Below are 56,717 nucleotides of genomic sequence, written 5' to 3'. Positions count from 1 at the left end.
GGGCGAGCCGGGATTTCCCCACGCCGCCGAGGCCGGTGAGGGTGACGAGCCGGGCGGCGGCCAGCTGTTCCGGCAGCGCGGCCAGCTCCTCGTCACGGCCGATGAAGCGGTTCAGATCCGCGGGAAGGTTCCCCGGCGCCCGCGGCGAGCGCAGCCGCTCGGGAACGGGGCGGGAGGAGGGCCCGGAGCGCGTGAAGCGTCGCATGGCACACGGAGCGTACTCGGCGGGATGCGGACCGTACAATCAGGCCTTCGGATTCCCCCGACGCCCCCTGCACGGCACCCGCCACGGGTACGGACGGACAGTCACGGCGCGATAAGGTCAAGGTTGCCGTTCGAGCAGGACGAGACCAGAGCAGACCAGACCAGTCGGAGAGTGGTGCCAGCGTGTCCGGTGGAGAGGTGGCCGGGATCCTCGTGGCCGTCTTCTGGGCGATCCTCGTGTCGTTCCTCGCCCTTGTGCTGGTGAGGCTCGCACAGACGCTGAAGGCGACCACCAAGATGGTGGCCGAGGTGTCCGAGCAGGCCGTGCCCCTGCTGGCCGACGCCTCCGCGACCGTCCGCTCCGCGCACACCCAACTCGCCCGCGTCGACGCCATCGCCGCCGATGTGCAAGAGGTCACCGCCAACGCCTCCGCGCTCTCCTCGACCGTCTCCTCCGCCTTCGGCGGACCGCTGGTCAAGGTGGCCGCGTTCGGCTACGGCGTGCGCCGCGCGATCGGCAAGAAGGGCGAGGCAGCCCCTGCCGCCGGGCGCGCACCGCGCACCGTCGTCGGCCGTACCCTGCCCGGCGCCCGCCGCGGCGGGCGCCGCAACCGTCGCTCCAAGGACTGATCACAGCGATGTTCCGCCGCGCATTCTGGTTCACCACCGGCGCCGCCGCCGGGGTGTGGGCCACCAACAAGGTCCACCAAAAGCTACGCAAGCTACAGCCGGACAGCCTTGCCGCTCAGGCGGCGGAGAAGGCCGTCGAGACCGGGAACCGGTTGCGTCAATTTGCATTGGACGTGCGGACCGGAATGGCGGACCGTGAAGAGCAGCTGCACGACGCCCTCGGGCTCAGCGCGCCGAGCCCGGCGCGCGAGCTGCCCGGGCCGCGCCGTGCGGTGCTCGAACCGCAGTACCGAACCACGAGAACAACCGGACCGAACGGTCTGACCGGACCGACTGGAAAAGAGGACCACTGATGGAGTCGGCTGAAATCCGCCGCCGCTGGCTGCGCTTCTTCGAAGAGCGCGGGCACACCGTCGTGCCGTCGGCGTCGCTCATCGCGGACGACCCGACGCTGCTGCTCGTCAACGCGGGCATGGTCCCCTTCAAGCCGTACTTCCTGGGCGAGGTCAAGCCGTCCTACAAGACCGCCACCAGCGTCCAGAAGTGCGTCCGCACGCCGGACATCGAAGAGGTCGGCAAGACCACCCGGCACGGCACGTTCTTCCAGATGTGCGGCAACTTCTCCTTCGGCGACTACTTCAAGGAAGGCGCCATCAAGTACGCCTGGGAGCTGCTGACCAGCTCGCAGGCCGACGGCGGCTACGGTCTCGACCCCGAGCGCCTGTGGATCACCGTCTACCTCGACGACGACGAGGCCGAGCGCATCTGGCACGAGGTCATCGGGGTGCCCAAGGAGCGCATCCAGCGCCTGGGCAAGAAGGAGAACTACTGGTCCATGGGCGTCCCGGGCCCCTGCGGCCCGTGCTCCGAGATCAACTACGACCGCGGCCCGGCGTTCGGCGTCGAGGGCGGCCCGGCCGTCAACGACGAGCGGTACGTGGAGATCTGGAACCTGGTCTTCATGCAGTACGAGCGCGGCGCGGGCATCGGCAAGGAGGACTTCGAGATCCTCGGCGAGCTGCCCAGCAAGAACATCGACACCGGCCTCGGCCTCGAGCGCCTGGCGATGATCCTCCAGGACGTCCCCAACATGTACGAGACGGACACCCTGCGCGTCGTCATCGACAAGGCCACCGAACTCACCGGCGTCCGCTACGGCGACTCGCACGACTCCGATGTCTCGCTGCGCGTGGTCGCCGACCACCTGCGCACGTCCACGATGCTCATCGGCGACGGCGTCACCCCCGGCAACGAGGGCCGCGGCTATGTCCTGCGCCGCATCATGCGCCGCGCCATCCGCAACATGCGCCTGCTCGGCGCCAAGGGCCTGGTCGTCGGCGAGCTGCTGGACGTGGTCATCAAGACCATGGGTCAGCAGTACCCCGAGCTGCTGGAGGACCGCCGCCGTATCGAGACGGTCGCCCTCGCCGAGGAGGCCGCCTTCCTCAAGACGCTGAAGGCCGGCACCAACATCCTCGACACCGCCGTCACCGAGACCAAGGCCGTCGGCTCGACGGTCCTGCCCGGCGACAAGGCCTTCCTGCTCCACGACACCTGGGGCTTCCCGATCGACCTCACCCTCGAAATGGCCGCCGAACAGGGCCTGTCGGTGGACGAGTCGGGCTTCCGCCGCCTGATGACCGAGCAGCGGGAGCGCGCCAAGGCCGACGCCCAGGCCAAGAAGAGCGGCCACGCCAATCTGTCCGCCTACCGCGAGGTCGCCGACCGCTCCGGTGCCACCGAGTTCACCGGATACAGCGCCACGGAGGGCGAGTCCACCGTCGTCGGCCTGCTGGTCAACGGCGCCTCGGCGCCCGCCGCCCACGAGGGCGACGAGGTCGAGGTCGTCCTGGACCGCACCCCGTTCTACGCCGAGGGCGGCGGCCAGCTCGCCGACACCGGCCGGATCAAGCTGGACTCCGGCGCCGTCGTCGAGGTCCGCGACGTCCAGCAGCCGGTGCCCGGCGTCACGGTCCACAAGGGCGTCGTCCAGGTCGGCGAGGTGGTGCTCGGCGCCGCCGCGTACGCCGTCATCGACGTCACCCGCCGGCGCGCCATCGCCCGTGCCCACAGCGCCACCCACCTGACCCACCAGGCGCTGCGCGACGCCCTGGGTCCGACGGCCGCCCAGGCCGGTTCGGAGAACTCCCCGGGCCGCTTCCGCTTCGACTTCGGCTCGCCGACCGCCGTGCCGGGCTCGGTCCTCACCGACGTCGAGCAGAAGATCAACGACGTGCTCGCCCGTGAGCTGGACGTGCACGCCGAGGTCATGAGCATGGAGGACGCCAAGAAGCAGGGCGCCATCGCCGAGTTCGGCGAGAAGTACGGCGACCGCGTCCGGGTGGTCACCATCGGCGACTTCTCCAAGGAGCTGTGCGGCGGTACGCACGTCCACAACACCGCCCAGCTGGGTCTGGTGAAGCTGCTCGGCGAGTCCTCCATCGGCTCCGGCGTGCGCCGCGTCGAGGCGCTGGTCGGCGTCGACGCCTACCGGTTCCTCGCCCGTGAGCACACGGTCGTCTCGCAGCTCACCGAGCTGGTCAAGGGGCGCCCGGAGGAGCTGCCGGAGAAGATCTCCGGAGTCCTGGCCAAGCTGAAGGACGCCGAGAAGGAGATCGAGAAGTTCCGCGCCGAGAAGGTGCTCCAGGCCGCCGCCGGGCTGGCCGAGGGCGCCAAGGACGTCCGCGGGGTGGCGCTGGCCATCGGCCAGGTGCCGGACGGCACCTCCGCCGACGACCTGCGCAAGCTCGTGCTCGACGTCCGTGGCCGGATCCAGGGCGGCCGCCCCGTCGTGGTGGCGCTGTTCTCGGTCGCCAACGGCCGTCCGGTGACCGTCATCGCCACCAACGAGGCCGCCCGCGAGCGCGGCATCAAGGCCGGTGACCTGGTCCGTACCGCCGCCAAGACGCTCGGTGGCGGTGGCGGCGGCAAGCCGGACGTCGCCCAGGGCGGCGGCCAGAACCCCGCCGCGGTGCCCGAGGCCATCGGGGCCGTCGAGCGCCTGGTGGGCGAGGCGGCCTGACGCGCGTGAGTGAGATGCGACGCGGCCGGCGCATCGCGGTGGACGTCGGGGACGCCCGGATCGGGGTCGCCTCGTGCGACCCCGACGGGGTCCTCGCCACCCCCGTCGAGACCGTCCCGGGGCGTGACGTCCCGGCGGCGCACCGCCGGCTCAAGGCGATCGTCGAGGAGTACGAGCCGCTCGAAGTCGTGGTCGGCCTGCCCCGCTCCCTCAGTGGGGGAGAGGGGCCGGCCGCGGCCAAGGTGCGGGCCTTCGCTCAGGAACTGGCAAAGAACATCGCCCCCGTCGGGGTCCGGCTGGTCGACGAGCGGATGTCGACGGTGACCGCGACCCACGGCCTGCGGGCCTCCGGAGTGCGCAGCAAGAAGGGCCGCTCGGTGGTGGACCAGGCTGCCGCGGTGGTCATCCTCCAGAGCGCGCTGGAGACGGAACGCACCTCCGGGGAGCCGCCGGGGGAGTGCGTCGAAGTGGTCATCTGATCGCGATACGGTAACGTGCCGCGCGATGTGCGGCGGTTCGAACAGCCGCACGTGCAAGTAGAGGCGGATCGATACAGCAAGCGCGCTGCCAGGCCGGGGCGCACCGCCTCTCGGCTCTAGGGGATCGATGACCGAGTATGGCCGGGGCTACGGCTCCGAACCGTGGCATCCCGAGGACCCGCTCTACGGAGACCAGGGTTCCTACGGAGGCCAGGCGCAGCAGCCTCAGTGGGGCGGGCAGCAGCAGTCCGCCCCACAGCAGTCCGCCCCGCAGCAGTACAGAGGTCCCCAGCAGCAGCATCCGCAGCAGCAGTACAACGGGGGTTGGGAGGGTTCCCACGGCGGGCACCCGTCGGGGGGCGGGCAGGCCCCGTACGACGCGTATGAGCCCTACGACCCCTACGGGCAGCAGCCGCCGGCCGATCCCTACGCCGCGCCGGACCAGCACCAGCAGCACTACGACCAGCAGGCCGCCTACCCGCAGCAGGCGCCCCCGTACCAGCAGCACTACCCGCCGCAGCAGTACGACCAGCGGCCGTCCGAGCCGCACTACGGCGACGGAGCCGGTGCCGGCGTGGGCGTCGGCGACGACTGGCGGGCCGAACCGGAGCTGCCGCGGGAGCCGGAGCCGGACCATCCGTTCTTCACCGACGCGCCGGACGGGCCGTACGACGACGACCGCGACGGCCGCGACCGCCGCGACGCGTACGACGATCCCGAGGAGTACGACGACGACCCGGACGACGGGCGTCGCTCCGGCCGCGACCGCCGCGGCAAGAACAAGAAGGGCAAACGCCGCAGCCGCACCACCTGCCTGGTCGTCACCCTGTTCTTCGCCGGAGCCGTCGGCGCCGTCGGCTACTTCGGCTGGGACTTCGTCATGGCGCACTTCGGGGCGGCCCCGGACTACGAGGGCGAGGGCTCGGGGGACGTCCAGGTCGAGATTCCGGACGGTTCGCCACTCTCGGAGATGGGCCAGATCCTCGCGAAGAACGGCGTGATCAAGAGCGCCGATGCCTTCAACGAGGCGGCCGACGAGAACCAGAAGGCCAAGACGCTTCCGCCAGGGACGTACACCCTGCACAAGGAGATGTCGGCGGCCTCGGCCATCGACCTGATGCTGGACCCCAAGAGCCGCAACGGGCTCACGATCCGCGAGGGGCTGCGGGCCGGCGCGGTCTATGCGCTCATCGACAAGAAGCTGCATCTCCAGGCCGGTACGACCAAGTCCGCCTCCAAGAAGGAGCTCAAGAACCTCGGGCTGCCGTCGTGGGCCAACGATTCCAAGAACATCAAGGACCCGCTGGAGGGCTTCCTCTTCCCGTCGACGTACAGCGTGGGCGAGCACGCGAAGCCGGTGGACGTCCTCAAGCAGATGGTGGGACGGGCGACTGCGGCCTACGGGAAGGTCGACCTGGAGGCGGCGGCCCAGAAGTTCCACTTGAAGTCTCCGCTTCAGGTCATCACCGTCGCCAGCCTCACGCAGGCCGAGGGCATGACGCACGACGACTTCAAGAAGATGGCCGCGGTCGTCTACAACCGGCTCGCCCCGACCAATACGGACACCAACCAGAAGCTCCAGTTCGACTCGACGTACAACTACCTGAAGAACCAGAGCAAGATCAATATCAGTCTGGACGAGATCAACAACTACGACGACCCCTACAACACGTACTTCTACCGGGGGCTGCCGCCCGGCCCGATCGGAAACCCCGGTATCGAGGCGTTGCAGGCGACGGTGAGTCCGGACACCTCCAAGCGGTGGCTCTACTTCGTCTCCATAGACGACAAGAAGACGCAATTCGCGACGAACCTCACCGAGCACAACAAGCTTGTCGAGGAACGCAAGAAGTGGCAGGCGGAGCACAAAGGGAATGGGAACTGAGGCAGGGTCGTGACGGACAATCAGGCCACACCGGCCCATCGAAGGGCCGCGGTCCTCGGCTCCCCCATCGCCCACTCCCTCTCCCCGGCCCTGCACCGTGCCGCCTACGCGGAACTCGGCCTGGGCGGCTGGACGTACGACCGCTTCGAGGTCGACGAGGCGGGTCTGCCCGGGTTCATCGCGGAGCTCGGTCCGGAGTGGGCGGGGCTCTCCCTGACCATGCCGCTCAAGCGCGCGGTGATCCCGCTGCTCGACGAGATCACCCCGACCGCGTCGTCGGTGGAGGCGGTGAACACCGTCGTCTTCACGGCCGACGGGCGGCGCCTGGGCGACAACACCGACATCCCCGGCATGCTCGCCGCGCTGCGCGAGCGCGGGGTGCAGCAGGTCGAGCGGGCCGCGATCCTGGGCGCCGGAGCCACCGCCTCCTCGGCGCTCGCCGCGCTCTCCCGCATCTGCACCGGTGAGGTCACCGCCTACGTCCGCAGCGACGCCCGGGCCGCCGAGATGCGCGGCTGGGGGGAGCGGCTCGGCGTCACCGTCCGCACCGCCCCCTGGGCGGACGCCGCCGAGGCGTTCGGGGCTCCGCTGACCATCGCCACCACCCCGGCGGGCACCACCGATGCGCTCGCCGCCGTCGTGCCCGACCGGCCCGGCACGCTCTTCGACGTCCTCTACGAGCCCTGGCCGACGGCGCTCGCCGCCGCCTGGGCCGACCGCGGCGGCGCGGTGGTCGGCGGCCTCGACCTGCTGGTCCACCAGGCCGTGCTCCAGGTGGAGCAGATGACCGGACGCGCTCCGGCCCCGCTGGCGGCGATGCGGCAGGCCGGCGAGGCGGCGCTGGCCGCCCGCTGATCCGCCCGGACGCGCCCCGTCCGCGTCGATGCCCGGTCCGCTTCCTGGACTGGGCACCGTACCTCCGGCGCGACGTGGGAGGATCAGGGGGAGACCGTACGCGGATGAGCAGTACATGAGGAGCACCGTTGAGCAGGTTGCGCTGGCTGACGGCGGGGGAGTCGCACGGCCCCGCACTCGTGGCGACGCTGGAGGGCCTTCCGGCCGGGGTCCCGATCACGACGGAGCTGGTGGCGGACGCGCTGGCGCGCCGCCGGCTGGGCTATGGCCGCGGTGCCCGGATGAAGTTCGAGCAGGACGAGGTCACCTTCCTCGGTGGGGTGCGGCACGGCCTTTCGCTGGGCTCCCCGGTGGCGGTCATGGTCGGCAACACCGAGTGGCCCAAGTGGGAGCAGGTCATGGCGGCCGACCCGGTGGACCCGGAGGTGCTCGCCACGCTGGCCCGCAACGCGCCGCTGACCCGCCCCCGCCCCGGCCACGCCGACCTCGCCGGGATGCAGAAGTACGGCTTCGACGAGGCCCGTCCGATCCTGGAGCGCGCCTCGGCGCGGGAGACCGCGGCACGGGTGGCGCTGGGCGCGGTGGCCCGCTCCTTCCTGAAGGAGGCCGCCGGCATCGAGATCGTCTCGCACGTCGTGGAGCTGGCCGCGGCCAAGGCCCCGTACGGGGTGTACCCGAAGCCGTCCGACGTGGCGAAGCTGGACGCGGACCCGGTGCGCTGCCTGGACGCGGACGCGTCGAAGGCGATGGTCGCGGAGATCGACCAGGCCCACAAGGACGGCGACACCCTGGGCGGTGTGGTCGAGGTGCTGGCCTACGGGGTGCCGGTCGGGCTGGGCTCGCACGTGCACTGGGACCGCCGGCTGGACGCCCGGCTGGCCGGTGCGCTGATGGGCATCCAGGCGATCAAGGGCGTCGAGGTCGGCGACGGCTTCGACCTGGCGCGGGTGCCCGGCTCGAAGGCGCACGACGAGATCGTCGCCACCAAGGACGGCATCCGGCGCAGCTCGGGCCGCTCCGGCGGCACCGAGGGCGGGCTGACCACCGGCGAGCTGCTGCGGGTGCGGGCCGCGATGAAGCCCATCGCCACCGTGCCGCGCGCCCTGGCCACGGTGGACGTCACCACCGGCGAGGCGGCCAAGGCGCACCACCAGCGCTCGGACGTCTGCGCGGTCCCGGCGGCCGGCATCGTCGCCGAGGCGATGGTGGCCCTGGTGCTCGCCGACGCCGTGGTGGAGAAGTTCGGCGGTGACAGCGTGGCCGAGACCCGTCGCAACGTCCAGGGCTACCTCGACAACCTGGCCATCACATGACGTCGCCGGCCGTCGTACTGATCGGCCCGCCCGGGGCCGGTAAGTCCACGGTGGGCGCGCGGCTCGCCGAGCGGCTCGGCGTCGGCTACCGGGACACCGACGCCGACGTCGTCGCCACGGCCGGCCGGCCGATCGCCGAGATCTTCATCGACCAGGGCGAGCCGTACTTCCGCGCGCTGGAGCGCGAGGCCGTCCGGGTCGCGCTCGACGAGCACCCGGGCGTGCTCTCGCTCGGTGGCGGCGCGATCATGGACGAGGGCACCCGCAAGCTGCTGACCGGACTCCCAGTGATCTTCCTGGACGTCGAACTCGCCGACGCGGTCAAGCGGGTGGGCCTCGACGCGCCCCGCCCGCTGCTTGCCGTCAACCCGCGCAAGCAGTGGCGCGAGCTGATGGAGAGGCGCCGTCCGCTGTACACCGAGGTCGCACGCGCCGTGATCGCCACCGGGGAACGCACCCCCGACCAGGTCGTCGAGGCGATCCTGGAGGCATTGGAGCTACGGCCGGCCGCGGGCGACGCCCCGCGCGCCGGCCACAGGGAGGAACAGGCATGACGGAGCAGGTCACCCGTATCCAGGTCGGCGGCACGGCGGGCACCGACCCGTACGAGGTGCTGGTCGGGCGGCAGCTGCTCGGCGAACTCCCGGGCCTGATCGGCAACGGTGCCAAGCGGGTCGCGGTACTGCACCCCGAGGCGCTGGCCGCCACCGGCGAGGCGCTGCGCGAGGACCTGGCCTCCGAGGGCTACGAGGCGATCGCCATCCAGCTGCCGAACGCCGAGGAGTCCAAGACCGTCGAGGTCGCGGCGTACTGCTGGAAGGCGCTCGGCCAGTCCGGCTTCACCCGCAGCGACGTGATCGTCGGGGTCGGTGGCGGCGCCACCACCGACCTGGCCGGCTTCGTGGCCGCGACCTGGCTGCGCGGGGTCCGCTGGATCGCCGTGCCGACCACCGTGCTCGGCATGGTGGACGCCGCGGTCGGCGGCAAGACCGGCATCAACACGGCCGAGGGCAAGAACCTGGTCGGCGCGTTCCACCCGCCGGCCGGTGTGCTCTGCGACCTGGCGGCGCTGGACTCCCTGCCGGCGCACGACTACGTCTCCGGCCTGGCCGAGGTCATCAAGGCCGGCTTCATCGCCGACCCGGCGATCCTCGACCTGATCGAGTCGGACCCGGAGGCCGCCAAGCGCCCGGACGGGGTCCACACCGCCGAGCTGATCGAGCGGGCGATCCGGGTCAAGGCCGAGGTGGTCTCCGCGGACCTCAAGGAGTCCGGTCTGCGCGAGATCCTCAACTACGGCCACACCCTGGCGCACGCCATCGAGAAGAACGAGCGCTACAACTGGCGGCACGGCGCCGCGGTCTCCGTCGGCATGGTCTTCGCCGCCGAACTCGGCCGGATCGCCGGCCGGTTGGACGACGCCACCGCCGACCGACACCGCGCGGTCCTGGCGTCCGTCGGGCTGCCGCTGACCTACCGCGGCGACCAGTGGCCCAAGCTGCTGGAGACCATGAAGGTCGACAAGAAGTCCCGCGGCGACCGGCTGCGCTTCATCGTCCTGGACGGTCTGGCCAAGCCGACCGTCCTGGAGAGCCCGGACCCGGCCATGCTGCTCGCCGCGCACGCGGAGATCGCATCATGAGCCGCCGGGTGCTCGTCCTCAACGGTCCCAACCTCGGCCGGCTGGGCTCCCGGGAGCCCGACGTCTACGGCGCCACCTCCTACACCGGACTGGTCGAGGAGTGCACCAGGCTCGGCAAGGAGCTGGGGTTCGACGCCGAGGTGCGGGAGACCAACGACGAGGGGGAGATGGTCCGCTGGCTGCACGAGGCCGCGGACGGATCGATTCCGGTCGTCATCAACCCCGGTGCCTTCACGCACTATTCGTACGCCATGCGGGACGCGGCCGCCCAGCGCACCGCCCCGCTGATCGAGGTGCACATCTCGAACCCGTACGCGCGCGAGGCGTTCCGCCACAATTCGGTCATCGCGGCCGTCGCCAGCGGTACGGTCGCCGGGTTCGGCATCGGCTCGTACCGTCTCGCGCTGCGCGCGCTGGCCGAGGAACTGGACAACTGACGCACCACCAGGGGCACTTCGGCCCCGCCCCCGGCCGTTCACATGGCGCGCGCCGGGGGTAGCGGGCCCTCCGGCCGGGTCCGGGAGGGTACCGTTCGCAGCAGTACCACCCACGCCGACGTCCGTGGGGCACAACGGCCCCTCGGGGCCGGCGGTTTACCGCGCGACGCACCGGGCAGGGGCCCGGCGTCGCGCGCCGCACCACGTCGACCGCACGAGACGGAGAGCCACCGGATGCAGTACGCAGTGGGGGCTCCGCTGCCGCCCCACGGGCAGGCATCAGGACCCGGGGCCGCCATGCACTGGACGCCCGGCCCGGGAGGGCCCACCCCACCCGGCACACCGCCGGCCCCCGCCGCCCCGCCGGCCCCCGCGGCCCCGCCGCCGCCCGCGCAGCAGCCCGCCCCCCAGCCGGGCTGGCACGGCCCCGCGCCGCAGCAGGCACCGCCCACGGGGCACAGCACCACGGACCTCACCGGCCACATCCGCCTGCCCGCCGGCGCCCCGGTGCCGCTTCCCAGCCTGCCCGCCGACCCGGCCGCGGGCGCGCCGGACGCCGCACACGCGGCGGTCGCGGTGCTGCTGATCGGCCCGGCCGGGGCCGGCAAGACCAGCGTGGCGCGCCACTGGGCCGACACCCGACGGGTGCCCACCGCGCACATCAGCCTCGACGACGTCCGTGAATGGGTCCGCGCCGGCTTCGCCGACCCGCAGTCCGGCTGGAACGACCACTCCGAGGCCCAGTACCGCCTCGCCCGCCGGACCTGCGGCTTCGCGGCCCGCAACTTCCTCGCCAACGGCATCTCCTGCATCCTCGACGACGCCGTCTTCCCGGACCGTCCGGTGGTCGGCCTCGGCGGCTGGAAGCGGCACGTGGGCCCGGGACTGCTGCCGATCGTGCTGCTGCCCGGCCTGGAGATCGTCCTGGAGCGCAACGCCCGGCGCACCGGCAATCGGCGGCTCTCCGACGAGGAGGTCGCCCGGATCCACGGCCGGATGGCCGGCTGGTACGGTTCCGGACTGCCGATCATCGACAACTCCCAGCACGACGTCGCCACCACGGTCCGGGTGCTGGACGACGTCGTCGCCCGCTCCCTCGCCAGCCCGCCGAACTGGTAGAGCCGCCGGTCCCCCGGGCGGCGGTGCTCGACCGGCCACCTCGGGGGAGCCGCCGTACCCTTGCGATATGTCCGAGTTGTACGCGGTCCGACGCACGCGGCTGCGCGACCGCGCAGCCGGGGCCGGAAGCACCGCCGCCCTGATCTCGCGCCCTGCGAACGTCCGCTACCTGACCGGCTGCGCGCCGCCGGGCGCCGCCCTGCTGCTGGGCCCGGACGAGGACGTGCTGCTCTGCGGCAGCCCGCTGAGCGGCGACCCCTCCGAGGGTCGGCCGGTCGAGGACGTACGGGTCTCGGTGCTGCCCACCCGGGGCGCCGACCCGGTCGTGGCCGGCGCCGACCAGGCGGTGCGGGCCGGCGCGGACACCCTGGCCGTCGAGGAGCACCACCTCACCGTCACCCGGCACCGGGCGCTCACCCAGGTCGCACCGCGGCTGCGGCTGACCGACCTGGCGTGTGCGGTCGAGGCGCAGCGGCTGGTCAAGGACGACGACGAGATCGCCTGTCTGCGGATCGCCGCCGAGATCGCCGACCAGGCGCTCGGCGAGCTGCTGGAGTCGATCCTGGTCGGCCGTACCGAGCGGCACCTCGCGCTGGAACTGGAGCGCCGCCTGGTCGATCACGGCGCGGACGGCCCGGCCTTCGCCACGTCCGTGGCAACCGGCCCGAACGCAGGCCGCTCGGGGCACCTGCCCACCGATCGGCGGGTCGAGGAGGGCGACTTCCTCAGCGTCGGCCTGGGCGCCAATTACCGCGGCTACCGCTGTGAGATCGGTCGGACCTTCGTCATCGGCACCACCCCCTCGGACTGGCAGATCGAGCTGTACGACCTGGTCTTCGCCGCCCAGCGGGCCGGTCGGGAGGCGCTCGCACCGGGCGTGGAGTGCCGCGAGGTGGACCGGGTGACCCGCCATGTACTCGACGCCGCGGGGTACGGCGAGCGGCTCGGCCCCTGGACCGGGCACGGCGTGGGCCTCGAAATCGACGAGGACCCGCAGTTGTCCCCGGCAGCCATGGGTAAACTGGACGCTTGCGTGCCGGTCACCGTCGAGCCGGGGGTTCACATCCCGGGCCGCGGAGGTGTCCGGATCGACGACACACTCGTCGTCCGTCCCGAGGCGGACGGCGGGCCCGAGCTACTCACGATCACGACCAAGGAGCTCCTCGCACTCTGAGCCGCAGCGCTCGGTGGGCGGTGCTCCCGGTCCCACCACCCGCAGTCCAGGAGATTCCGCAACCGTGGCATCCACGAACGACCTCAAGAACGGCATGGTGCTCAAGCTCGACGGCGGCCAGCTGTGGTCCGTCGTCGAGTTCCAGCACGTCAAGCCCGGCAAGGGCCCGGCTTTCGTCCGCACCAAGCTCAAGAACGTGCTGTCCGGCAAGGTGGTGGACAAGACCTTCAACGCCGGCGTGAAGGTCGAGACGGCCACCGTCGACAAGCGCGACATGCAGTTCTCCTACATGGACGGCGACTACTTCGTCTTCATGGACATGGAGACGTACGACCAGCTGCACATCGACCGCAAGACGGTCGCGGACGCCGCGAACTTCCTCATCGAGGGCTTCACGGCCACCGTCGCGCAGCACGAGGGCGAGGTGCTCTTCGTCGAGCTGCCCGCCGCCGTCGAGCTCACCATCCAGGAGACCGAGCCCGGCGTGCAGGGCGACCGCTCCACCGGTGGCACCAAGCCCGCCACCCTGGAGACCGGCCACCAGATCCAGGTGCCGCTCTTCATCACCACGGGCGAGAAGATCAAGGTCGACACCCGCACCAGCGACTACCTCGGCCGGGTGAACAGCTAACCGTGGCTGCCCGCACCAAGGCGCGTAAGCGCGCCTTCCAGATCCTCTTCGAGGCCGATCAGCGCGGTGCCGACGTGCAGTCCGTGCTCGCGGACTGGATGCGACACGCCCGGACCGACCCCCGGCAGCCGCCGGTCAACGAGTACACCCTGGCGTTGGTCGAGGGGTATGCGGAGCACATCGCACGCATCGACGAGCTGATCTCCACCTACGCCGTCGACTGGGACCTGGACCGGATGCCGGCGGCCGACCGCTCGATCCTGCGGCTGGGCGCGTACGAGCTGCTCTGGGTGGACGACACGCCGGACGCGGTGGCGATCGACGAAGCCGTGCAGCTCGCCAAGGAGTTCTCCACGGACGACTCACCCGCCTTCGTCAACGGCCTCCTCGGCCGGCTCAAGGAGCTGAAGCCCGGTCTGCGGCGCGAAGCGCAGTAGACGCCCGGCAGAGCGTGCGAACGGGCCCGGAGCATGGACATGCTCCGGGCCCGTTCGTATGCCCGCAGGGCGCCGCTGGCGGGCCGTGGCGGGGCCTCGTGGCGCGCGGGCGGAGCCGTCCGGTCCGCTGCGTCCTCATGACCGTGGGCGCCCGCCCGTAGGACCGTGGGCGCCCGTCCGTCCGCGGTGCCGAGCGGGCCGGAGTGCGCCGGCAGACGAAACCGCCGCCCCGGAGGCCCGAGGCGGCGGTACGTTTCTGCAGGTGGAGCGAGAGGCCGGTCAGATCTCCTCGTGCGACACCGCACGGCGGGCGTCGGCGTCCAGCACGCCCCAGCTGATGAGCTGCTCGGTCAGCACCGAGGGCGACTGGTCGTAGATCACGGCGAGGGTGCGCAGGTCGTCCTGGCGGATCGAGAGCACCTTGCCGTTGTAGTCACCGCGCTGGCTCTGGATCGTGGCGGCGTAGCGCTGGAGCGGGCCGGCCTTCTCCTGCGGGACGTGGGCCAGGCGCTCCAGGTCGAGCACCAGCTTCGGCGGCGGCTCGGCCGCCCCGCCCGGTGTCGTGCCCGGCAGCAGTTCCTGCACCGGAACGCCGTAGAAGTCCGCGAGCTCGGCGAGGCGCTGTACGGTCACGGCACGGTCGCCGCGCTCGTACGAACCCACCACCACGGCCTTCCAGCGGCCCTGGGACTTCTCCTCGACGCCGTGGAGGGAGAGGCCCTGCTGGGTGCGGATGGCGCGGAGCTTGGCCCCGAGCTGTTTGGCGTATTCGCTGGACATAAGGCTCCCCGGACGCTGTGTCGATATGCGGCTCAGCCGCGGGCTGGTAACTCACTGTGAGGTTACGCAGCGTAATCTGACTTCGTCAAGCGGAACGGGTCAGACCATCACCCGTCAGGGGTGCGGGCGGGCGCTGAAGGGGGTCCTGCTAACCTGACTGCGTAATTCCGACGTCCTTTAAGGTCCGTCCCGTGAGGCGGAGAAGGAGGTCCGTTTCGTATGGACGCAAACAGCTCCGAGGCGGGAGTGCAGCTCCCCGCGCGGCCGGTGCTCGAAGGCCCGGACATCGCGCGCATGCTCACCCGCATCGCCCACGAGATCGTCGAGCGCGCCAAGGGCGCGGACGATGTGGTGCTCCTGGGCATCCCCACCCGCGGCGTCTTCCTCGCCCGGCGGCTGGCCGCCAAGCTGGAAGAGATCACCGGCCGAACGGTTCCGGTCGGCTCGCTCGACATCACGATGTACCGCGACGACCTGCGCCTGGGCCCGGCCCGCGCGCTCGCCCGCACCGAGATCCCCGCCGACGGCATCGAGGGCCGGCTCGTCCTGCTCGTCGACGACGTCCTCTTCTCCGGCCGGACGATCCGCGCCGCGCTGGACGCCCTGGGCGACATCGGTCGGCCGCGCGCCGTCCAGCTCGCGGTCCTGGTCGACCGCGGCCACCGCGAACTGCCGATCCGCGCCGACTACGTGGGCAAGAACCTCCCCACCTCGCTGCGGGAGACGGTCAAGGTCCAGCTCACCGAGGAGGACGGCCGGGACGCCGTACTGCTCGGCGTCAAGGACGCCACCCCGGCCGGCGGGCGCTAGCGCATCGCGTACGGACCCGGTGACCCCGGGCCCGCAGGCATGCCCGCTCAACGGACATTCCCGTACACCTCCTTCACCCACGGAGAAAACCGGATGAAGCGCCACCTCATCTCGGCCGCCGACCTCACCCGTGACGACGCCGTCCTGATCCTCGACACCGCCGAGGAGATGGCCCGGGTCGCGGACCGGCCGATCAAGAAGCTCCCCACCCTGCGCGGACGCACCGTCTGCAACCTCTTCTTCGAGGACTCGACCCGGACCCGGATCTCGTTCGAGGCCGCCGAGAAGCGGCTCTCCGCGGACGTGATCAACTTCGCCGCCAAGGGGTCCAGCGTCTCCAAGGGCGAGTCCCTCAAGGACACCGCCCAGACCCTGGAGGCGATGGGCGTCGACGCCGTCGTCATCCGGCACAGCGCCTCCGGCGCCCCGTACCGGCTCGCCACCTCCGGCTGGATCGACGCCCCCGTCATCAACGCCGGCGACGGCACCCACCAGCACCCCACCCAGGCCCTGCTGGACGCCTTCACGATGCGCCGCCGCCTGATCGGCCCGGACGCCGGGCTCGGCCAGGACCTCGACGGCAAGCGCATCACCCTGGTCGGCGACGTGCTCCACAGCCGGGTCGCCCGCTCCAACGTCGACCTGCTGCACACCCTCGGCGCCGAGGTCACCCTCGTCGCGCCGCCCACCCTCGTGCCGGTCGGCGTCGAGACCTGGCCGTGCGAGGTGTCGTACGACCTCGACGCCGTGCTGCCCAAGTCCGACGCCGTGATGATGCTGCGGGTGCAGCGCGAGCGGATGAACGCCGCCTTCTTCCCCACCGAGCGCGAGTACTCGCGCCGCTACGGCCTGGACGGCGACCGGATGGCGCGGATGCCCGAGCACGCCATCGTGATGCACCCCGGCCCGATGGTCCGCGGTATGGAGATCACCGCCGAGGTCGCCGACTCCGACCGCTGCACGGTCGTCGAGCAGGTGGCCAACGGGGTCTCCATCCGCATGGCCGTCCTGTACCTGCTCCTGGGCGGCAACGAGCCCGCCCACACCCACCCCCGTACCGAGGAGAAGTAGGAACCATGAGCAAGATTCTGATCCGCGGTGCGAAGGTGCTCGGCGGCGAACCCCAAGACGTCCTGATCGACGGGGAGTTCATCGCGGCCGTCGGCACCGATCTCGGCGCCGAGGGCGCCGAGATCGTCGAGGCCGACGGGAAGATCCTGCTGCCCGGGCTCGTCGACCTGCACACCCATCTGCGCGAGCCCGGCCGGGAGGACTCCGAGACCGTCCTCACCGGCACCCGGGCCGCCGCCAGCGGCGGCTACACCGCCGTGTTCGCCATGGCCAACACCTTCCCGGTCGCCGACACCGCCGGCGTCGTCGAGCAGGTCTACCGGCTCGGCAAGGAGTCCGGCTACTGCGACGTCCAGCCCATCGGCGCGGTGACCGTCGGCCTGGAGGGCAGGAAGCTCGCCGAGCTGGGCGCCATGCACGAGTCCGCCGCCGGGGTCACCGTCTTCTCCGACGACGGCAAATGCGTCGACGACGCCGTGATCATGCGCCGCGCCCTGGAGTACGTGAAGGCCTTCGGCGGCGTGGTCGCCCAGCACGCCCAGGAGCCGCGGCTGACCGAGGGCGCCCAGATGAACGAGGGCGTGGTCTCCGCCGAGCTGGGGCTGGGCGGCTGGCCGGCCGTCGCCGAGGAGTCGATCATCGCCCGTGACGTGCTGCTCGCCGAGCACGTCGGCTCGCGGGTGCACATCTGCCACCTGTCGACCGCGGGCTCCGTCGAGATCGTGCGCTGGGCCAAGTCCCGCGGCATCGACGTGACCGCCGAGGTCACCCCGCACCACCTCCTCCTGACCGACGAGATGGTGCGCACCTACAACCCCGTCTACAAGGTCAACCCGCCGCTGCGCACCGAGCGCGACGTGATGGCCCTGCGCGAGGCGCTCGCCGACGGCACGATCGACATCGTCGCCACCGACCACGCCCCGCACCCGCACGAGGACAAGGACTGCGAGTGGGCCGCGGCCGCCATGGGCATGGTGGGCCTGGAGACCGCGCTGTCCGTCGTCCAGCAGACGATGGTCGAGACCGGCCTGCTGACCTGGGCGGACGTCGCCGACCGGATGTCCTTCAAGCCCGCGCAGATCGGCCGGGCCACCGGCCACGGCCGCCCCGTCTCGGCCGGTGAGCCGGCCAACCTCACCCTGGTCGATTCCGCTTACCGTGGAGAGGTGGACCCCGCGGGCTTCGCCTCGCGCAGCCGCAACACCCCCTACGAGGGCCGTGAGCTGCCGGGGCGGGTGACCCACACCTTCCTGCGGGGCCGGGCAACACTCGTCGACGGGAAGCTCGCGTGACACCTCCACTCATCCATCTGGCCGAAGCGCAGAAGTCCGCGCCGGTCACCGACTGGGCGGGCCGGATCGCCTGGGTCGTCGGCCTGCTGGTCTTCGTGGCCTTCGTCTACTGGCTGATGCGCCAGGGCTGGAAGTGGCGCGGCACGCTCCAGGGCGATCTGCCCGAGCTGCCGTCCACCCCGGACGACCCCGGCGCGCCGAGGCTCACGGCCGGCCCCTCGCCCGCCACCACCCCGAGCGGAGGCGGCAAGCCGCCGCTGACCATGTCCGGCCGCTACCACGGCTCCACCACGGCCGGGCAGTGGCTCGACCGGATCGTCGCCCGCGGCCTGGGCACCCGTAGCCGCGTCGAGCTGACCCTGACCGACCAGGGCCTGGACGTCGTCCGACCGGGCGCCACGGACTTCTTCGTGCCGGCCGCCGCACTGCGCGGCGCCCGCCTGGACAAGGGCATCGCCGGCAAGGTCCTCACCGAGGGCGGCCTGCTGATCGTCACCTGGCGGCACGGGGACAAGGAGATCGACTCCGGCTTCCGCTCCGACCGGGCGGCCGAACACCCCGCCTGGGTCGAGGCCCTCACCGCACTGAGCACCACCACCAGCACCACCACCGAGCACACCGAAACGGAAGGCGCACGATGACGACCTCCACCAGGGGGACCGGCAAGATCCCCGCCGTACTCGTCCTGGAGGACGGCCGCACCTTCCGCGGCCGTGCCTACGGGGCCGTGGGGGAGACCTTCGGCGAAGCGGTGTTCTCCACCGGCATGACCGGCTACCAGGAGACGCTGACCGACCCCTCGTACCACCGCCAGGTCGTCGTCATGACCGCGCCGCACATCGGCAACACCGGTGTGAACGACGAGGACCCCGAGTCGCAGCGGATCTGGGTCGCCGGCTACGTCGTCCGCGACCCCGCCCGCATCCCGTCCAACTGGCGCGCGGTGCGCTCGCTGGACGAGGAGCTCGTGGCCCAGGGCGTCGTCGGCATCAGCGGCATCGACACCCGGGCGCTCACCCGCCACCTGCGCGAGCGCGGGGCGATGCGGGTCGGCATCTTCTCCGGCGAGGCGCTGCCCGACGCGGGCGTCATGCTCGCCAAGGTGCGCCAGACCGCCGAGATGAAGGGCGCCGACCTGTCCACCCAGGTCGCCACCGAGGAGCCCTACGTCGTCCCGGCGATCGGCACCAAGCGGTTCACCGTCGCCGCGATCGACCTGGGCATCAAGGGCATGACCCCGCACCGCATGGCCGAGCGCGGCATCGAGGTGCACGTGCTGCCCGCGACCGCGACCGCCGAGGACGTCTACGCGGTCGAGCCGGACGGCGTGTTCTTCTCCAACGGCCCGGGCGACCCGGCCACCGCCGACCACCCGGTGTCCGTCATGCGCGAGGTGCTCTCCCGCAAGACCCCGCTGTTCGGCATCTGCTTCGGCAACCAGATCCTGGGCCGCGCCCTGGGCTTCGGTACGTACAAGCTCAAGTACGGGCACCGCGGCATCAACCAGCCGGTGCAGGACCGGACCACCGGCAAGGTCGAGATCACCGCGCACAACCACGGGTTCGCCGTGGACGCCCCGCTCGACACGGTGTCCGACACCCCCTTCGGCCGCGCCGAGGTCTCCCACGTCTGCCTCAACGACGACGTGGTGGAGGGCCTCCAGCTGCTCGACCAGCCGGCCTTCAGCGTCCAGTACCACCCCGAGGCGGCCGCCGGCCCGCACGACGCCGCGTACCTCTTCGACCGCTTCGTTTCCCTGATGGAGGGCCAGCGTGCCTAAGCGCACCGATATCCAGTCCGTCCTGGTCATCGGCTCCGGCCCGATCGTCATCGGCCAGGCCGCCGAGTTCGACTACTCCGGTACCCAGGCCTGCCGGGTCCTCAAGTCCGAGGGCCTGCGCGTCATCCTGGTGAACTCCAACCCGGCGACGATCATGACCGACCCGGAGATCGCCGACGCCACGTACGTCGAGCCGATCACCCCCGAGTTCGTCGAGAAGATCATCGCCAAGGAGCGCCCCGACGCGCTCCTGCCCACCCTCGGCGGCCAGACCGCCCTGAACACCGCCATCTCCCTCCACGAGGCCGGCACCCTCGACAAGTACGGCGTCGAGCTGATCGGCGCCAACGTCGAGGCGATCCACAAGGGCGAGGACCGCGACCAGTTCAAGGAGGTCGTCGAGGCCGTCAACGCCAAGATCGGCCACGGCGAGTCCGCCCGCTCGGTGATCTGCCACTCCATGGACGACGTCCTCAAGGGCGTCGACGAGCTCGGCGGCTACCCCGTCGTCGTCCGCCCCTCCTTCACCATGGGCGGCGCCGGCTCCGGCTTCGCACACGACGAGGAGGAGCTGCGCCGGATCGCCGGCCAGGGCCTGACGCTCTCCCCGACCACCGAGGTGCTCCTGGAGGAGTCCATCCTCGGCTGGAAGGAGTACGAGCTGGAGCTGATGCGCGACAAGCACGACAACGTCGTGGTCGTCTGCTCCATCGAGAACTTCGACCCGATGGGCGTGCACACCGGCGACTCGATCACCGTCGCCCCGGCCATGACGCTCACCGACCGCGAGTACCAGATCCTGCGGGACATCGGCATCGCGGTGATCCGCGAGGTCGGCGTGGACACCGGCGGCTGCAACATCCAGTTCGCGGTCAACCCGGACGACGGCCGGGTCATCGTCATCGAGATGAACCCGCGGGTCTCCCGCTCGTCGGCCCTGGCGTCCAAGGCCACCGGATTCCCGATCGCGAAGATCGCCGCCCGGCTCGCCGTCGGCTACACCCTCGACGAGATCCCCAACGACATCACCGAGCAGACCCCGGCGTCCTTCGAGCCGACCCTCGACTACGTCGTCGTCAAGGTGCCGCGGTTCGCCTTCGAGAAGTTCCCGGCCGCCGACGCCACCCTCACCACGACCATGAAGTCGGTCGGCGAGGCCATGGCGATCGGCCGCAACTTCCCCGAGGCGCTCCAGAAGGCGCTGCGCTCGCTGGAGAAGAAGGGCAGCCAGTTCGACTTCGTGGCCGCCCCGGGGGAGAAGGCGGAGCTCCTGGAGCTCGCCCAGGTCCCCACCGACGGCCGGATCAACACCGTCATGCAGGCGATCCGGGCCGGCGCCACCCCCCAGGAGGTCTTCGACGCCACGAAGATCGACCCGTGGTTCGTCGACCAGCTCTTCCTCGTCAAGGAGATCGCCGACGAGATCGCCGACGCCGACCAGCTCGGCCCGGACATCCTTGCGGACGCAAAGCGCTACGGCTTCTCCGACGCCCAGATCGGAGCGATCCGCGGGCTGCGCGAGGACGTCGTGCGCGAGGTCCGGCACGCCCTCGGCATCCGCCCCGTCTACAAGACCGTCGACACCTGCGCCGCCGAGTTCGCCGCGAAGACGCCGTACTTCTACTCGTCCTACGACGAGGAGACCGAGGTCGCCCCGCGCGAGAAGCCGGCCGTGATCATCCTCGGCTCCGGCCCCAACCGCATCGGCCAGGGCATCGAGTTCGACTACTCCTGCGTCCACGCCTCGTTCGCGCTCAGCGACGCCGGCTACGAGACGGTGATGGTCAACTGCAACCCGGAGACCGTCTCGACCGACTACGACACCTCCGACCGGCTCTACTTCGAGCCGCTCACCCTGGAGGACGTCCTGGAGATCGTGCACGCCGAGACCCAGGCCGGCCCGGTCGCCGGTGTGGTCGTCCAGCTCGGCGGGCAGACCCCGCTGGGCCTGGCGCAGGCACTGAAGGACAACGGCGTGCCGATCGTGGGCACCTCGCCCGAGGCGATCGACCTCGCCGAGGAGCGCGGCGCCTTCGGCCGGGTGCTGACCGAGGCCGGTCTGCCGGCCCCCAAGTACGGCACCGCCTTCTCCTTCGACGAGGCCAAGCGGATCGCCGCCGAGATCGGCTTCCCGGTGATGGTCCGCCCGTCGTACGTGCTCGGCGGCCGCGGGATGGAGATCGTCTACGACGAGCCGTCGCTGGGCGAGTACCTGGAGCGGCACGCCGGCCTCATCTCCGAGCACCCGGTCCTGATCGACCGGTTCCTCGACGACGCCATAGAGATCGACGTCGATGCGCTCTACGACGGCCACGAGCTCTACCTCGGCGGCGTCATGGAGCACATCGAGGAGGCCGGCATCCACTCCGGCGACTCCGCCTGTGCGCTGCCCCCGATCACCCTCGGCGGCTTCGACATCAAGCGGCTGCGGGCCTCGACCGAGGCGATCGCCAAGGGCGTCGGCGTCCGCGGGCTGATCAACATCCAGTTCGCCATGGCCGGCGACATCCTCTACGTGCTGGAGGCCAACCCGCGCGCCTCCCGCACGGTGCCCTTCACCTCGAAGGCCACCGCGGTGCCGCTGGCCAAGGCCGCGGCCCGGATCTCGCTGGGCGCCACCATCGCCGAGCTGCGCGCCGAGGGCATGCTGCCCAAGACCGGTGACGGCGGCACCCTGCCGCTGGACGCGCCGATCTCGGTCAAGGAAGCCGTGATGCCCTGGTCGCGGTTCCGCGACGCCTCGGGCCGCGGGGTGGACACCATCCTCGGCCCGGAGATGCGCTCCACCGGCGAGGTCATGGGCATCGACTCGGTCTTCGGCACCGCCTACGCCAAGTCGCAGGCCGGCGCCTACGGGGCGCTGCCCACCAAGGGCCGCGCGTTCGTCTCCGTCGCCAACCGGGACAAGCGCTCGATGATCTTCCCGGCCCGCGAGCTGGTCGCGCACGGCTTCGAGCTGCTCGCCACCTCCGGCACCGCCGAGGTGCTGCGCCGCAACGGCATCAAGGCCACCGTGGTGCGCAAGCAGTCCGAGGGCGAGGGCCCGAACGGCGAGAAGACCATCGTCCAGCTGATCCACGACGGCCAGGTCGACCTGATCGTCAACACCCCCTACGGCACCGGCGGCCGGCTGGACGGCTACGACATCCGTACCGCGGCGGTGGCCCGCTCCGTGCCCTGCCTGACCACGGTCCAGGCCCTGGCGGCCGCCGTCCAGGGCATCGAGGCGATGAACCGCGGCGATGTGGGCGTCAGGTCACTCCAGGAACACGCGGAGCACCTGACCGCGGCCCGCGACTAGCAGCCCACGAGGGGGACACCGGAAACGGTGTCCCCCTCCTCATGAGGACACACGCATGTACCAGCTCTTCTTCCGGCTCTTCTTCCGGCGCATGGACCCCGAACAGGCCCACCACCTGGCCTTCCGATGGATCCGGCTGGCCGCCCGCACCCCCGTGCTGCGCACCTTCCTCGCCGCCGTGCTCGCCCCCCGGTACCGCGAACTGCGCACCGAGGCGCTCGGCCTGCGGATGCACGGCCCGTTCGGCCTGGCCGCCGGCTTCGACAAGAACGCCGTCGCCATCGACGGGATGGCGATGCTCGGCTTCGACCACGTCGAGATCGGCACCGTCACCGGCGAGGCGCAGCCCGGCAACCCCAAGAAGCGCCTCTTCCGGCTCGTACCGGACCGTGCGCTGATCAACCGCATGGGCTTCAACAACGAGGGCTCGGCCTCGGTCGCGGCGCGGCTGGCCGTCCGCAACCCGGTGTTCAAGACCGTCGTCGGCGTCAACATCGGCAAGACCAAGATCGTCCCGGAGGCCGAGGCCGCCGCCGACTACGTGAAGTCGACCGAGCGGCTGGCCCGACACGCCGACTACCTGGTCGTGAACGTCTCGTCCCCGAACACCCCGGGCCTGCGCAACCTCCAGGCCACCGAGGCGCTGCGCCCGCTGCTCACCGCCGTGCGCGAGGCCGCCGACCGCACCGTCACCGACCGCCGCGTCCCGCTGCTGGTCAAGATCGCCCCCGACCTCGCGGACGAGGACGTGGACGCGGTCGCCGACCTCGCCCTCGAACTGGGGCTGGACGGGATCATCGCCACCAACACCACCATCGCCCGCGAGGGCCTGGGGCTGACCTCGGACCCGGCGCTCGTCAAGGAGACCGGCGGCCTGTCCGGCGCGCCCGTCAAGGAGCGCTCCCTGGAGGTGCTGCGGCGCCTCTACGCCCGTGTCGGCGACCGGATCACCCTCATCGGCGTCGGCGGCATCGAGACCGCCGAGGACGCCTGGCAGCGCATCCTGGCCGGCGCCACGCTCGTCCAGGGCTACAGCGCCTTCATCTACCAGGGCCCGTTCTGGTGCCGGGCGATCCACCGGGGTCTCGCCGCCCGCCTGCGCAACAGCCCGTACGCCACCCTCGCCGACGCCGTCGGCGCCGAGCACACGAAGGTGACCGGATGACCGCCCTTGAGCCCTTCGGCGCCCGCCTGCGCCGTGCCATGGACGCCCGCGGCCCGCTCTGCGTCGGCATCGACCCGCACGCCTCCCTGCTGGCCGACTGGGGGCTGAACGACGACGTCGCGGGCCTGGCCCGCTTCACCCGCACCGTCGTGGAGGCGCTCGGCGAACACGTCGCGGTCTTCAAGCCGCAGGCGGCGTTCTTCGAGCGCTTCGGCTCGCGCGGCCTGGCGGTGCTGGAGACCGCGGTGGTCGAGGCGCGCGAGCGCGGCGCCCTGGTGCTGATGGACGCCAAGCGCGGCGACATCGGCTCGACCATGGCCGCCTACGCCGAGGCCTTCCTGCGTACTGACTCCCCGCTGTTCTCGGACGCCCTGACGGTCTCCCCGTACCTCGGCTACGGCTCGCTCAAGCCGGCCGTCGACCTGGCCCGGGAGAACGGCGCCGGGCTGTTCGTGCTCGCCCTGACCTCCAATCCGGAGGGCGCGGAGGTCCAGCGGGCGGTGCGCGAGGACGGCCGCACGATCGCGGCGACCGTTCTTCGCCACCTCGCCGCCGAGAACGCCGACGCCGAGCCGCTGGGCTCCTTCGGCGCGGTGGTCGGCGCCACGCTCGGCGATCTCTCCTCGTTCGACCTGGCGATCAACGGCCCGCTGCTGGCACCCGGCATCGGCGCCCAGGGCGCCACCCCCGCCGACCTCCCGACCGTCTTCGGGAACGCCGTGCGCAACGTCGTCCCGAGCGTCAGCCGGGGGGTGTTGCGGCACGGCCCGGACGCCGCGGCGCTGCGTTCGGCGGCGGACCGATGGGCCGACGAGGTGCGCACCGCGCTCGATCAGGCACCGTAAGACGGGGAGTTTGGTCCCGAATTGTCCTGGTCAGCAGAGTCTGACCAGGACTTTTCGTCTGTTCTCGCTGACTCTGACGCGATCGGCCGCTAGTCTCCGACGAGAGCACCGCACGTAAGCGCGTTGCTCGTTGCTCCGCAGGTGCGGGGCGACTAGGTTCCACACCGGTCCGATATCCGACAGTTCTACATCCGAGGTGACGTAGGCGTGGCTCTTCCGCCCCTTACCCCTGAACAGCGCGCAGCAGCGCTTGAGAAGGCCGCCGCGGCTCGCCGGGAGCGCGCCGAGGTCAAGAATCGGCTCAAGCACTCAGGTGCTTCCCTGCACGAGGTGATCCAGCAGGGCCAGAAGAACGACGTCATCGGCAAGATGAAGGTCTCCGCCCTGCTGGAGTCCCTGCCCGGCGTCGGCAAGGTCCGTGCCAAGCAGATCATGGAGCGGCTCGGCATCTCCGAGAGCCGCCGCGTCCGTGGGCTCGGCTCCAACCAGATCGCATCGTTGGAGCGGGAGTTCGGAAGCGCCGCTTCCTGAATTTTCCGGCACCGCCGGGAAGCTGGAATAATCGCTGCATGAGTACTGCAGTCTCCCGGGGGACGACCCCCGCGCCCCCGGCCAGACGACCGCGACTGACCGTGCTCTCCGGCCCCTCCGGGGTCGGCAAGAGCACGGTCGTCGCGCATATGCGCAAGGTCCACCCCGAGGTCTGGCTCTCGGTCTCGGCCACCACCCGCAAGCCGCGACCCGGCGAGCGGCACGGTGTCCAGTACTTCTTCGTCGACGACGAGGAGTTCGACAAGCTCATCGCCAACGGTGAGCTGCTCGAATGGGCCGAGTTCGCGGGCAACCGCTACGGCACCCCGCGCAAGGCGGTGCTGGACCGGCTGGAGGCCGGCGAGCCCGTCCTGCTGGAGATCGACCTCCAGGGCGCACGTCAGGTCCGGGAGTCCATGGCGGACGCCCACCTGGTCTTCCTGGCCCCGCCGAGCTGGGAGGAGCTGGTCCGCCGGCTCACCGGCCGGGGCACGGAGGCGCCCGAGGTCATCGAGCGTCGCCTGGAGGCGGCCCGGGTCGAGCTGGCGGCGGAGAAGGAGTTCGACGTGACGCTCGTCAACACCTCCGTCGAGGACGTCAGCCGTGAGCTGCTAGCCTTGATGCTGCATCGATCCGGGGAGCGGAACACCAGCGGCTGAACCCGCCAGCTCCACCGGCCCCCGGACCGGCCAAGACGGTGCGCCCTCTCGTACGACACCGGCGCATGAAACCCAGGCTTCATCCCCTTTCGGAAGGTAGAGAGTGTCCTCTTCCATCACCGCACCCGAGGGCATCATCAACCCGCCCATTGATGAGCTCCTTGAGGCCACCGACTCGAAGTACAGCCTCGTGATCTACGCCGCCAAGCGTGCGCGCCAGATCAACGCGTACTACTCGCAGCTCGGCGAGGGCCTGCTCGAGTACGTCGGCCCGCTCGTCGACACGCACGTCCACGAGAAGCCCCTCTCGATCGCGCTCCGCGAGATCAACGCGGGTCTGCTGACCTCCGAGGCCATCGAGGGCCCGGCACAGTAAGCGGTACGGCATACACCCGAGGGCCCGGCGGAGCGACCGCCGGGCCCTTGGTGTGTCATAGGGGCAGGTGCGCCAGCGGGGCGCACCGGCGTAGGGACCTGAGCTCGGGGAGCGGCGAAGCGATGGACAAGCGGGAACAGGCGGGGCAGCCGCCCAGGGTCGTCCTGGGGGTCAGCGGCGGAATCGCCGCGTACAAGGCCTGTGAGCTGCTGCGGCGGCTGACCGAGTCCGGGCACGACGTACGGGTGGTGCCGACCGCCTCGGCGCTGCACTTCGTCGGTGAGGCGACCTGGTCGGCGCTGTCCGGCAACCCGGCCGGTACGGAGGTCTGGGAGTCCGTCCACGAGGTCCCTCACGTCCGCATCGGCCAGGCGGCCGACCTCGTCGTCGTGGCGCCCGCCACCGCCGACATGCTGGCCAAGGCCGCCCACGGCCTCGCCGACGACCTGCTGACCAACACCCTGCTCACCGCGCGCTGTCCGGTGGTCTTCGCCCCGGCGATGCACACCGAGATGTGGGAGCACCCGGCCACCCAGGAGAACGTCGCCACCCTGCGGCGACGCGGCGCGGTCGTCGTCGAGCCCGCGGTCGGCCGGCTGACCGGCGTCGACACCGGCAAGGGCCGGTTCCCCGACCCCGTCGAGATCTTCGAACTCTGCCGCCGGGTGCTGGCCCGCGGCGCCGCGGGGGCCCTGACACAGGACCTCGCCGGCCGCCGCGTCGTGGTCACCGCCGGCGGCACCCGTGAGCCGCTGGACCCCGTGCGCTACCTGGGCAACCGCTCGTCCGGCAGGCAGGGCTACGCGCTCGCCGCCACCGCGGCCGCGCGCGGCGCCCGGGTCACCCTGATCGCGGGCAACACCGAGCTGCCCGACCCGGCCGGAGTGGACGTGGTCCCCGTCGGCACCGCCCGCCAGCTCCGCGAGGCCGTGCTGAAGGCCGCCGCGGACGCCGACACGGTGGTCATGGCCGCGGCCGTCGCCGACTTCCGACCCGCGGTCTACACCACGGGCAAGATCAAGAAGGTCGAGGGCCGGGAGCCGGAGCCCGTCGTGCTGGTCCGAAATCCGGACATCCTCGCCGAGCTCTCCGCCGACCGTGCCCGCCCCGGGCAGATCGTCGTGGGTTTCGCCGCCGAGACCGACGACGTCCTCGCGAACGGCCGCGCCAAGCTCGCCCGCAAGGGCTGTGACCTGCTGGTCGTCAACGAGGTCGGCGAGCACAAGGCGTTCGGCTCGGCGGAGAACGAGGCGGTGATCCTGGCGGCCGACGGCACCGAGACCCCGGTCCCGTACGGCCCCAAGGAAGCCTTGGCCGACAAGGTCTGGGACCTGGTGGTGCCCCGGTTGGCCGAGACTCGCCCCTGAGCCGTCCCCACGACCCTCATTTCACCTCTCCGGCCCCGTAAAAAGCGGCGCGTCCCCTTGACCATGTCCCATCCTCAAGGTGATCGTCCTACCGTGAGGCGTGGTGTCCCAGGTCACGAGGGGTCCATAAATCGAGACCGCGTGCCCGAACACCACATACGACCGATAAACTGGCGAGTGGATCGGGCCGAGCGCAGCTCTCGGCCCTTCCGCCAATGATCAGCCAGCAGCCGCTGCAACCCCAGGGAGCGATGTGTCCCGCCGCCTGTTCACCTCGGAGTCCGTCACCGAGGGCCACCCCGACAAGATCGCTGACCAGATCAGCGACACGATCCTCGACGCGCTCCTGAAGGAGGACCCGACCTCCCGGGTCGCCGTGGAGACGCTGATCACCACCGGCCTGGTCCACGTGGCCGGCGAGGTGACGACCAAGGCGTACGCCGACATCCCCAACCTCGTCCGTAACAAGATCCTGGAGATCGGTTACGACTCGTCCAAGAAGGGCTTCGACGGCGCCTCCTGCGGCGTCTCGGTCTCGATCGGTGCGCAGTCCCCGGACATCGCCCAGGGCGTCGACACCGCGCACGAGTACCGTGTCGAGGGCGACGACGACGAGCTGGACCGGCAGGGCGCGGGCGACCAGGGCCTGATGTTCGGCTACGCGTGCGACGAGACCCCGGAGCTGATGCCGCTCCCGATCAACCTCGCGCACCGGCTCTCCAAGCGCCTCTCCGAGGTGCGCAAGAACGGGACCATCCCCTACCTGCGTCCCGACGGCAAGACCCAGGTCACCATCGAGTACGACGGCCACAAGGCCGTCCGCCTCGACACCGTCGTGGTCTCCTCGCAGCACGCCAGCGACATCGACCTCGACTCGCTGCTCGCCCCCGACATCCGCGAGTTCGTCGTCGAGCACGTCCTCAACCAGCTCGTCGAGGACGGCATCAAGCTGGACACCGACGGCTACCGCCTGCTGGTCAACCCGACCGGTCGCTTCGAGATCGGCGGCCCGATGGGCGACGCCGGTCTGACCGGCCGCAAGATCATCATCGACACCTACGGCGGCATGGCCCGCCACGGTGGCGGTGCCTTCTCCGGCAAGGACCCGTCCAAGGTCGACCGCTCTGCCGCCTACGCCATGCGCTGGGTCGCCAAGAACGTGGTCGCCGCCGGCCTCGCCGCCCGCTGCGAGGTCCAGGTCGCCTACGCCATCGGCAAGGCGGAGCCGGTCGGTCTCTTCGTCGAGACCTTCGGCACCAACACCGTCGACACCGACAAGATCGAGCAGGCCATCGCCGAGGTCTTCGACCTCCGCCCGGCCGCGATCATCCGCGACCTCGACCTGCTCCGCCCGATCTACGCGCAGACCGCCGCCTACGGCCACTTCGGCCGTGAGCTGGAGGACTTCACCTGGGAGCGCACGGACCGCGTGGAGGCGCTGAAGAAGGCCGCCGGGCTGTAAGCCACGCACCACCCTGCGACACGGCCCCGGACCGCTGGACGGTCCGGGGCCGTTCGTCGTCCACAGCCCCGCGCCCGTTGTCGGTCCCGTCTGCTAAGACTGAAGCCGTGAGCAGGGAGAACGGGCCGCCGGAGGCGGGTGTGGGGGAGCAGCTGGCCCTGATCCGGGAGACGGTCCGCAAGGCCAAGGCCCCCAAGGCCAAACCGCGGACCTGGCGGGGCGCCGAGCTGGCGGCCGGCCTGCCGGTGGCCAGGGTGCTGGTCGACAAGGGCCTGGTGCACCTCGACCGGTACTTCGACTACGCCGTGCCCGCCGCGATGGACGCCGAGGCGCAGCCCGGCGTGCGGGTGCGGGTGCGGTTCGGGGCGGGGGAGAAGGGCGGCCGCCGGGAGGGCGGCAAGCTGGTCAGCGGGTTCATCGTGGAGCGCGTGGCGGAGAGCGAGTTCCGGGGGGTGCTGGCGCCGATCGCGCAGGTGCTGTCGGCGGAGCAGGTGCTGGCACCGGAGCTGCTGGCGCTGTGCCGGGCGGTGGCGGACCGCTACGCCGGGACGCTCGCCGACGTGGTGCAGCTGGCGGTGCCGCCGCGCCGGGCGCGGGCCGAAGCCAAGCCGTCACCGGCCCCGTTGCCCCCCAACGCGCCGCCGGAAGCGGGGAGTTGGGCGCGGTACGGGGCAGGGGACGGGTTCCTGACGGCGCTGGCCCGGGGGGATGCGCCGCGGGCGGTGTGGACGGCGCTGCCCGGCCCCACCTGGCCGCAGGAGCTGGCGCGGGCGGCGGCCGCGGCGCTGGCCGGCGGGCGCGGAGCGCTGGTGGTGGTGCCGGACGGGCGGGCCGCGGCGCGGGTGGACGCGGCGCTGCGCGACCTGATCGGCGAGGGGCGGCATGTGCTGCTGACCGCCGATGCCGGGCCGGAGGAGCGGTACCGACGGTGGCTGGCGGTGAGCCGCGGGTCGGTGCGCGGCGTCATCGGGACGCGGGCGGCGATGTTCGCGCCGGTCGCCGACCCGGGACTGGTCGCCCTGTGGGACGACGGCGACGCCAGCCACAGCGATCCGCACGCCCCCCAGCCGCACGCCAGGGAGGTGCTCATCCAACGGTCGATGACCGAGCGGGCCGGTTTCCTGCTCGGCGGGCTGAGCTGCACTGTCGAGGCGGCGCAGCTGGTCGAGACGGGCTGGGCGCGCCCGCTGACCGCGGACCGCGAACGGGTGCGGGCCGCGGCGCCCCTGGTCCGGACGGTCGGCGACGGCGACGAGGCGCGGGACGCCGCCGCCCGGGCCGCCCGGCTGCCGACCATGGCCTGGCAGGTGGTGCGCGACGGACTCCGGCACGGACCGGTGCTGGTGCAGGTGCCACGCCGCGGCTACGCACCCCGGCTGGCGTGCGAGCGGTGCCGTACGCCGGCGCGCTGCCGGGCCTGCGCCGGGCCCCTGGAGGCGCCACAGGCAGACGAGTTGGCCTGCGCGTGGTGCGGCCGGCCGGAGCCGGACTGGCACTGCGGCGAGTGCGGCGGCACCCGGCTGCGCGCCCAGATCGTGGGAGCGCGACGGACCGCCGAGGAGCTGGGTCGGGCCTTCCCGGCCGTCCCGGTGCGGACGTCGGGGCGCGACCACGTACTGGCGACGGTGCCCGGCACGCCCGCGCTCGTCGTGAGCACCCCCGGCGCGGAGCCGGTCGCCGAGGGGGACGGGTACGCCGCCGCGCTTCTGCTGGACGGCTGGGCGCTGCTCGGGCGGCCGGACCTACGGGCCGGGGAGGAGGCGCTGCGCCGCTGGCTGGGGGCCGCCGCACTGGTTCGCGGCCAGGCCGAGGGCGGCACAGTCGCGGTGATCGCGGAGCCCACGCTGCGGCCGGTGCAGGCGCTGGTGCGCTGGGACCCGGTCGGGCATGCGGTGCGCGAGCTGGCCGAGCGGGCCGAGCTGGGGTTCCCGCCGGTGTCCCGGATGGCGTCGGTGGCGGGTCGCGGCGAGGACGTCAGAGACCTGCTGCGTTCGGCTGAACTCCCCTCGGGAGCCGAGGTGTTGGGGCCGGTACCGCTGCCGGTGCCGGACCCCGGACGCCCGCGCAGGCCGGGCGACCCACAGCCTGGCGAGGAGTGGGAGCGCGCACTGGTACGGGTCCGTCCCGGCCAGGGCGCGGCGCTCGCCGCGGCTCTCAAGGCGGCCCAGGCGGCACGGCTGGTCAAACGGGAAGGGGAGGCGGTACGGCTGCGGATCGACCCGCCGGATCTGGGCTGAGGCCAACCGGCCCGTCCGGGGCGGTGCATGGACACCGCGCCGCCCCAGGACCGTGATCGACGTGCGGTCCCGGGGCGTTGGCGAGCGGTGTGAAGGGGCCGCACCCGGTGCTGAGTTGGTCAACCGTTGCGGGGGCCGGGGAACGCGCCCGGGCGGCTCGGTTCGTCGCGGGCCGAACCGGAGGGCTGGGTGGGCATGGAGCGGGCGGCGGGGACGGACGGCACGCCCGGCAGGCCCGAGGCCACGGTCACCGCGCGGGACGCGGACGACTCGGACGCCCGGACCGCCGGCTCCCCGCCACCGCTGTCGGCGGCGGGCTGCGCGCTCGCCCGGCGGGCACCGTAACGGCGGTGCACCGCCTGCTTCGTGACCCCGAGCGCCGAGCCCACCGCGTCCCACGAGAAACCCAGCGAACGGTCGAAGTCGACCGCGGCGGTGACGAGGGTCTCGACGCTGTCCCGCAGTTCCTGGGCCAGCCGCACGGTCGGCGCGGGCGCGCGTCCGTAGACGACGAAGCCCGCGGACGGGCCCGTACGCCGCGGCCGGTAGACGTTGCCGAGCTGAGCAGTCAGCGTGCGCAGTGCGTCCACCTGCCGGCGGACCCGCTCGATGTCCCGCACCAGGAGATGCAGGCTGGCGCGCGCCTGGGCGTCGTGGGTTGCGTGGTCGGCCATGAGCAAGCCTCTCGAACCGGCGTGGAAAAGGGATGGGTGAAAGCGATCGGGCCGCCAAAGCGGCCCGGTCTCAGGTCAATGCTGTTTGACCAACGCGACAGCAGCGGCTCTGGTCACGGTATGGGGGCGTACGAGCTTCCGTACGAGGCGCGGGAAATGTCGTACGCCCCCTGGATGCACCGCCATGGCCTGGGCCGGGCCCATAGACTGATGCGTCGTTCCGCAGCGTGTGAGAGGTAGATCGCCACCCATGAGGCTTGTCTTCGCCGGCACCCCCGAGGTCGCCGTTCCCGCCCTCGATGCCCTGATCGCCTCGGACCGGCACGAGGTCGTGGCCGTCGTGACCCGGCCCGACGCGCCCGCCGGACGCGGCCGCCGGCTGGTCGCCAGCCCGGTTGCGGAACGCGCCGAGGAGGCCGGCATCGAGGTGCTCAAGCCCGTCAAGCCGCGTGACGAGGACTTCCTGACGCGACTGCGGGAGATCGCGCCGGACTGCTGCCCGGTGGTCGCCTACGGCGCGCTGCTGCCGAGGGCCGCGCTCGACATCCCCGCCAACGGGTGGGTCAACCTGCACTTCTCGCTGCTGCCCGCGTGGCGGGGCGCGGCGCCCGTGCAGCACGCGGTGCTCGCGGGCGACGAGGTGACCGGCGCCTCGACGTTCCAGATCGAGGAGGGGCTGGACTCCGGCCCGGTCTACGGGGTGTTGACCGAGGGGATCCGGCCGACGGACACCAGCGGCGATCTGCTCACACGGCTGGCGTTCGCCGGCTCCGGACTGCTCGTCGCGACGATGGACGGCATCGAGGACGGCACCCTGAAGGCCGTGGCGCAGCCGGCCGAAGGCGTCACCCTCGCGCCGAAGATCGAGGTCGAGGACGCCAAGGTCGACTGGGCGGCGCCGGCGCTCCGCGTCGACCGGCTGATCCGCGCCTGCGCACCCGCGCCCGGCGCCTGGACGGTCTTCCGCGGTGAGCGCCTGAAGCTGATGTCCGCCGCCTCCGCAGCGGGTCACGCCGAACTCGACCTCGCGCCCGGCGAACTGGCCGTCACCAAGAAGGCGGTGCACGTCGGCACCGGCAGCCACCCCGTCGAACTGGTCTGGGTCCAGCCGCAGGGCAAGAAGCCGATGCAGGCCGCGGACTGGGCACGCGGCGTACGCATCGCGGCGGGGGAGCGGCTGGGGGAGGACGCCTAGGGGTGGCCCCTGGGGGCGCCGCCCTGGGGGGCGGGTCCCGGGAGGCGGTCCCTTAGGAGGCGGCCGAACACATCCCGTAGGGGACCGGAGCGCCCCCTGCGGGGCCACAACCGGGAGGGGGCGGGCGGTATTCCCGCGACCGCCCGCCATTCCCTCGGCTCCCGCGGCCGCTCGCCCCCGGTGTTCGTGGTGTGGCTCCCTCGTTCGTGGTGCGGCTCCCTCCCGGAGCGTGTCCGTCGTCCGGTCCGCGTAGGCTGGGACGGAACCCCACTCTCGTATCCGGAGCACCTTTTCTGTGAGTCAGCAGCCCCGTCGTCGCCCCAGCAAGCCCCATCGCCGTCCGAAGAAGGACCCGGTACGGATCCTCGCGTTCGAGGCGCTGCGGGCCGTCGACGAGCGGGACGCCTACGCCAACCTCGTCCTGCCGCCGCTGCTGCGCAAGGCGCGCGAGGGCGGTGACTTCGACAGCCGGGACGCGGCGCTGGCGACCGAGCTGGTGTACGGGTCGCTGCGCCGGCAGGGGACGTACGACGCGATCCTCGCGCAGTGCGTGGACCGGCCGTTGCGGGAGGTGGACCCGCCGGTCCTGGACGTGCTGACGCTCGGCGCGCACCAACTGCTCGGCACGCGGATCCCGACGCACGCCGCGGTCAGCGCGAGCGTCGAGCTGGCGCGGGTGGTGCTGGGCGACGGGCGGGCCAAGTTCGTCAACGCGGTGCTGCGCAAGGTGGCGGCCGACGACCTGGACGGCTGGCTGGAGCGGGTCGCCCCGGACTACGACGAGGACCCCGAGGACCACCTCGGCATCGTGCACGCCCACGCCCGGTGGATCGTCTCTGCGCTGTGGGACGCCCTCGGCGGCGGCCGCGCCGGCATCGAGGACCTGCTGGAGGCGGACAACGAGCGTCCGGAGGTGACCCTGGTGGCGCGGCCCGGCCGGGCCACCACCGAGGAGCTGTTGGCCGCGGTCGGCGACGAGGGCGCGCTGCCCGGCCGCTGGTCGCCGTACGCGGTGCGGCTCGCGGAGGGCGGTGAGCCCGGCGCGCTGGACGCGGTCCGCGAGGGGCGCGCCGGGGTGCAGGACGAGGGCAGCCAACTCGTCGCGCTCGCGCTGGCGAACGCGCCGGTCGAGGGCCCGGACCGCACCTGGCTCGACGGTTGCGCCGGCCCCGGCGGCAAGGCGGCGCTGCTGGCCGCCCTCGCGGCGGAGCGCGGCGCCGCGCTGCTGGCGTCCGAGAAGCAGCCGCACCGGGCGCGCCTGGTGGCACGGGCGCTGGCGGGCAACCCCGGGCCGTATGCGGTGATCGCCGCCGACGGCACCCGCCCCGCCTGGCGGCCGGGCTCCTTCGACCGGGTGCTGATGGACGTGCCCTGCACCGGGCTGGGCGCGCTGCGCCGGCGGCCGGAGGCGCGCTGGCGCCGCCGCCCCGAGGACCTCGACGGCTTCGCGTCGCTCCAGCGCGACCTGCTGCGCCGGGCGCTCGCGGCGGTACGGGTCGGCGGCGTGGTCGGCTATGCGACCTGCTCGCCGCATCCGGCCGAGACCCGCGCCGTGGTGGAGGACGTCATCAAGGGCCGCGGCGGCCCGGCGGTGGACGTGGAGTGGGTCGACGCCCGGCCGCTGATGCCCGGTGTGCCGGCCCTCGGCGACGGCCCGGACGTCCAGCTATGGCCGCATCTGCACGGCACCGACGCGATGTATCTGGCGCTGCTGCGGCGCACCGGCTGAGATCGGCCGGGTTGTGGGTTCGGCGTTCCGGTCTCCCGTGTCACGAGTCCCGTGTCCGGTGTCCCGTGTCGGGGTGCCGGTGCGGCCCGGTGCCGTCCCGCCGCCGATCGCTCCGGGACAGGACGCCATACTGGGGGCATGGCCTTGATCAACCCCAGCATCCTGTCCGCAGACTTCGCCCGCCTCGCCGAGGAGGCGAAGGCCGTCGAGGGCGCCGACTGGCTCCACGTCGACGTGATGGACAACCACTTCGTCCCGAACCTCACCCTCGGCGTGCCGGTCGTCGAATCGCTGAGCAAGGCGACGGACACCCCGCTCGATCTGCACCTGATGATCGAGGACCCGGACCGCTGGGCGCCGCAGTACATCGAGGCCGGGGCCGGGTCCGTGACCTTCCACGTGGAGGCGGCGGCCGCGCCGGTGCGGCTGGCACGGGAGATCCGGGCGAAGGGCGCACGGGCGTCGATGGCGCTCAAGCCGGCCACGCCGATCGAGCCCTACGAGGACCTGCTGCCCGAGCTCGACATGCTGCTGATCATGACGGTGGAGCCCGGATTCGGCGGGCAGGCGTTCCTGGACATCATGCTGCCCAAGATCCGCCGCACCCGTGAGCTGATCTCCAAGCACGGCCTGGAGCTGTGGCTCCAGGTGGACGGCGGGGTCTCCGACTCCACCATCGAGCGGTGCGCCGAGGCGGGCGCCGATGTGTTCGTGGCCGGCTCGGCGGTCTACGGCGCCGACGACCCGGCCAAGGCGGTCCGTGACCTGCGGGCGAAGGCCGAGTCGGCGACCGCGGCGGCGGGCTGGCTCTGCGCCCACTGATTCCCGGGGCACGGGGACGGGAAGACGAGCAGCCCGGCCGGTTCCGGCCACCGGATTTCCCCGGTGGCGGCGCCGTGCCACCAGTTGTCCGTGGCGCAACCGAGCGTTCACGACCGTCGGGGCGCTGTTGGTCCCCGTTGCCCGCGGGTTTCTGAAAGGATGAGCAAAGACTCGATCAGATGCGCAAAAGGGGAGAATTTCGTGGTAGCCAGCCGCCCACAGTCGGGAATGGGCCCTGCCGAGCTGGTGCAGGCTGCGGCCATGGCCCGTCGTTTCTATCTTGAGGGCAAGTCCAAGATCCAGATCGCGGAGGAGTTCGGCGTCAGCCGGTTCAAGGTCGCGCGGGTGCTGGAGACGGCGCTGGAGCGTGATCTCGTACGCATCGAGATCCGGGTGCCCTCCGAACTGGACGCCGAGCGCTCCGACGCCCTGCGGGCCCGCTACGGCCTGCGGCACGCGGTGGTCGTCGAGTCGCCCGCGGACGCTCCCCCCGCCTTCGGCGGCCAGACCCCGCCCGACGACGCCGCCGACCCCGAGAACCTCGGTGAGGTCGCCGCCGACCTGCTCGGCGAGCTGGTCACCGAGGGCGATGTGCTCGGGCTCGCCTGGGGCCGTTCGACGATCCACATGGCGGCCGCGCTGCACCGGCTGCCGCCGTGCACGGTCGTGCAGTTGACCGGGGTGTACGACGCCGGCACCGCCGACCGCGGCTCGGTCGAGGCGGTGCGCCGTGCCGCCGACGTCTCCGGGGGCGAGGCGCACCCGATCTACGCGCCGATGCTGCTGCCGGACTCGGCGACCGCCGAGGCGCTGCGCCGGCAGACCGGGATCGCCCGGGCCTTCGAGTACTTCGACAAGGTCACCGTCGCCTGCGTCTCCATCGGCTCCTGGGAGCCGGGCGTCTCGACCGTCTACGACATGCTGAGCGAGGAGGAGCGGGAGCACTACGCCTCGCTGGGCGCGGCCGCCGAGATGTCCGCGCACCTCTTCGACGCCGAGGGGCGCCGGATCGGACGGGACCTGGGCGAGCGGTGCATCACCGTCGAGGCGGACCGGCTGCGCCGTATCCCCGAGGTCGTCGCCATCGCGGGCGGCCGGCGCAAGGCCGCGGCGATCGGCGCGGTGCTGCGCTCGGGCCTGGTGACGAGCCTGGTCACGGACACCGCGGCGGCCGATCACCTGCTGCTGGAGACCGGCCCCGGGCCGCGCCCCGCCCTGGACCGGGCGGACCCGGACGGATCGTGACGCGGAACGTGACACCGGGTGGCCGGCGGGCGGCCGGCCACCCCTGAGGCGCTCACCGGCGGGCAGCCGGGGCGGGCCTGTGACAGCATCGGCGCCATGGTGATCCGCTCCGCCGCACGGCGTGCCGCCGTCGTCCTCGCCGCGCTGCTCGCCGGGCTGCTGTTCGTCCTGACCGGATGTGCCACCGGCGGTGCGGCCGAGGGGAGTTCGCCCCGGCCGCCGCGGGCCGCCTCCGACGTCACCGCCGCACCGGGCACCTCCGGCGTACCGGAGTGGGCGCACGGCCTGCCGGTCGTCACCGTCGGCCGGCTGCCCTCCCAGGCCCGGGACACGCTGCGGCTCATCGACGCCGGCGGGCCCTTCCCGTACCGGCAGGACGGGACCGTCTTCGGCAACCGCGAGGGCCTGTTGCCCCGTCAGGCGCGCGGCTACTACCACGAGTACACGGTCCCCACACCCGGCTCACCGGACCGCGGCGCCCGCCGCCTCGTCACCGGCGAGAGCCACGAGACCTACTACACCGATGACCACTACCGATCCTTCCAGGCGGTGTTGCGATGACCGAGTCCGTGCCCCGGCCGCTTGCGGCGGTACTGGAGGGGAGCACCCCGCCGGGGGTGTTGACCTGGCCCGCCGACCGGCCGGTGGCGGATGCGCTGGCGGCCGCGCGGGACGCCGGCTGGAGCGGTGCGGCCCTGGAGCTGGCCGGGACGGTCGACAAGGCCGCGTTCATGGACCGGTGCGCACGGTCGCTGCGGCTGCCGGACTGGTTCGGCCGCAACTGGGACGCGCTCGCCGACTGCCTCACCGACCTGTCCTGGTGCCCCGCCGACCGCGGCCGGCTGCTGGTCGTCACGGGCTGGCAGGACTACGCGGCCGCCGCGCCGGACGACTGGAGCGTCGTCGAATCCGTCCTGGCCGACGCGGTGGGGTTCTGGCGCGACACCGACACCGGACTGGCGGTGATCATGGCCAGGGGACGCGGCCGGCGGCGCGGCTGACCGCCGGACCAGGGACGACCCGCGGATGCGGGCCGGCGGGCCGCCTTGGCGGATCGCACACACGGCCCCGAACGGGCTCGGACAATCGTATGAGCCCTGGTCAGGGCCCGTATCCTGGCCTTATGCGATTCCTGAATCCGAAGAACGGCGCGCTCGAAGAGAGTTCTTCGGTGCCCTACGACCTGACCTACGACGATGTGTTCATGGTGCCCGGCCGCTCCGCTGTGGGCTCCCGCCAGGGCGTGGACCTCTCCTCGCCCGACGGGTCCGGAACCACCATCCCGCTCGTGGTTGCCAACATGACGGCGATCGCCGGCCGCCGGATGGCCGAGACCGTCGCCCGCCGTGGTGGCCTGGTCGTCATCCCGCAGGACATTCCGATCGACGTCGTCACCGACGTCGTGACCTGGGTCAAGCGCCGTCATCTGGTACTGGACACGCCGATCGTGCTCTCCCCGGTCGCGACGGTCGCCGACGCGCTGGCGCTGCTGCCCAAGCGGGCGCACGGCGCGGGCATCATCGTCGAGGGCGGCCGCCCGATCGGCGTCGTCACCGAGCACGACCTGGCCGGGGTGGACCGCTTCACCCAGGTCTCCGAGGTCATGTCCAAGGACCTGCTGGTCCTGGACGCGGACATCGACCCGCGCGAGGCCTTCAACCGCCTCGACGCCGCCAACCGCAAGCTCGCGCCCGCGGTCGACGAGAACGGCATGCTGGTCGGCATCCTCACCCGCAAGGGCGCCCTGCGCGCCACCCTGTACACCCCCGCCACGGACGCCGACGGCAAGCTGCGGATCGCCGCCGCCGTCGGCATCAACGGCGATGTGGCCGGCAAGGCCCAGGCGCTGCTGGACGCCGGCGTGGACACCCTCGTCATCGACACCGCGCACGGCCACCAGGAGTCGATGATCGAGGCGATCAGGAAGGTGCGGGCGCTGGACCCGCAGGTGCCGATCGTCGCCGGCAACATCGTCGCCGCCGAGGGCGTCCGCGACCTGATCGAGGCCGGCGCGGACATCATCAAGGTCGGTGTCGGACCGGGCGCGATGTGCACCACCCGCATGATGACCGGTGTCGGCCGGCCGCAGTTCTCCGCGGTGCTGGAGTGCGCCGCCGAGGCCAGGAAGTACGGCAAGCACGTCTGGGCCGACGGCGGGGTGCGCCACCCCCGCGACGTCGCCATGGCGCTGGCCGCCGGTGCCTCCAACGTCATGATCGGCTCCTGGTTCGCCGGGACGCTGGAGTCGCCCGGCGACCTCCAGCACACCGCCGACGGCCGCCCGTACAAGGAGAGCTTCGGCATGGCCTCGGCCCGTGCGGTGCAGCGCCGGACGAGCGAGGAGTCGTCCTACGACCGGGCCCGCAAGGCGCTCTTCGAGGAGGGCATCTCCACCTCGCGGATGTTCATCGATCAGGCGCGCCCCGGCGTCGAGGACCTGATCGACTCGATCATCGCCGGCGTCCGCAGCTCCTGCACGTACGCGGGCGCGGCCTCCCTGGAGGAGTTCGCCGAGAAGGCCGTCGTCGGCGTGCAGAGCGCCGCCGGCTACGCAGAGGGCAAGCCGCTGCACGACAGCTGGAACTGACGCCCGACACCCCCGGCACCAGCCGCTCACCGGCCCCGCACCGACTCGGTGCGGGGCCGGTCGCGTCGCGGGACCCGCGCCGTGTCCACCCTGTGGACACTCCGCCGGGGGGCCGTGCGACCGGTGCCCGAAACACAACGAACCTCCGCTCTCGGCACCTGTGCGCAACGATCGGCCACGGTTGCGCAAGGAACCTGCATTACGGCAGCTCAGCGGCGCCCCGTAAGGTCATCCGCGAGTACGTGGAGTGGCGGCGACCGCCTGCTCGGCGGTCATCGGCGCAGGGTGCTTCGGCATGCCCGCGTACGGATCGTCGTCGGTCGCCGTCACCCGACCGGCAGCGATTAAGGAGCCACCCCAGTGTTGGAGCACGGCGCAGCCCCGCCCGCAGGGGACACCGCCACCAGTCCGCCCGTCCCCGGAGCCCTCGGCACCCGGTTGATGCGGCGCAAGCCGGTGGAGCGGCTGGTCGCCGAGGGCGGGCAGGGCCAAGGGGGCTCGCTCCGCCGCTCGATGGGCGTCTGGCAGCTGACGATGATCAGCATCGGTGCCACCCTCGGCACCGGGATCTTCGTCGTGCTCGGCACGGCCGTCCCGCAGGCCGGTCCCGCGGTGGTCCTCGCCTTCGTACTCGCCGGCATCACCGCCCTGTTCTCGGCGCTGTCCTACGCGGAGCTGGCCGGCAGCATCCCGGTCTCCGGCTCCTCGTACTCCTACGCCTACGCCACCCTCGGCGAGCTGATCGCCTGGGTCTGCGGCTGGTGCCTGATCCTGGAGTACGGCGTCTCGGTCGCGGCCGTCGCGGTGGGCTGGGGCCAGTACCTCAACGAGCTGCTCGACGGCGTCTTCGGCTTCACCATCCCCGACGCGCTGGCCGCACCGCCCGGTGACGGCGGCTACTTCAACCTGCCGGCGCTGCTGGTGGTGCTGCTGGCGATGGCGTTCCTGCTGGGCGGGGCCAAGGAGAGCGCCCGGGCCAACACCATCATGGTGGTCGTCAAGATCGTCGCGCTGCTGCTGTTCTGCGGCGTCGCCGTGCAGGGCGTGCGGTCCGGCAACTACGCCAACTTCATGCCGATGGGCATGGCCGGCGTCAGCGCCGCGGGCGCCACCCTGTTCTTCTCGTACATCGGCTTCGACGCGGCCTCCACCGCCGGCGAGGAGGCCAAGAACCCGCAGCGCGACCTGCCGCGCGCGATCATGCTGTCGCTGGTGATCGTCACCGCGCTGTACTGCCTGGTCGCCGCGATCGCGGTGGGCGCGATGCCGTGGCAGAAGTTCCAGGGCTCGGAGGCCGCACTGGCCGGCATCATGAAGTCCGTGTCCGGCCACGACTACTGGGCCGTGCTGCTCGCCCTCGGTGCGGTGATCGCCATCGCCAGCGTCGTGCTGACCGTGCTCTACGGCCAGACTCGCATCCTCTTCGCGATGTCCCGGGACGGCCTGGTGCCGAAGGCGTTCTCCACGGTGCACGCCAAGACCGGAGTGCCGCGCGTCAACACCGTCATCGTCTCGCTGTTCTGCGGCGTGCTGGCCGCGGCGGTGCCGCTGGGCGAGCTGGCGGACGCCACCAGCATCGGCACCCTCTTCGCCTTCGCGCTGGTCAACGTGGCCGTGATCGTGCTGCGCCGGACGCGTCCCGAGATGCCGCGGACCTTCCGTACACCGCTCTCGCCGCTCTTCCCGGCGATCGGCTTCCTGCTGTGCGTCGGCATGATGCTCAGGCTGGGGGCGGTGACCTGGGTGGTCTTCGGTGTCTGGTTGGTCGTGGGCCTTGTGATCTACTTCGGTTACGGCATGCGCCGCTCCCGATTGGCCACACCAGAGAAGTGATCCACCCGCAGTGCGACTGAACGATCTCGACGAACGCATCGTCCACGCCCTCGCCGAGGACGCCCGCCGCAGCTACGCCGACATCGGCCAGGAGGTCGGGCTGTCCGCCCCCGCCGTCAAGCGCCGGGTGGACCGGCTGCGGGCCGACGGCGCCATCACCGGTTTCACCGTACGGGTGGACCCGGCGGCGCTCGGCTGGGAGACCGAGGGGTACATCGAGATCTACTGCCGACGGAACACCTCGCCCGAGGCGATCCACCGCGGCCTGTCGCGCTACCCGGAAGTGGCGTCCGCCTCCACCGTCACCGGTGAGGCGGACGCCCTCGTCCAGGTCTTCGCCTCCGACATGCGGCACTTCGAGCGGGTGCTGGAACGGATCGCGGGCGAACCGTTCGTCGAGCGGACCAAGTCCGTGCTGGTGCTGTCGCCGCTGCTGCGGCGCTACAGCTCGGGCGCGCCGGGCTAGCCCGCCGTCCGCGGCCCTGACCGGCTCTCCCGCACGCGCGCTGGAGGTCACCCCCCGGTGCTCCCGGACCGCGCGCCGGTGCGCAGGCCGGTGACCACGGCGACGCCGAGGACGAGCACCACGCCCGCCGCGATCCGGTAGCCCAGCGCCGCGGCAGCGGTGAAGGCGTCGGCCACCCCGGCGCCGTGTCCGGTGCCCGACGTGAAGCGCACGGACAGCACGGTGCCGACCACGGCGATCCCCAGCGCCGCACCCAACTCCCGTGCCGCGCCCTGGAGTCCGGAGCCCATCCCCGCGCGGCCGGCCGGCACGGACGCCACGATCGCATGCGACAGGCACGGCATCGCCAGCCCCGCACCGACCGACATCGTCAGCAGGAACACCACGTAGCGGACGTACGGGGTGCCGGCGTCGGCGGTGGACAGCAGCAGCAGACCGGCCGCGATCAGCACCAGCCCCGCACCGACCGTCCGGGCCTCACCGACCCTCTGGGCCCAGCGCAGCCCGTACCGCGTCACCGCCATCATCCCGAAGGCCAGCGGCACGATCGCAAAGCCGGTCTGGAGCGGCGAGTAGCCCTTCACGTACTGGAGGAACTGGGCGTTGACGTAGAAGAGCGCGAACATCCCGAAGAACGTCACGGCGATGCCGAGGGCGCCGGCGCGCAGGTGCGGCAGCCGGAAGAGCCGCGGGTCGAGCACCGGGTGCGCGGCCCGCAGCCCGTGCCGCACGAACACCGCGAGGACCACCAGGGCCAGCGCGAAGGCGCCGGTCACCGCGGCGGAGGTCCAGCCCAGGCCCGGCCCCTCGATGATGCCGAAGAGCAGCGCCGCCGCCCCCAGCACCAGCAGCGCAGAACCGGGCAGGTCGAGCGCCGCGGTCTGCCGCGGCACCCGCGGTGCGGCCGACGCGACCCAGAGCAGCAGGGCCAGCCCGAGCGGCACATACGCCCAGAACAGCCCCTGCCAGGGCAGGTACTGGAGGACCAGCGCACCGCCCGCGTTGCCCGCCATCCCCCCGATGCCGAGCGCCGTGCTCCAGGCGGCGACGGCGCCGGCCCTGCGGTCCGGTGGCGTGGCGTGCAGCAGGACGGACATCGTGGCCGGGACCAGCAGTGCGGCGCCGGCACCGGAGAGGGCGCGGCCCGCCAGCAGCGTCACCAGGGTCGGCGCCAGCGCGCTCAGCAGCGCGCCGGCCGCGAAGACGCCCAGCCCGGTCAGCAGGACGCCCTTGCGGCCGAACCGGTCGCCGAGCGCACCGGCCGGGACCAGCAGCCCCGCGAAGACCAGCACATAGGTGTCGACGATCCACAGCAGCTGGGCGGCGGACGGGTGCAGCCCACTCGCGGCGATCTTGGGTATCGCGAGGTTCATCGCGGCCACCAGCGACTGGGCGACCAGCACGCAGGCGCACATCGCGACGGTCACCGAGCGGCGCCGGGCGCGCGGGCCGGCGGTCGGGGCGGCGGAAGGAGCAACGGTCGAGGTCATGGCCGGGACGCTAGAGTCCGGGTGGAATAACCTCAACTGCAAGGTGTGCACTCCATGATTGCGCGAAACGCAAACATCGATCTCAACCTGCTGACGGCGCTGGACGCCCTGCTCGAAGAGGAGAGCGTGACCGCGGCCGCCGACCGGCTCGGCCTCTCCGGCCCGGCCATGAGCCGCGCCCTCGGACGGATCCGCCGGACGATCGGCGACCCCGTCCTGGTGCGCGCCGGCCGCCATATGGTGCCCACCCCGCGGGCCCGGGAGATCCGGGCCGAGGTCCGCCGGCTGGTGGAGGCGGCGCACGGAGTACTGGCCCCCTCCGCGCCCGCCGACCCGGCCCGGCTCGCCCGGGTCTTCACGCTCAGTACCAACGACCTCTTCGTCACCGCCGTCGGCCCCCGGCTGATCGCCCTCGCCGCCGCGGAGGCACCGCAGGTCGTGCTGCGCTTCCTCGGCGAGAGCCACGTCGACCTGCCGCTGCTCCGCGAGGGCGCCGCCGACCTGGAGCTGGGCGTCATCGACAGCCGTGAGCCGGAGATCCGCACCGAGCGGCTGTTCGTCGACCGCGGTGTGGTGGTGGTCCGCGAGGGCCACCCGCTGACCGGCGCGAAGCTCACCCCGCGCCGCTACGCCGACGCCCCGCACGTCAACTTCAGCCGCCGCGGCCGGCTGACCGGCCCCATCGACGCCGCGCTCGCCGAGCTGGGGCTGCGCCGCAAGGTCATCACCACCGTGCCGACCTACACCGCCGCGCTGCTGATGGTCCGCGACAGCGATGCGGTCGGCCTGGCGAGCGAGGTGACCGCGGCGTCGACGATCCGCAGCCTCGGCCTGCGCACCCTGCCGATGCCGTTCGACCTGCCCCCGATGACCATGGAGATGGCCTGGCACCCACGTCAGGAGGCCGACGCCGGGCATCTGTGGCTGCGCGGGCTGGTGCGGCGGGTCGTCACGGAGATGGTCGGTGCCGCACCCGCCACGGCAGGCCCGTGACGTCGCCGCTCTCCAGGGGCCCGAAGGGCGCCGACGCCCCGCACGGCGCCAGGTCCGCGGTCCCGCCACGGGCCCACCCCGCCCCGGCCGGATCCGGCACCCGGCCCCCGACCTGCGCGAACCTCGGACGCAACGAATCGCCGGGGAGTCGCTTGAACGCGCAATGAATCGTCCATCTGCACGCAACGGTGGTGCCTTGTCCGGAATCGTCGGTGCCCCGTACCGTCAATGCGTCCCGCCCACACCCGTTCCGCCGAGGGGTCCCATGACGTCGCTGCACACCGCCCTGCTCCAGAGTTCGGGACGGCCCGGCGACGTCGCGCACAACCTCAAGGTGCTCGACGACGCGGCCCGCACGGCGGCCGCGCACGGCGCCGGACTGCTGGTCGCGCCCGAGATGTTCCTCACCGGCTACGCCATCGGCGACGACGTCCCGAAGCTGGCCGAGCCCGCCGACGGCGACTCCGCCGACGCCGTCGCCGAGATCGCCGGGCGGCACGGCCTCGCCGTCGCCTACGGCTTCCCCGAGCGCGACGGAGCGACCGTCTACAACGCGGCCCAGCTCATCGCCCCCGACGGGCAGCGCCTGGCCACCTACCGCAAGACGCACCTCTTCGGCTGCTTCGAGCGCGAGTGGTTCACCCCGGGCGAGACGCCGGTCGTCCAGGCCGAGCTGGGCGGCGTCCGGATCGGCCTGATGATCTGCTACGACGTGGAGTTCCCCGAGAACGTCCGCGCGCACGCCCTGGCCGGCACCGACCTGCTGCTGGTGCCCACCGCGCAGATGCACCCCTTCCAGTTCGTCGCCGAGTCCCTGGTGCCGGTCCGCGCCTTCGAGAACCAGATGTACGTCGCGTACGTCAACCGCACCGGCCCGGAAGGGGAGTTCGAGTTCGTCGGGCTCTCCACGCTGGCCGGACCCGACGGGGTCGCCCGGGCCCGTGCCGGCCGCGGCGAGGAGCTGGTGTTCGCCGACGTCGACCCGGAGTTCCTCGCCGCCTCGCGCGAGCACAACCCGTACCTGCGCGACCGCCGCCCCGGCCTGTACGCGTCCCTCGTCTGACCGGCCCCGGCCGCTCCGTCCCCGCCTCTCGCCTCCCCCTCGCCTCACCCCTGCTTCACCTGCAAGGAGTCCGTCCCCATGACGTCCACGGTGCCGCCCGCCGTCCCGCACACCGATGCCCAGCCGCCGATCACCATGTTCGGTCCGGACTTCCCCTACGCCTACGACGACTTCCTGGCCCACCCGGCGGGCCTCGGTCAGATACCGGCGACCGAGCACGGCACCGAGGTGGCGATCGTCGGTGGCGGCCTCTCCGGCATCGTCACGGCGTACGAGCTGATGAAGATGGGCCTCAAGCCCGTCGTCTACGAGGCCGACCAGATCGGCGGCCGACTGCGCACCGTCGGCTTCGAGGGCTGCTCCTCCCACGGCGGCGCCGACGAACTCAACTGCGAGCTGGGCGCGATGCGCTTCCCGCCGTCCTCGACGGCGCTCCAGCACTACATCGACCTGGTCGGCCTTGCGACCACGCCGTTCCCCAACCCGCTCGCCGAGGCCACCCCGTCCACGGTCGTCGACCTCAAGGGCGAGTCGCACTACGCCGAGACCCTGGACGACCTGCCCGCGGTCTACCGCCAGGTCGCCGAGGCGTGGAACGCCTGCCTGGAGGAGGGTGCCGACTTCTCCGACATGAACCAGGCCATGCGCGAACGTGACGTCCCGCGCATCCGCGAGATCTGGGCGAAGCTCGTCGAGAAGCTCGACAACCAGACCTTCTACGGCTTCCTCTGCGACTCCACGGCCTTCACGTCCTTCCGGCACCGCGAGATCTTCGGCCAGGTCGGCTTCGGCACCGGCGGCTGGGACACCGACTTCCCCAACTCCATCCTGGAGATCCTGCGGGTCGTCTACACCGAGGCCGACGACCACCACCGCGGCATCGTCGGCGGCTCCCAGCAGCTGCCGCTGCGCCTGTGGGAGCGCGAGCCGCAGAAGATCGTGCACTGGGCGCCGGGCACCTCGCTGTCGACGCTGCACGACGGCGCGCCGCGCCCGGCCGTGACCCGCCTGCACCGCACCGCCGGCAACCGCATCACCGTCACCGACGCCTCCGGCGACATCCGCTCCTTCAAGGCGGTGGTCTTCACCGCCCAGTCCTGGATGCTGCTGTCCAAGATCGCCTGTGACGACGAGCTGTTCCCGATCGACCACTGGACGGCGATCGAGCGCACCCACTACATGGAGTCCAGCAAGCTCTTCGTGCCCGTCGACCGGCCGTTCTGGCTGGACAAGGACGAGGACACGGGGCGCGACGTGATGAGCATGACGCTCACCGACCGGATGACCCGCGGTACGTACCTGCTGGACAACGGGCCGGACAAGCCCGCCGTCATCTGCCTCTCGTACACCTGGTGCGACGACAGCCTGAAGTGGCTGCCGCTGGACGCGAACGAGCGGATGGAGGTCATGCTGAAGTCGCTCGGCGAGATCTACCCGAAGGTCGACATCCGCAAGCACATCATCGGCAACCCGGTCACCGTGTCCTGGGAGAACGAGCCCTACTTCATGGGCGCGTTCAAGGCCAACCTGCCCGGCCACTACCGCTACCAGCGGCGGCTGTTCACCCACTTCATGCAGGACCGGCTCCCCGAGGACAAGCGCGGCATCTTCCTCGCCGGCGACGACATCTCCTGGACCGCCGGCTGGGCCGAGGGCGCCATCCAGACCGCGCTCAACGCCGTGTGGGGCGTGATGCACCAGCTGGGCGGCGCCACCGACCCGACCAACCCGGGCCCCGGTGACGTCTACGACGAGATCGCACCGGTCGAACTGCCCGAGGACTGACCGGGTACGACGGGCTCCAGGGCGGCCGGCTCAGACCCCGGCCGCCCGCGCCGCCGCGTACACCTCCGCCGCGAGGTCGGTCAGCTCCGCGGCGTCCCGCGCCCGACCCTGGAGGTCGATGAGGATCTCCGCCACGCCCACCGCGGCGTGCGCGACCAGGTCCTCGACGATCTGCGCGACGCTGCCCTGGAAGGGGCGGCGGTCCGCGCCCCGGTACGGTTGGCGGGTGTGGTGGGTGTTGACCCGCAGCACGCTCTGCACCGGCTGTGTGCGCCCCCGTTCGGCGGCCAGCTCCTGCACCTGGGCCCACTGCCGGGCGAGCTGCGCGGCGCCCGTCCCGACCGGCATCCAGCCGTCCGCCCGGTCGACCAGCCGGCGCCGGGCCCGCGGGCTGGTGGCGGGCAGCAGGATCGGGATCGGGCGCTTCGGCTTGGGGCCGACGACGGACGGGGCGATGGTCGTCAGCGACCCCTGGTACGCCACCGGGTCCGGGCCCCACACCGCCCGGCAGACGTCGATCACCTCGTCCAGGACCCTGCCGCGCCGCGCGAACGGGGCGACGGCGGCGGCCGCGTACTCGTCCAGCGACCAGCCGGTGCCCAGCCCCGCCACCACCCGGCCGCCACTCGCCGCGTCCAGCGAGGCGAGGCCGCGGGCCAGTTGGAAGGGCACGTGCAGCGGGGCCACCAGGACGCTGGTGCCCAGCCGGGCGCGTTCGGTGACCGCCGCGGCCAGCGCCAGCGTCACCAGGGGGTCGGCGACCGAGCGGTACTGATCGGGCCAGGGCAGGCCCGGAATCCCGTACAGCCCCTGGGTGGCGGGCTGCGGGAACAGGATCCGCTCGAAGACCCAGAGGCTGTCGTAGCCGGTCCGCTCGGCGGCCCGGGCCACGTCGGGCACGTCCCGGCCGATGTCGTACTGCCGCATCTGCGGAAGGCCCAGACCGAGTCGGATGGCCATGCGCCGCGCTCCTTCGTCTCAGGTGTCCCTCGACCAACGTACCCGCGGGGTAAGGAAGTTCACCGGTGAAACGTCGATGCGGCGGGCGGCGCGGCGGCCGGGTCACCCGGGCAGCGGCGTCAGCAGCATCCGTCCCACCAGGCCCACCCCGGCGTCCAGCCGCTCGGTGAACTCCTCCGTCACCTCGGGCAGCCGGCGCACGCTCCACAGGGCCCGGGCCGCCACCCAGGCGCCGTCCCTGGCCTTGTCCAGGGACCAGGACCCGATCAGATGCGTCAGCGGGTCGGCGATGTCGAGCACGTCGGGGCCGGGCATCAGCCGTTCGCGGATCCGCTCCTCCAGGCTGGTCAGCACCCCGCCCACCCGGTCGAAGTCGGTCTCCAGCGCATCCGGTTCGCACTCCAGCGCCCGGCAGGTGTCCAGCACCGCCAGCGCCAGGTCATGGCCGATATGGGCGTTGATCCCGGCCAGCGCGAACTGGAGCGGACGTACTCCGGGGTGGCGGCGCAGCTGGAACAGCGGCCGCCAACAGGCCGGCGGGCGGAGCCCCGCCGCCGCGGCGTCCACCGCGTCGAAGTAGCGCCGCGCGAAGCGGACGTCCAGCTCGCCGGCGGCCCGGGCGTCCTCGAAGGCGCCGTCCCCGATGCGCCGCGCCACCGCCTCCGTGACGGTCAGGTAGACGCCGTTGAAGACGGCCACCCCGTCCTCGGCGGGCAGCGCCGCGTCCAGCGCCCGCATCCGCGCCAGCACCTCCGCCACCCGCGGAGCGGTCGCGCCGTCCCCAGGCCCGTGGTCGCCACCGCATTCCTGAGTCGTCGTCATCCGCCCAGCGTGACAGCCGGATTACGAATATCTGTGTTTGCCGGGCGGCGTTGACCGGAACGGGGTAATAATCGGCGCGCCCTCTTGTGACGCGTCGACGCGCCGCGAAGAGGGCGTAACGACCTTTGAGAACCCCATATTTTCGGCGTCCCAGGAAGCACCGCGGTGAACGCGGTGCAGAATTCCGGAGGTTGGCGTATGTCCCGAAGACCTGCTGCCGCACTCACCGCCCTGCTCCTGGCCTTAGCGGCGCTGCTCGGCGCCGCCGCCCCGGCATCGGCGGTTCCCGCCGACAAGCCCCGGATACTGGCGAGTTGGACGCAGACGAGTGCGGCCGGCTATCGCAGCTGGGCGGCCGCCCGCGACCACCGCTCGAAGTGGTCCGCCTACCACTTCGACTGGAACACGGATTACTGCTCGAAGTCGCCCGACAAACCCCTTGGCTTTCCCTTCCGGATCTCCTGTGCGCGGCATGACTTCGGCTACCGGAACTACAAGAAAGCGGGCACCTTCGCCGCCAACAAAGCGCGGCTGGACAGCGCCCTGTACGCGGACCTGAAGCGGGTCTGCGCCCGCTACTCGGGCCACAGGAAGACCTCCTGCAACGCCCTGGCATGGACCTATTACCAGGCCGTCAAGAAGTACGGCCACTGACGCGGCGGACCCGGGGGCCCTTCGTCGGACGACGGGCCCACGGCCTACGCCTCGTCGTACGACGAGGTGCCCTCGTCCAGCAGCGGCGGCTGCGCCTTCAGATGCGCGGGGGCCAGGGCGCGCAGCGCGTGGTAGCCGGTGAGCACCACGATCGTGCCCAGCGCGATCCCGCCCAGCTCGAAGTTGTCGCTGATGTGCAGGCTGACCCCGCCGACGCCGATGATGATGCCGGCGGCGACCGGTACGAGGTTCAGCGGATTGCGCAGGTCCACCTTGTTGTGCACCCAGATCTGGGCGCCGAGCAGGCCGATCATGCCGTAGAGGATGACGGTGATGCCGCCCAGCACCCCGCCGGGGATCGCGGCCACCACCGCGCCGAACTTCGGGCACAGGCCGAAGAGCAGGGCGAAGCCGGCCGCGGCCCAGTAGGCAGCGGTGGAGTAGACCCGGGTCGCCGCCATCACGCCGATGTTCTCGGAGTAGGTGGTGTTGGGCGGGCCGCCGAGCGCGGTGGAGAGCACCGAGGCCGCGCCGTCCGCGGAGATCGCGGTGCCGAGCTCGTCGTCCAGCGGGTCGCCGGTCATCTCGCCGACCGCCTTGACGTGCCCGGCGTTCTCCGCGACCAGCGCGATCACGACGGGCAGCGCGACCAGGATCGCCGACGTCTGGAAGCTCGGCCCGTGGATGTGCGGCAGGCCGATCCAGTCGGCCTGGCCGACCGCGGAGAGGTCCAGCCGCCAGTGGTCGGTGACCTTCCCCGCGCCGTTGACGGAGTGGATCATTCCGAAGACCCGGTCGAAGACCCAGGAGACGGCGTAACCGAAGACCAGCCCCAGGAAGATCGCGATGCGCGACCAGAAGCCGCGCAGGCACACCACGGCGCCGCCGGTGAACAACATGGTCAGCAGCGCCACCCACTGGTCCTGCGGCCAGTACGTGCTCGCCGTCACCGGCGCCAGGTTGAAGCCGATCAGCATCACCACCGCGCCGGTGACCACCGGGGGCATCACGGCGTGGATGATCCGCGCCCCGAACCACCGCACGGCCAGGCCGACCAGGAACAGCACGACACCGACGACCAGCACCGCGCCGGTGACCGTCGCACTGGTGCCGCCCTGCGCCCGGATCACCGCGGCGACCCCGACGAACGACAGCGAACAGCCCAGGTACGAGGGCACCCGGCCGCGGGTCGCCAGCAGGAAGATGACCGTCGCGACACCGGACATCATGATCGCGAGGTTGGGGTCGAGGCCCATCAGGACCGGAGCGACGAAGCTCGCCCCGAACATCGCGACCACGTGCTGCGCGCCCAGCCCGACCGTCCGCGGCCAGGACAGCCGCTCATCCGGTCTGACGACGGCACCGGGGGCCGGGTTGCGCCCGTCGCCATGCACGGTCCAGCGGACGCCGAGGCCCATGACTGCTCCACTTCTCCAGGACGGTGGTGACCGTCCACACGGGATGACCGGGCAATGTTAGAGCGGCGTAAGGCCGATTCGTCCCGGTGTGCCACGACCCGGGAGGGCTATGGCGTCGGTCACTTGGTCGTTGCGCCGACGGCGGCGCCCGGCCCGACGAGCAGAGCGTTCTAAGCGCCCGCTTACGATTGCTCCGGCAAGCGCACCCAGCAACCCAGGAGCAGCACCCCGTGAGCGTCGAAACCCTGCCGGCCGCCGATCCCGCCCCGTTCGGCCAACTGGTCCCCGTCACCGTCCACTTCGACGACCTCGACGCGCTCGGCATGCTCCACAACTCCCGCTACCCGCTGCTGGCCGAGCGCGCCTGGGCGGAATACTGGCACGGCCGGGGCTTCGGCTTCGACGGCGACTGGGCCGCCGCGGGCGACATGTGCAACGTCATCAAGGAGATGCGGATCTCCTACGAGCGTCCGATCACCCGCCCCGGCCACTACGCCGCCCACCTGTGGGTCGAGCGCCTCGGCCGCACCGGTCTGACCTACGGCTTCCGGCTCTGCTCGGCCGACGGCGCGCAGACCTACGCCCGCGGCCACCGGGTCCTCGTCCGGGTCGACTCCGACACGCTGCGCCCCACCCCGTGGTCGGACCGGGCCCGCACGACAGCCGCCGAACTGCTCCGGCCGGCGCCGGACGAGGCGGCCGCGGGCCCGGCAGTGGGCGGTGATTGAGCCGCCGCTGCCTATGGTCGAGCGTCGTTCCCCTCCTGATCGGCGAGGGAGATGAGTTCCCACGGCGGGCTGTCGCCCATGTCTGCCCCTTCGTCGGCGAGTAGGAGGCGTTCAGTGCCCGCACGACCGGCCGGCCGCGCATGAACCTGGCTCCACTCATCAGGTCCCTTGGAATCGATCATCCAGGGAACCGGGAGGCGCTCTACCGGCGGACCGCCGAGATCAGTCCGCCGGACCGCTCCTCGCGCTGCGGCGGGGTGCTGATCGGGCGGCCGTAGGCGGCAGCGCGCTCGCGCAGCGTGTGGCTGTCGGCCTCCCAGCCGTGGCCGGCCAGCCAGCCCACCGGGTCGTCGGGCATCTCCGAGACCCACAGGGACGCCGCCGATCCCGGCGCGGCGTCCGCGCCGAAGCGCTCGATCACGCCGCGCGAGCCCAACGTCAGCCCCATCCGACTGCCTGCCGCCGACAGCGCGCTGATCCGGGCCAGCAGCAGCTCCACCGCGTCCTCGGGCAGATAGATCAGCAGTCCTTCGGCAATCCACACGGTCGGCACGGCCGGGTCGTGCCCTGCGGCGGCCAGCGCGCCTGGCCAGTCCTCACGCAGATCCACCGCGACGGTGATCCGCTCGCAGCGTGCGACGGCCCGCTCCTGGCGCAGCACCGAAGCCTTGAAGTCCAGTGGTGCGGCGGTGTCGACCTCGAACAGCCGGGTGCCCTCGGGCCAGTCGATCCGGAAGGCCCGGCTGTCCATGCCGGCGCCGAGCAGCACGACCTGCCGGACCCCGGACGCGGAGGCCTGCTGCAACAGGTCGTCGAGGAACTTCGTCCTGATGACGATGGAGTACGACACGGCCAGTCGGCGGCGTCGCGCGGCCTCGTCATCGGGCGGCGGCGAGGAGGGCCACAGGCCGCCGGCGGTGGCGAAGGCCTGTGCCAGTGGGTCGCGGAACAGCGCGTTCTCCCGCTCGGTCTCCAGCGCCCGCACCCTGGCCACCCCCACCGCCGTGGCCCACACTCCCGACGGCCGCACCCGCTCCTGATCATCAGTCACCGCGCCAGCCTAACTGGTCGATTCCTAGGGGGGCCTGATGAGTGGAGCCACGTTCATACGCGGCCAGCCGGTCCTGCGCGCACTGACCGCCTACGACCACCAAACCCCTTGGAATCGATCATCTGGATCCGTCACACCATCGATCAGGTCGGCTCAACGAGTCGTCCACCAGCTCGTCACCGGTCCCAGATCAGAAACCCCTGACAGCCGTTACGGGACAGCCGTCAGTAGCCGGTGCGGCGGAGCACCTCGCGCACCGCCATCGCGCCGGCCTCCTCGAACCCCCGCTCGTGGGAGTCGACTTCGTGCCAGCGGGCCTCGACGACCGTGCACCAGGCTGCCGCCCGCAGACCCGCGGGCAGGGCGTCGAGGGCGCCGCGCACGCCGCGTTCCCATGCCCGCGCATACGCGTCGGGCAGCCACTCCCGCGGATACCCCGCGGGTGCCCGGAGGTCCCGGTTGCGTTGCCGGTCGCGCACCGGCCAGTCGAAGACGACCGGTGCGAACTCGTCGTCCGGCAGCGGCTCGACGTCCAGCCGGACGATCGCGAACGGGCCGCCGCACGAGGTCTGGCGGACGTGGTGGATGCGCACGTCCCGCACCGCACGGGGCGGGAAGCGGCAGCCGCCCGCGTGGTCCGCCGCGGTCATGACCGCTCCAGGTCGTCGGCCACCGTGCGGGCGCCGCCGGACGCCGTACGCCCCGGGGCCCGCAGCACCCGCGCGCCGCCGACGAGTCCGAGGGCCAGCACCGTGACCAAGGCGAACGAGCCGGTCAACGAGGTCGCCTGGGCGATCCCGCCGATTGCGGACGGGGCGATCAGGCCCGAGGTGTAGACGATCGTGGCCACGCCGGCGATCGCCTGGCTGGGCGCCGGGCCGCTGCGGCCGGCGGCCGCGAACGCCAACGGGACCACGACCGCGATGCCCAGGCCCATCAGGCCGAAGCCGACCATCGCCGTCGCCGGCTGGTGTGCGGTGACGATCAGCAGTCCGCCGGCCGTCGCCAGCGCGCCCCCGGCCCGTACCGTGCGCACCACGCCGAAGCGGGCCACCACCCTGTCGCCGGCCAGCCGGGCGCCGGCCATCGTGCAGGCGAAGGCGGTGGTCGAGGCGGCCGCCAGGCCGGCGTCGGTGCCCAGTTGGTCGCGGAGGTAGACCGCCGACCAGTCCAGGCCGGCGCCCTCGGCGAACACGGCGCAGAAGCCCACGGCGCCGATGGCCAGCGCGGACCTCGGCGGGAGCGCGAAGCGTGGCGGCGGGTGCTCGTCGGGCGCGCTGCGCAGGTCCAGGACGCCCTGGCAGGCGAGCACACCGAGCACGGTCAACACCAGCGCGGCGCCGGCCAGATGGAGCCGGGCGTCCCACCCCGCGTGGGCGGCGACGGTGCCCACCCCGGAGCCGAGCAGTGCGCCCGCGCTCCACATGCCGTGCAGCCCCGACATGATGGGCCGGCCGAGCCGGTCCTCGGTCTCCACGCCCAGCGCGTTCATCGCCACGTCCGCCGTGCCGGAGGCCGCCCCGTACGCCAGCAGCGCCGGGCAGAGCGCGTACAGGGTGGGGGAGAGGGCGGGCAGGACCAGCGAGAGGGTCCACAGGGCAAGCAGTCCGCGCAGCGCGGTGCGGGCGCCGAAGCGATGGCTGATCCGGCCGGCCAGCGGCATCGCCAGCGACGCGCCGATCGCCGGGAAGGCCAGCGCGAGCCCCAGCTGGCCGGGCGGGATGCCGGTGTGGTCCTGGATCCAGGGGATGCGGGTGGCGAAGTTGCCGGTGACCGAGCCGTGGAGGAGGAAGACCAGGGCGATCGCCCAGCGGGCACGGCGCAGCGCGGTGGGGCGGGGCGGGGTGACGAAGGGGGTGACGTCGTCCGGGACGCCGGTGCCGGCCATGGGCGGTAAATTATCAGGAAGCCTGCCTGATAATAAGAGTCCCGGTCCGAGCCGGTCCGACGGAAGCCGGTCCGACAGGAGGAGAGGAGAGGATCCCGCCATGCATCCACCGCGCGCGGCATCCCCCGGCCGCACCGCCTCCCCGGCCACCGTACGGCTGATCAACGACCGGCTGGCGCTGCAACTCCTGCAATCCGAAGGACCCCTGACGGCAGGTCAGCTCAAGACGCTGACCGGCCTGTCCCGGCCGACCGTGGCGGACCTGGTCGAACGCCTCCGGGCGGCCGGGCTGATCGCCGTGGTGGGGGAGAGCGGCGCACAGCGGCGCGGACCCAACGCCCGGCTCTACGGGATCGTCGCCGACCGGGCCCACCTCGTCGGCCTCGATCTGCGCACGCACTCCGTCACCGTCGCGGTCGCCGACCTCCTGGGCCGGGTGCGCGCCGAACGCACCGTGCCGGTCGGGTCGCGCGACGCCCCCGATACCGCCGTCGCCACCGCCCTCGCCACCGTGGACGAGGCCCTCGCCGCGGCCGGCGCCGACCGTCCGCACACCCTCGCGGTCGGCGCCCCCGGCCTGGTCGACCCCGCGACCGGCCGGCTCGGCGGCACCGACCGGATCCCGTCCTGGCACGCCGCCCTGGTGGGCGAGCTGCGCACACGGACGGCCGTACCGGTCCTGCTGGAGAACGAGGTCAACCTCGCCGCCCTCGCCGAGCAGCGCACGGGAGCGGCCCGCGACCGGGACACCTTCGTCCTGCTCTGGCTCGGCCACGGCACCGGCGCGGCGGTCGTCCTGGACGGCACACTGCGCCGCGGCGCGTCGGGCGGCACCGGCGAGATCGGCTTCCTGCCGGTCCCCGGCACCGATGCACTGCCCTCCGCCACCGGCTGCGACGGCGGCTTCCACTCGCTGGCCGGCTCCGCGGCGGTCTGCGCCCTCGCCGCCGAGCACGGCATCGTCGCCCCGCCCCACGACGGGACGGACCACGGCCGCGCCGCCGACGCCCCGCCCGCCGAACCCCTGGTGCGCGCCGCCGTGGCCGCCGGTGATGCCGGTGCCGGCTTCCTCGATGCCCTGGCCGCCCGGATCGCGCTGGGCGCGGCGGCCGTGTGCGCGGTGCTCGACCCCGGCTGCCTGGTGCTCGGCGGCGAGCTCGGCCGCGCCGGCGGCGATCCGCTCGCCGGTCGGGTCGCCGACCACCTGGCCCGGCTCTCCCCGCTGCGCACCGACGTCCGCGCGAGCACGGTCGGCGGCCGGGCAGTACTGCTCGGCGCGGTGCTCGCCGCCCGCGACACCGCGCAGGACGACCTCTTCGCCCCCGCCGGCTGACCACCGGTCCGGGCAGCCGGCGGGGCCGGTCACGCCCGCAGCGCCTCGCCCGACCGCTCCGTCAGGAACTCGGCGTAGGTCCGCCGTCCGTCCGCGTGCTCCGGGGCGAGGTTGCCGCCCCGCCGCAGCGCCGCGCCCGCGGAGCCCGGCAGCCACACCGGCAGCAGCAGTCGGCGCCGGCCGCCCGCGGCGAGCGTGGCCCGTACCAGCTCCCGGGCCGTGAGCACCTCGGGGCCGCCCAGGTCCGTGACCCGCCCGGCCGGTTCCCCGGCCGCCAACTCGGCCAGCCGGTCCGCCACCTCGCGCACCTCGACCGGCTGCACCCGTACGCCCGTGGGCACCGGCAGCAGCGGCGAGCGGGCGCCCGCCTTGACCATCTGGAGCACCAGGTCGTGGAACTGCGTCGTCCGCAGCACCGTCCAGCCGAGGCCGGAGTTCTCGATCAGCTGCTCCACCGCGAGCTTGGTGCGGTAGTAG

General features: G+C 72.4%; 54 protein-coding genes (2 of these 54 only partly in view). 43 read left to right on the top strand and 11 right to left on the bottom strand.

Features of this window, described 5'->3' with window-relative positions:
* Positions 1-205, bottom strand: partial view of an AAA family ATPase gene (locus AB0C96_RS04920; RefSeq protein ID WP_362913721.1) — the 5' end (the start) only. It extends 1,997 nt beyond the left edge of the window; 205 of the gene's 2,202 nt are visible here — the first part of the coding sequence; its start codon is at positions 203-205; its stop codon lies off the left edge, out of view.
* 182 nt (positions 206-387) lie between these two features.
* Here AB0C96_RS04920 and AB0C96_RS04915 point away from each other — a divergent pair, with 182 nt between their 5' ends.
* From AB0C96_RS04915 to nusB, 14 genes are all read left to right on the top strand, one after another.
* Positions 388-834 carry a DUF948 domain-containing protein gene (locus AB0C96_RS04915; protein WP_362913719.1) on the top strand — a complete coding sequence of 149 codons (447 nt, stop codon included), beginning with the start codon at positions 388-390 and terminating at the stop codon, positions 832-834.
* Positions 835-842: 8 nt separating this feature from the next.
* Positions 843-1,187 (top strand): DUF6167 family protein, encoded by a 345-nt coding sequence (locus tag AB0C96_RS04910; RefSeq protein ID WP_362913717.1) that lies wholly within the window; start codon positions 843-845, stop codon positions 1,185-1,187.
* Positions 1,187-3,856 (top strand): alanine--tRNA ligase, encoded by a 2,670-nt coding sequence (gene alaS / locus AB0C96_RS04905; protein ID WP_362913715.1) that lies wholly within the window; start codon positions 1,187-1,189, stop codon positions 3,854-3,856. Before AB0C96_RS04910 ends, alaS begins: the two co-directional genes overlap by 1 nt.
* A gap of 14 nt (positions 3,857-3,870) precedes the next feature.
* Complete coding sequence (gene ruvX, locus AB0C96_RS04900; protein WP_362913759.1) at positions 3,871-4,335, top strand: Holliday junction resolvase RuvX; 465 nt, start codon at positions 3,871-3,873, stop codon at positions 4,333-4,335.
* Positions 4,336-4,462: 127 nt separating this feature from the next.
* Positions 4,463-6,220, top strand: coding sequence for an endolytic transglycosylase MltG (mltG, locus tag AB0C96_RS04895; protein WP_362913713.1), 1,758 nt, complete (start codon positions 4,463-4,465; stop codon positions 6,218-6,220).
* 9 nt (positions 6,221-6,229) lie between these two features.
* Positions 6,230-7,075 carry a shikimate dehydrogenase gene (locus tag AB0C96_RS04890; protein ID WP_362913711.1) on the top strand — a complete coding sequence of 282 codons (846 nt, stop codon included), beginning with the start codon at positions 6,230-6,232 and terminating at the stop codon, positions 7,073-7,075.
* Between the two features lie 128 nt (positions 7,076-7,203).
* Positions 7,204-8,388 carry a chorismate synthase gene (aroC, locus tag AB0C96_RS04885; protein ID WP_362913709.1) on the top strand — a complete coding sequence of 395 codons (1,185 nt, stop codon included), beginning with the start codon at positions 7,204-7,206 and terminating at the stop codon, positions 8,386-8,388.
* The gene (locus AB0C96_RS04880; RefSeq protein WP_362913707.1) at positions 8,385-8,942 is read left to right on the top strand and encodes a shikimate kinase; all 558 of its coding nucleotides are present in this window, start codon (positions 8,385-8,387) and stop codon (positions 8,940-8,942) included. The genes aroC and AB0C96_RS04880 overlap by 4 nt, the downstream gene beginning before the upstream one ends.
* On the top strand, positions 8,939-10,030 hold the full coding sequence (aroB, locus tag AB0C96_RS04875) for a 3-dehydroquinate synthase (RefSeq protein ID WP_362913705.1): 1,092 nt from the start codon (positions 8,939-8,941) through the stop codon (positions 10,028-10,030). Before AB0C96_RS04880 ends, aroB begins: the two co-directional genes overlap by 4 nt.
* Positions 10,027-10,467: a type II 3-dehydroquinate dehydratase gene (gene aroQ, locus AB0C96_RS04870; protein ID WP_362913703.1), complete on the top strand. Its 441-nt coding sequence runs from the start codon at positions 10,027-10,029 to the stop codon at positions 10,465-10,467. Before aroB ends, aroQ begins: the two co-directional genes overlap by 4 nt.
* A gap of 234 nt (positions 10,468-10,701) precedes the next feature.
* Positions 10,702-11,586, top strand: a complete 885-nt coding sequence (locus tag AB0C96_RS04865) for a Pro-rich N-terminal domain-containing protein (protein WP_362913701.1) — start codon at positions 10,702-10,704, stop codon at positions 11,584-11,586.
* Between the two features lie 67 nt (positions 11,587-11,653).
* The gene (locus tag AB0C96_RS04860) at positions 11,654-12,760 is read left to right on the top strand and encodes an aminopeptidase P family protein (RefSeq protein WP_362913699.1); all 1,107 of its coding nucleotides are present in this window, start codon (positions 11,654-11,656) and stop codon (positions 12,758-12,760) included.
* 64 nt (positions 12,761-12,824) lie between these two features.
* On the top strand, positions 12,825-13,391 hold the full coding sequence (gene efp, locus AB0C96_RS04855) for an elongation factor P (RefSeq protein ID WP_362913697.1): 567 nt from the start codon (positions 12,825-12,827) through the stop codon (positions 13,389-13,391).
* 2 nt (positions 13,392-13,393) lie between these two features.
* Positions 13,394-13,828: a transcription antitermination factor NusB gene (gene nusB, locus AB0C96_RS04850; protein ID WP_362913695.1), complete on the top strand. Its 435-nt coding sequence runs from the start codon at positions 13,394-13,396 to the stop codon at positions 13,826-13,828.
* Positions 13,829-14,107: 279 nt separating this feature from the next.
* On the opposite strand, the gene bldD is transcribed toward nusB, so the two are convergent.
* Complete coding sequence (gene bldD / locus AB0C96_RS04845) at positions 14,108-14,608, bottom strand: transcriptional regulator BldD (RefSeq protein WP_030412006.1); 501 nt, start codon at positions 14,606-14,608, stop codon at positions 14,108-14,110.
* Between the two features lie 219 nt (positions 14,609-14,827).
* On the opposite strand from bldD, the gene pyrR reads away from it, so the two are divergent.
* The 14 genes from pyrR to AB0C96_RS04775 all read left to right on the top strand — a co-directional run bounded on the left by pyrR (position 14,828) and on the right by AB0C96_RS04775 (position 31,504).
* Positions 14,828-15,418, top strand: a complete 591-nt coding sequence (gene pyrR, locus AB0C96_RS04840; protein WP_362913693.1) for a bifunctional pyr operon transcriptional regulator/uracil phosphoribosyltransferase PyrR — start codon at positions 14,828-14,830, stop codon at positions 15,416-15,418.
* 93 nt (positions 15,419-15,511) lie between these two features.
* On the top strand, positions 15,512-16,489 hold the full coding sequence (locus AB0C96_RS04835; RefSeq protein ID WP_362913691.1) for an aspartate carbamoyltransferase catalytic subunit: 978 nt from the start codon (positions 15,512-15,514) through the stop codon (positions 16,487-16,489).
* Between the two features lie 5 nt (positions 16,490-16,494).
* Positions 16,495-17,781, top strand: coding sequence for a dihydroorotase (locus AB0C96_RS04830; RefSeq protein WP_362913689.1), 1,287 nt, complete (start codon positions 16,495-16,497; stop codon positions 17,779-17,781).
* The gene (locus AB0C96_RS04825; RefSeq protein WP_362913687.1) at positions 17,778-18,422 is read left to right on the top strand and encodes a hypothetical protein; all 645 of its coding nucleotides are present in this window, start codon (positions 17,778-17,780) and stop codon (positions 18,420-18,422) included. Before AB0C96_RS04830 ends, AB0C96_RS04825 begins: the two co-directional genes overlap by 4 nt.
* Entirely contained in the window at positions 18,419-19,561 is a 1,143-nt protein-coding gene (carA, locus tag AB0C96_RS04820) for a glutamine-hydrolyzing carbamoyl-phosphate synthase small subunit (protein ID WP_362913685.1), read from the top strand. Before AB0C96_RS04825 ends, carA begins: the two co-directional genes overlap by 4 nt.
* Positions 19,554-22,862 carry a carbamoyl-phosphate synthase large subunit gene (gene carB / locus AB0C96_RS04815; RefSeq protein ID WP_362913683.1) on the top strand — a complete coding sequence of 1,103 codons (3,309 nt, stop codon included), beginning with the start codon at positions 19,554-19,556 and terminating at the stop codon, positions 22,860-22,862. The genes carA and carB overlap by 8 nt, the downstream gene beginning before the upstream one ends.
* Before the next feature lie 55 nt (positions 22,863-22,917).
* Entirely contained in the window at positions 22,918-24,027 is a 1,110-nt protein-coding gene (locus tag AB0C96_RS04810; protein ID WP_362913681.1) for a quinone-dependent dihydroorotate dehydrogenase, read from the top strand.
* Positions 24,024-24,872, top strand: a complete 849-nt coding sequence (pyrF, locus tag AB0C96_RS04805; RefSeq protein WP_362913679.1) for an orotidine-5'-phosphate decarboxylase — start codon at positions 24,024-24,026, stop codon at positions 24,870-24,872. Before AB0C96_RS04810 ends, pyrF begins: the two co-directional genes overlap by 4 nt.
* Positions 24,873-25,079: 207 nt before the next feature.
* Positions 25,080-25,403: an integration host factor gene (locus tag AB0C96_RS04800; protein ID WP_362913677.1), complete on the top strand. Its 324-nt coding sequence runs from the start codon at positions 25,080-25,082 to the stop codon at positions 25,401-25,403.
* A gap of 38 nt (positions 25,404-25,441) precedes the next feature.
* The gene (gene gmk / locus AB0C96_RS04795; protein ID WP_362913675.1) at positions 25,442-26,062 is read left to right on the top strand and encodes a guanylate kinase; all 621 of its coding nucleotides are present in this window, start codon (positions 25,442-25,444) and stop codon (positions 26,060-26,062) included.
* Between the two features lie 103 nt (positions 26,063-26,165).
* Complete coding sequence (gene rpoZ / locus AB0C96_RS04790; protein ID WP_005319902.1) at positions 26,166-26,438, top strand: DNA-directed RNA polymerase subunit omega; 273 nt, start codon at positions 26,166-26,168, stop codon at positions 26,436-26,438.
* A gap of 122 nt (positions 26,439-26,560) precedes the next feature.
* Positions 26,561-27,805 carry a bifunctional phosphopantothenoylcysteine decarboxylase/phosphopantothenate--cysteine ligase CoaBC gene (gene coaBC, locus AB0C96_RS04785; RefSeq protein ID WP_362913673.1) on the top strand — a complete coding sequence of 415 codons (1,245 nt, stop codon included), beginning with the start codon at positions 26,561-26,563 and terminating at the stop codon, positions 27,803-27,805.
* 253 nt (positions 27,806-28,058) lie between these two features.
* A complete protein-coding gene (metK, locus tag AB0C96_RS04780; RefSeq protein ID WP_362913671.1) occupies positions 28,059-29,267 on the top strand; it encodes a methionine adenosyltransferase in 1,209 nt (402 codons plus the stop codon).
* A 107-nt stretch (positions 29,268-29,374) separates the two neighbouring features.
* The gene (locus AB0C96_RS04775; RefSeq protein ID WP_362913669.1) at positions 29,375-31,504 is read left to right on the top strand and encodes a primosomal protein N'; all 2,130 of its coding nucleotides are present in this window, start codon (positions 29,375-29,377) and stop codon (positions 31,502-31,504) included.
* A gap of 119 nt (positions 31,505-31,623) precedes the next feature.
* Here the strand turns inward: AB0C96_RS04775 and AB0C96_RS04770 are convergent, their stop codons facing one another.
* Positions 31,624-32,178: a hypothetical protein gene (locus AB0C96_RS04770; RefSeq protein ID WP_362913667.1), complete on the bottom strand. Its 555-nt coding sequence runs from the start codon at positions 32,176-32,178 to the stop codon at positions 31,624-31,626.
* 250 nt (positions 32,179-32,428) lie between these two features.
* On the opposite strand from AB0C96_RS04770, the gene fmt reads away from it, so the two are divergent.
* The 9 genes from fmt to AB0C96_RS04725 all read left to right on the top strand — a co-directional run bounded on the left by fmt (position 32,429) and on the right by AB0C96_RS04725 (position 42,055).
* A complete protein-coding gene (fmt, locus tag AB0C96_RS04765; RefSeq protein ID WP_362913665.1) occupies positions 32,429-33,373 on the top strand; it encodes a methionyl-tRNA formyltransferase in 945 nt (314 codons plus the stop codon).
* Positions 33,374-33,668: 295 nt separating this feature from the next.
* Entirely contained in the window at positions 33,669-35,102 is a 1,434-nt protein-coding gene (locus AB0C96_RS04760) for a transcription antitermination factor NusB (RefSeq protein WP_362913663.1), read from the top strand.
* Between the two features lie 138 nt (positions 35,103-35,240).
* Positions 35,241-35,924: a ribulose-phosphate 3-epimerase gene (gene rpe / locus AB0C96_RS04755; RefSeq protein WP_362913661.1), complete on the top strand. Its 684-nt coding sequence runs from the start codon at positions 35,241-35,243 to the stop codon at positions 35,922-35,924.
* A 228-nt stretch (positions 35,925-36,152) separates the two neighbouring features.
* Complete coding sequence (locus tag AB0C96_RS04750; RefSeq protein WP_362913659.1) at positions 36,153-37,169, top strand: sugar-binding domain-containing protein; 1,017 nt, start codon at positions 36,153-36,155, stop codon at positions 37,167-37,169.
* 96 nt (positions 37,170-37,265) lie between these two features.
* Positions 37,266-37,730, top strand: a complete 465-nt coding sequence (locus AB0C96_RS04745) for a ribonuclease domain-containing protein (RefSeq protein WP_362913657.1) — start codon at positions 37,266-37,268, stop codon at positions 37,728-37,730.
* Positions 37,727-38,170, top strand: a complete 444-nt coding sequence (locus tag AB0C96_RS04740) for a barstar family protein (protein ID WP_362913655.1) — start codon at positions 37,727-37,729, stop codon at positions 38,168-38,170. Before AB0C96_RS04745 ends, AB0C96_RS04740 begins: the two co-directional genes overlap by 4 nt.
* A gap of 122 nt (positions 38,171-38,292) precedes the next feature.
* Positions 38,293-39,756 carry a GuaB1 family IMP dehydrogenase-related protein gene (locus AB0C96_RS04735; RefSeq protein ID WP_362913653.1) on the top strand — a complete coding sequence of 488 codons (1,464 nt, stop codon included), beginning with the start codon at positions 38,293-38,295 and terminating at the stop codon, positions 39,754-39,756.
* 441 nt (positions 39,757-40,197) lie between these two features.
* Positions 40,198-41,589 carry an amino acid permease gene (locus AB0C96_RS04730; RefSeq protein WP_362913758.1) on the top strand — a complete coding sequence of 464 codons (1,392 nt, stop codon included), beginning with the start codon at positions 40,198-40,200 and terminating at the stop codon, positions 41,587-41,589.
* A gap of 10 nt (positions 41,590-41,599) precedes the next feature.
* On the top strand, positions 41,600-42,055 hold the full coding sequence (locus AB0C96_RS04725) for an Lrp/AsnC family transcriptional regulator (protein ID WP_362913651.1): 456 nt from the start codon (positions 41,600-41,602) through the stop codon (positions 42,053-42,055).
* Between the two features lie 47 nt (positions 42,056-42,102).
* Here AB0C96_RS04725 and AB0C96_RS04720 read toward each other — a convergent pair whose 3' ends face one another.
* Positions 42,103-43,545: an MFS transporter gene (locus AB0C96_RS04720; RefSeq protein ID WP_362913649.1), complete on the bottom strand. Its 1,443-nt coding sequence runs from the start codon at positions 43,543-43,545 to the stop codon at positions 42,103-42,105.
* A gap of 54 nt (positions 43,546-43,599) precedes the next feature.
* On the opposite strand from AB0C96_RS04720, the gene AB0C96_RS04715 reads away from it, so the two are divergent.
* From AB0C96_RS04715 to AB0C96_RS04705, 3 genes are all read left to right on the top strand, one after another.
* Positions 43,600-44,538 carry a LysR family transcriptional regulator gene (locus tag AB0C96_RS04715; RefSeq protein ID WP_362913647.1) on the top strand — a complete coding sequence of 313 codons (939 nt, stop codon included), beginning with the start codon at positions 43,600-43,602 and terminating at the stop codon, positions 44,536-44,538.
* Between the two features lie 265 nt (positions 44,539-44,803).
* On the top strand, positions 44,804-45,601 hold the full coding sequence (locus AB0C96_RS04710; protein WP_362913645.1) for a carbon-nitrogen hydrolase family protein: 798 nt from the start codon (positions 44,804-44,806) through the stop codon (positions 45,599-45,601).
* A gap of 78 nt (positions 45,602-45,679) precedes the next feature.
* Positions 45,680-47,386 (top strand): NAD(P)/FAD-dependent oxidoreductase, encoded by a 1,707-nt coding sequence (locus AB0C96_RS04705; RefSeq protein WP_362913643.1) that lies wholly within the window; start codon positions 45,680-45,682, stop codon positions 47,384-47,386.
* A 30-nt stretch (positions 47,387-47,416) separates the two neighbouring features.
* Here AB0C96_RS04705 and AB0C96_RS04700 read toward each other — a convergent pair whose 3' ends face one another.
* A complete protein-coding gene (locus tag AB0C96_RS04700; RefSeq protein WP_362913641.1) occupies positions 47,417-48,346 on the bottom strand; it encodes an LLM class F420-dependent oxidoreductase in 930 nt (309 codons plus the stop codon).
* A 102-nt stretch (positions 48,347-48,448) separates the two neighbouring features.
* The gene (locus AB0C96_RS04695) at positions 48,449-49,105 is read right to left on the bottom strand and encodes a DUF5995 family protein (protein WP_362913756.1); all 657 of its coding nucleotides are present in this window, start codon (positions 49,103-49,105) and stop codon (positions 48,449-48,451) included.
* A gap of 261 nt (positions 49,106-49,366) precedes the next feature.
* Between AB0C96_RS04695 and AB0C96_RS04690 the strand changes: the two genes are divergently transcribed.
* The gene (locus AB0C96_RS04690) at positions 49,367-49,822 is read left to right on the top strand and encodes a phospholipase (RefSeq protein WP_362913640.1); all 456 of its coding nucleotides are present in this window, start codon (positions 49,367-49,369) and stop codon (positions 49,820-49,822) included.
* Positions 49,823-49,866: 44 nt separating this feature from the next.
* Here AB0C96_RS04690 and AB0C96_RS04685 read toward each other — a convergent pair whose 3' ends face one another.
* Positions 49,867-51,240, bottom strand: coding sequence for a solute carrier family 23 protein (locus tag AB0C96_RS04685; RefSeq protein ID WP_362913638.1), 1,374 nt, complete (start codon positions 51,238-51,240; stop codon positions 49,867-49,869).
* Positions 51,241-51,470: 230 nt separating this feature from the next.
* Here AB0C96_RS04685 and AB0C96_RS04680 point away from each other — a divergent pair, with 230 nt between their 5' ends.
* Positions 51,471-51,968: an acyl-CoA thioesterase gene (locus AB0C96_RS04680; protein WP_362913636.1), complete on the top strand. Its 498-nt coding sequence runs from the start codon at positions 51,471-51,473 to the stop codon at positions 51,966-51,968.
* A 202-nt stretch (positions 51,969-52,170) separates the two neighbouring features.
* Here AB0C96_RS04680 and AB0C96_RS04675 read toward each other — a convergent pair whose 3' ends face one another.
* The 3 genes from AB0C96_RS04675 to AB0C96_RS04665 all read right to left on the bottom strand — a co-directional run bounded on the left by AB0C96_RS04675 (position 52,171) and on the right by AB0C96_RS04665 (position 54,907).
* Positions 52,171-52,983: a class I SAM-dependent methyltransferase gene (locus AB0C96_RS04675; RefSeq protein ID WP_362913754.1), complete on the bottom strand. Its 813-nt coding sequence runs from the start codon at positions 52,981-52,983 to the stop codon at positions 52,171-52,173.
* 260 nt (positions 52,984-53,243) lie between these two features.
* Positions 53,244-53,669, bottom strand: a complete 426-nt coding sequence (locus AB0C96_RS04670; protein ID WP_362913634.1) for a hypothetical protein — start codon at positions 53,667-53,669, stop codon at positions 53,244-53,246.
* Positions 53,666-54,907 carry an MFS transporter gene (locus AB0C96_RS04665; RefSeq protein ID WP_362913632.1) on the bottom strand — a complete coding sequence of 414 codons (1,242 nt, stop codon included), beginning with the start codon at positions 54,905-54,907 and terminating at the stop codon, positions 53,666-53,668. The genes AB0C96_RS04670 and AB0C96_RS04665 overlap by 4 nt, the downstream gene beginning before the upstream one ends.
* A 100-nt stretch (positions 54,908-55,007) precedes the next feature.
* Here AB0C96_RS04665 and AB0C96_RS04660 point away from each other — a divergent pair, with 100 nt between their 5' ends.
* Entirely contained in the window at positions 55,008-56,240 is a 1,233-nt protein-coding gene (locus AB0C96_RS04660; RefSeq protein ID WP_362913630.1) for an ROK family transcriptional regulator, read from the top strand.
* Positions 56,241-56,269: 29 nt separating this feature from the next.
* Here the strand turns inward: AB0C96_RS04660 and AB0C96_RS04655 are convergent, their stop codons facing one another.
* Positions 56,270-56,717, bottom strand: partial view of an NAD(P)H-binding protein gene (locus AB0C96_RS04655; protein WP_362913628.1) — the 3' portion only. It continues 332 nt past the right edge of the window; only the last 448 of its 780 coding nucleotides appear in the window; its start codon lies beyond the right edge, outside the window; its stop codon occupies positions 56,270-56,272.

Origin of the sequence: Streptomyces sp. NPDC048506 (genome assembly GCF_040651315.1) — a bacterium.
GTDB lineage: Bacteria > Actinomycetota > Actinomycetes > Streptomycetales > Streptomycetaceae > Streptomyces.
This window is presented reverse-complemented; position numbering and strand designations above follow the sequence as displayed.

What these genes read in the sequence shown, in the direction of transcription:
- AB0C96_RS04910 (WP_362913717.1), top strand. Translation starts at nt 843, where the DNA reads ATGTTCCGCCGCGCATTCTGGTTCACCACCGGCGCCGCCGCCGGGGTG.
- alaS (WP_362913715.1), top strand. Translation starts at nt 1,187, where the DNA reads ATGGAGTCGGCTGAAATCCGCCGCCGCTGGCTGCGCTTCTTCGAAGAG.
- ruvX (WP_362913759.1), top strand. Translation starts at nt 3,871, where the DNA reads ATGCGACGCGGCCGGCGCATCGCGGTGGACGTCGGGGACGCCCGGATC.
- mltG (WP_362913713.1), top strand. Translation starts at nt 4,463, where the DNA reads ATGACCGAGTATGGCCGGGGCTACGGCTCCGAACCGTGGCATCCCGAG.
- AB0C96_RS04880 (WP_362913707.1), top strand. Translation starts at nt 8,385, where the DNA reads ATGACGTCGCCGGCCGTCGTACTGATCGGCCCGCCCGGGGCCGGTAAG.
- aroB (WP_362913705.1), top strand. Translation starts at nt 8,939, where the DNA reads ATGACGGAGCAGGTCACCCGTATCCAGGTCGGCGGCACGGCGGGCACC.
- aroQ (WP_362913703.1), top strand. Translation starts at nt 10,027, where the DNA reads ATGAGCCGCCGGGTGCTCGTCCTCAACGGTCCCAACCTCGGCCGGCTG.
- AB0C96_RS04865 (WP_362913701.1), top strand. Translation starts at nt 10,702, where the DNA reads ATGCAGTACGCAGTGGGGGCTCCGCTGCCGCCCCACGGGCAGGCATCA.
- AB0C96_RS04860 (WP_362913699.1), top strand. Translation starts at nt 11,654, where the DNA reads ATGTCCGAGTTGTACGCGGTCCGACGCACGCGGCTGCGCGACCGCGCA.
- bldD (WP_030412006.1), bottom strand. Translation starts at nt 14,608, where the DNA reads ATGTCCAGCGAATACGCCAAACAGCTCGGGGCCAAGCTCCGCGCCATC.
- pyrR (WP_362913693.1), top strand. Translation starts at nt 14,828, where the DNA reads ATGGACGCAAACAGCTCCGAGGCGGGAGTGCAGCTCCCCGCGCGGCCG.
- AB0C96_RS04835 (WP_362913691.1), top strand. Translation starts at nt 15,512, where the DNA reads ATGAAGCGCCACCTCATCTCGGCCGCCGACCTCACCCGTGACGACGCC.
- AB0C96_RS04830 (WP_362913689.1), top strand. Translation starts at nt 16,495, where the DNA reads ATGAGCAAGATTCTGATCCGCGGTGCGAAGGTGCTCGGCGGCGAACCC.
- carA (WP_362913685.1), top strand. Translation starts at nt 18,419, where the DNA reads ATGACGACCTCCACCAGGGGGACCGGCAAGATCCCCGCCGTACTCGTC.
- AB0C96_RS04810 (WP_362913681.1), top strand. Translation starts at nt 22,918, where the DNA reads ATGTACCAGCTCTTCTTCCGGCTCTTCTTCCGGCGCATGGACCCCGAA.
- pyrF (WP_362913679.1), top strand. Translation starts at nt 24,024, where the DNA reads ATGACCGCCCTTGAGCCCTTCGGCGCCCGCCTGCGCCGTGCCATGGAC.
- gmk (WP_362913675.1), top strand. Translation starts at nt 25,442, where the DNA reads ATGAGTACTGCAGTCTCCCGGGGGACGACCCCCGCGCCCCCGGCCAGA.
- coaBC (WP_362913673.1), top strand. Translation starts at nt 26,561, where the DNA reads ATGGACAAGCGGGAACAGGCGGGGCAGCCGCCCAGGGTCGTCCTGGGG.
- AB0C96_RS04770 (WP_362913667.1), bottom strand. Translation starts at nt 32,178, where the DNA reads ATGGCCGACCACGCAACCCACGACGCCCAGGCGCGCGCCAGCCTGCAT.
- fmt (WP_362913665.1), top strand. Translation starts at nt 32,429, where the DNA reads ATGAGGCTTGTCTTCGCCGGCACCCCCGAGGTCGCCGTTCCCGCCCTC.
- rpe (WP_362913661.1), top strand. Translation starts at nt 35,241, where the DNA reads ATGGCCTTGATCAACCCCAGCATCCTGTCCGCAGACTTCGCCCGCCTC.
- AB0C96_RS04750 (WP_362913659.1), top strand. Translation starts at nt 36,153, where the DNA reads ATGGGCCCTGCCGAGCTGGTGCAGGCTGCGGCCATGGCCCGTCGTTTC.
- AB0C96_RS04745 (WP_362913657.1), top strand. Translation starts at nt 37,266, where the DNA reads ATGGTGATCCGCTCCGCCGCACGGCGTGCCGCCGTCGTCCTCGCCGCG.
- AB0C96_RS04740 (WP_362913655.1), top strand. Translation starts at nt 37,727, where the DNA reads ATGACCGAGTCCGTGCCCCGGCCGCTTGCGGCGGTACTGGAGGGGAGC.
- AB0C96_RS04735 (WP_362913653.1), top strand. Translation starts at nt 38,293, where the DNA reads ATGCGATTCCTGAATCCGAAGAACGGCGCGCTCGAAGAGAGTTCTTCG.
- AB0C96_RS04730 (WP_362913758.1), top strand. Translation starts at nt 40,198, where the DNA reads ATGCGGCGCAAGCCGGTGGAGCGGCTGGTCGCCGAGGGCGGGCAGGGC.
- AB0C96_RS04720 (WP_362913649.1), bottom strand. Translation starts at nt 43,545, where the DNA reads ATGACCTCGACCGTTGCTCCTTCCGCCGCCCCGACCGCCGGCCCGCGC.
- AB0C96_RS04715 (WP_362913647.1), top strand. Translation starts at nt 43,600, where the DNA reads ATGATTGCGCGAAACGCAAACATCGATCTCAACCTGCTGACGGCGCTG.
- AB0C96_RS04710 (WP_362913645.1), top strand. Translation starts at nt 44,804, where the DNA reads ATGACGTCGCTGCACACCGCCCTGCTCCAGAGTTCGGGACGGCCCGGC.
- AB0C96_RS04705 (WP_362913643.1), top strand. Translation starts at nt 45,680, where the DNA reads ATGACGTCCACGGTGCCGCCCGCCGTCCCGCACACCGATGCCCAGCCG.
- AB0C96_RS04700 (WP_362913641.1), bottom strand. Translation starts at nt 48,346, where the DNA reads ATGGCCATCCGACTCGGTCTGGGCCTTCCGCAGATGCGGCAGTACGAC.
- AB0C96_RS04690 (WP_362913640.1), top strand. Translation starts at nt 49,367, where the DNA reads ATGTCCCGAAGACCTGCTGCCGCACTCACCGCCCTGCTCCTGGCCTTA.
- AB0C96_RS04685 (WP_362913638.1), bottom strand. Translation starts at nt 51,240, where the DNA reads ATGGGCCTCGGCGTCCGCTGGACCGTGCATGGCGACGGGCGCAACCCG.
- AB0C96_RS04670 (WP_362913634.1), bottom strand. Translation starts at nt 53,669, where the DNA reads ATGACCGCGGCGGACCACGCGGGCGGCTGCCGCTTCCCGCCCCGTGCG.
- AB0C96_RS04665 (WP_362913632.1), bottom strand. Translation starts at nt 54,907, where the DNA reads ATGGCCGGCACCGGCGTCCCGGACGACGTCACCCCCTTCGTCACCCCG.
- AB0C96_RS04660 (WP_362913630.1), top strand. Translation starts at nt 55,008, where the DNA reads ATGCATCCACCGCGCGCGGCATCCCCCGGCCGCACCGCCTCCCCGGCC.